At 63.7% G+C, this 57039-nt stretch carries 51 protein-coding genes (1 of these 51 only partly in view); 34 read left to right on the top strand and 17 right to left on the bottom strand.

Annotation, left to right across the window (positions count from 1 at the left end; all coding sequences use genetic code 11):
• Positions 1–197: 197 nt before the first annotated feature.
• Entirely contained in the window at positions 198–1691 is a 1494-nt protein-coding gene (locus ASF66_RS14075; RefSeq protein ID WP_056844305.1) for a CoA-acylating methylmalonate-semialdehyde dehydrogenase, read from the bottom strand.
• A gap of 24 nt (positions 1692–1715) precedes the next feature.
• Complete coding sequence (locus tag ASF66_RS14080; RefSeq protein WP_056844306.1) at positions 1716–3062, bottom strand: aspartate aminotransferase family protein; 1347 nt, start codon at positions 3060–3062, stop codon at positions 1716–1718.
• Positions 3063–3183: 121 nt separating this feature from the next.
• On the opposite strand from ASF66_RS14080, the gene ASF66_RS14085 reads away from it, so the two are divergent.
• The 5 genes from ASF66_RS14085 (at position 3184) to ASF66_RS14105 (ending at position 7735) form a co-directional block, all read left to right on the top strand.
• Positions 3184–4101 carry a LysR family transcriptional regulator gene (locus ASF66_RS14085; protein ID WP_056844307.1) on the top strand — a complete coding sequence of 306 codons (918 nt, stop codon included), beginning with the start codon at positions 3184–3186 and terminating at the stop codon, positions 4099–4101.
• Positions 4102–4239: 138 nt separating this feature from the next.
• Positions 4240–5625 carry a uracil-xanthine permease family protein gene (locus ASF66_RS14090; RefSeq protein ID WP_056844308.1) on the top strand — a complete coding sequence of 462 codons (1386 nt, stop codon included), beginning with the start codon at positions 4240–4242 and terminating at the stop codon, positions 5623–5625.
• 91 nt (positions 5626–5716) lie between these two features.
• Entirely contained in the window at positions 5717–6379 is a 663-nt protein-coding gene (locus ASF66_RS14095; protein ID WP_056844309.1) for a TetR/AcrR family transcriptional regulator, read from the top strand.
• Positions 6380–6404: 25 nt separating this feature from the next.
• The gene (locus ASF66_RS14100; protein WP_056844310.1) at positions 6405–6995 is read left to right on the top strand and encodes an IMPACT family protein; all 591 of its coding nucleotides are present in this window, start codon (positions 6405–6407) and stop codon (positions 6993–6995) included.
• A 56-nt stretch (positions 6996–7051) separates the two neighbouring features.
• The gene (locus ASF66_RS14105) at positions 7052–7735 is read left to right on the top strand and encodes an SDR family oxidoreductase (RefSeq protein ID WP_056844311.1); all 684 of its coding nucleotides are present in this window, start codon (positions 7052–7054) and stop codon (positions 7733–7735) included.
• A 93-nt stretch (positions 7736–7828) separates the two neighbouring features.
• On the opposite strand, the gene ASF66_RS14110 is transcribed toward ASF66_RS14105, so the two are convergent.
• The gene (locus ASF66_RS14110) at positions 7829–8920 is read right to left on the bottom strand and encodes a calcium:proton antiporter (protein ID WP_049861939.1); all 1092 of its coding nucleotides are present in this window, start codon (positions 8918–8920) and stop codon (positions 7829–7831) included.
• A gap of 94 nt (positions 8921–9014) precedes the next feature.
• Positions 9015–9932, bottom strand: a complete 918-nt coding sequence (locus ASF66_RS14115; protein WP_056844312.1) for a LysR substrate-binding domain-containing protein — start codon at positions 9930–9932, stop codon at positions 9015–9017.
• 102 nt (positions 9933–10034) lie between these two features.
• On the opposite strand from ASF66_RS14115, the gene ASF66_RS14120 reads away from it, so the two are divergent.
• The 6 genes from ASF66_RS14120 (at position 10035) to ASF66_RS14145 (ending at position 16270) form a co-directional block, all read left to right on the top strand.
• Positions 10035–11408, top strand: coding sequence for an L-serine ammonia-lyase (locus ASF66_RS14120; protein WP_056844313.1), 1374 nt, complete (start codon positions 10035–10037; stop codon positions 11406–11408).
• A 116-nt stretch (positions 11409–11524) separates the two neighbouring features.
• On the top strand, positions 11525–12445 hold the full coding sequence (locus ASF66_RS14125) for a Fe(3+) dicitrate ABC transporter substrate-binding protein (protein WP_056844314.1): 921 nt from the start codon (positions 11525–11527) through the stop codon (positions 12443–12445).
• On the top strand, positions 12446–13435 hold the full coding sequence (gene fecC, locus ASF66_RS14130) for an iron-dicitrate ABC transporter permease FecC (RefSeq protein ID WP_056844315.1): 990 nt from the start codon (positions 12446–12448) through the stop codon (positions 13433–13435).
• A complete protein-coding gene (locus tag ASF66_RS14135; RefSeq protein WP_056844316.1) occupies positions 13432–14400 on the top strand; it encodes an iron chelate uptake ABC transporter family permease subunit in 969 nt (322 codons plus the stop codon). Before fecC ends, ASF66_RS14135 begins: the two co-directional genes overlap by 4 nt.
• 4 nt (positions 14401–14404) lie before the next feature.
• The gene (gene fecE / locus ASF66_RS14140; RefSeq protein ID WP_056844317.1) at positions 14405–15196 is read left to right on the top strand and encodes a Fe(3+) dicitrate ABC transporter ATP-binding protein FecE; all 792 of its coding nucleotides are present in this window, start codon (positions 14405–14407) and stop codon (positions 15194–15196) included.
• 120 nt (positions 15197–15316) lie between these two features.
• Positions 15317–16270: an adenosine deaminase gene (locus tag ASF66_RS14145; protein WP_049861945.1), complete on the top strand. Its 954-nt coding sequence runs from the start codon at positions 15317–15319 to the stop codon at positions 16268–16270.
• A gap of 48 nt (positions 16271–16318) precedes the next feature.
• Here the strand turns inward: ASF66_RS14145 and ASF66_RS14150 are convergent, their stop codons facing one another.
• Positions 16319–17014 carry an ArsR/SmtB family transcription factor gene (locus ASF66_RS14150; RefSeq protein ID WP_049861946.1) on the bottom strand — a complete coding sequence of 232 codons (696 nt, stop codon included), beginning with the start codon at positions 17012–17014 and terminating at the stop codon, positions 16319–16321.
• Between the two features lie 415 nt (positions 17015–17429).
• On the opposite strand from ASF66_RS14150, the gene ASF66_RS14155 reads away from it, so the two are divergent.
• On the top strand, positions 17430–17609 hold the full coding sequence (locus ASF66_RS14155; RefSeq protein WP_049861947.1) for a hypothetical protein: 180 nt from the start codon (positions 17430–17432) through the stop codon (positions 17607–17609).
• Here the strand turns inward: ASF66_RS14155 and ASF66_RS14160 are convergent.
• Both ASF66_RS14160 and ASF66_RS14165 read right to left on the bottom strand, forming a co-directional pair.
• Positions 17606–18799, bottom strand: a complete 1194-nt coding sequence (locus tag ASF66_RS14160; RefSeq protein ID WP_056844318.1) for a multidrug effflux MFS transporter — start codon at positions 18797–18799, stop codon at positions 17606–17608. The genes ASF66_RS14155 and ASF66_RS14160 overlap by 4 nt on opposite strands.
• A 203-nt stretch (positions 18800–19002) precedes the next feature.
• Positions 19003–19200, bottom strand: a complete 198-nt coding sequence (locus ASF66_RS14165; RefSeq protein ID WP_056844593.1) for a heavy-metal-associated domain-containing protein — start codon at positions 19198–19200, stop codon at positions 19003–19005.
• A gap of 144 nt (positions 19201–19344) precedes the next feature.
• Between ASF66_RS14165 and ASF66_RS14170 the strand changes: the two genes are divergently transcribed.
• Together ASF66_RS14170 and cueR are read left to right on the top strand one after the other, a co-directional pair.
• Positions 19345–19731, top strand: coding sequence for a hypothetical protein (locus ASF66_RS14170; protein WP_056844319.1), 387 nt, complete (start codon positions 19345–19347; stop codon positions 19729–19731).
• 57 nt (positions 19732–19788) lie between these two features.
• A complete protein-coding gene (cueR, locus tag ASF66_RS14175) occupies positions 19789–20190 on the top strand; it encodes a Cu(I)-responsive transcriptional regulator (RefSeq protein ID WP_056844320.1) in 402 nt (133 codons plus the stop codon).
• Positions 20191–20226: 36 nt separating this feature from the next.
• Here the strand turns inward: cueR and ASF66_RS14180 are convergent, their stop codons facing one another.
• Positions 20227–21120 carry a PA4780 family RIO1-like protein kinase gene (locus ASF66_RS14180; protein ID WP_056844321.1) on the bottom strand — a complete coding sequence of 298 codons (894 nt, stop codon included), beginning with the start codon at positions 21118–21120 and terminating at the stop codon, positions 20227–20229.
• A 165-nt stretch (positions 21121–21285) separates the two neighbouring features.
• Complete coding sequence (locus ASF66_RS14185; RefSeq protein WP_056844322.1) at positions 21286–22068, bottom strand: AraC family transcriptional regulator; 783 nt, start codon at positions 22066–22068, stop codon at positions 21286–21288.
• Between the two features lie 87 nt (positions 22069–22155).
• On the opposite strand from ASF66_RS14185, the gene ASF66_RS14190 reads away from it, so the two are divergent.
• The gene (locus ASF66_RS14190) at positions 22156–23187 is read left to right on the top strand and encodes a bile acid:sodium symporter family protein (RefSeq protein ID WP_056844323.1); all 1032 of its coding nucleotides are present in this window, start codon (positions 22156–22158) and stop codon (positions 23185–23187) included.
• Here the strand turns inward: ASF66_RS14190 and ASF66_RS14195 are convergent.
• Positions 23174–24463, bottom strand: coding sequence for an acetyl-CoA C-acetyltransferase (locus ASF66_RS14195; protein ID WP_056844324.1), 1290 nt, complete (start codon positions 24461–24463; stop codon positions 23174–23176). The genes ASF66_RS14190 and ASF66_RS14195 overlap by 14 nt on opposite strands.
• 105 nt (positions 24464–24568) lie before the next feature.
• On the opposite strand from ASF66_RS14195, the gene ASF66_RS14200 reads away from it, so the two are divergent.
• The 7 genes from ASF66_RS14200 to ASF66_RS14230 all read left to right on the top strand — a co-directional run bounded on the left by ASF66_RS14200 (position 24569) and on the right by ASF66_RS14230 (position 29699).
• A complete protein-coding gene (locus tag ASF66_RS14200) occupies positions 24569–25909 on the top strand; it encodes a 3-oxoacyl-ACP reductase (protein WP_056844325.1) in 1341 nt (446 codons plus the stop codon).
• Position 25910: 1 nt separating this feature from the next.
• Positions 25911–26777: a MaoC family dehydratase gene (locus ASF66_RS14205; protein WP_056844326.1), complete on the top strand. Its 867-nt coding sequence runs from the start codon at positions 25911–25913 to the stop codon at positions 26775–26777.
• 54 nt (positions 26778–26831) lie between these two features.
• Positions 26832–27137, top strand: coding sequence for a MazG-like family protein (locus tag ASF66_RS14210; RefSeq protein WP_049861957.1), 306 nt, complete (start codon positions 26832–26834; stop codon positions 27135–27137).
• Positions 27134–27883, top strand: coding sequence for a methyltransferase domain-containing protein (locus tag ASF66_RS14215; RefSeq protein WP_056844327.1), 750 nt, complete (start codon positions 27134–27136; stop codon positions 27881–27883). The genes ASF66_RS14210 and ASF66_RS14215 overlap by 4 nt, the downstream gene beginning before the upstream one ends.
• Positions 27884–27903: 20 nt before the next feature.
• Positions 27904–28521, top strand: a complete 618-nt coding sequence (locus ASF66_RS14220) for a DUF4136 domain-containing protein (RefSeq protein ID WP_056844594.1) — start codon at positions 27904–27906, stop codon at positions 28519–28521.
• A gap of 18 nt (positions 28522–28539) precedes the next feature.
• On the top strand, positions 28540–29103 hold the full coding sequence (locus ASF66_RS14225; RefSeq protein WP_056844328.1) for a DUF4136 domain-containing protein: 564 nt from the start codon (positions 28540–28542) through the stop codon (positions 29101–29103).
• A gap of 125 nt (positions 29104–29228) precedes the next feature.
• A complete protein-coding gene (locus ASF66_RS14230) occupies positions 29229–29699 on the top strand; it encodes a prepilin peptidase (RefSeq protein WP_056844329.1) in 471 nt (156 codons plus the stop codon).
• Between the two features lie 31 nt (positions 29700–29730).
• Here ASF66_RS14230 and pbpC read toward each other — a convergent pair whose 3' ends face one another.
• The gene (pbpC, locus tag ASF66_RS14235; protein ID WP_056844595.1) at positions 29731–32043 is read right to left on the bottom strand and encodes a peptidoglycan glycosyltransferase PbpC; all 2313 of its coding nucleotides are present in this window, start codon (positions 32041–32043) and stop codon (positions 29731–29733) included.
• 149 nt (positions 32044–32192) lie between these two features.
• On the opposite strand from pbpC, the gene ASF66_RS14240 reads away from it, so the two are divergent.
• Entirely contained in the window at positions 32193–32486 is a 294-nt protein-coding gene (locus tag ASF66_RS14240) for a hypothetical protein (RefSeq protein ID WP_043190966.1), read from the top strand.
• 48 nt (positions 32487–32534) lie between these two features.
• On the opposite strand, the gene ASF66_RS14245 is transcribed toward ASF66_RS14240, so the two are convergent.
• Positions 32535–37436: an alpha-2-macroglobulin family protein gene (locus tag ASF66_RS14245; RefSeq protein ID WP_056844330.1), complete on the bottom strand. Its 4902-nt coding sequence runs from the start codon at positions 37434–37436 to the stop codon at positions 32535–32537.
• 144 nt (positions 37437–37580) lie between these two features.
• Here ASF66_RS14245 and ASF66_RS14250 point away from each other — a divergent pair, with 144 nt between their 5' ends.
• A complete protein-coding gene (locus ASF66_RS14250; protein WP_056844331.1) occupies positions 37581–38918 on the top strand; it encodes an MATE family efflux transporter in 1338 nt (445 codons plus the stop codon).
• Positions 38919–39015: 97 nt separating this feature from the next.
• Here the strand turns inward: ASF66_RS14250 and ASF66_RS14255 are convergent, their stop codons facing one another.
• The 5 genes from ASF66_RS14255 to ASF66_RS14275 form a co-directional block, all read right to left on the bottom strand.
• On the bottom strand, positions 39016–39873 hold the full coding sequence (locus ASF66_RS14255; protein WP_056844332.1) for an alpha/beta hydrolase: 858 nt from the start codon (positions 39871–39873) through the stop codon (positions 39016–39018).
• A 3-nt stretch (positions 39874–39876) separates the two neighbouring features.
• A complete protein-coding gene (gene speA, locus ASF66_RS14260; protein ID WP_056844333.1) occupies positions 39877–41790 on the bottom strand; it encodes an arginine decarboxylase in 1914 nt (637 codons plus the stop codon).
• Between the two features lie 132 nt (positions 41791–41922).
• Positions 41923–42294, bottom strand: coding sequence for a translation initiation factor Sui1 (locus ASF66_RS14265; RefSeq protein ID WP_049862097.1), 372 nt, complete (start codon positions 42292–42294; stop codon positions 41923–41925).
• 208 nt (positions 42295–42502) lie between these two features.
• Positions 42503–43045, bottom strand: a complete 543-nt coding sequence (locus tag ASF66_RS14270) for an NUDIX hydrolase (RefSeq protein ID WP_056844334.1) — start codon at positions 43043–43045, stop codon at positions 42503–42505.
• 4 nt (positions 43046–43049) lie between these two features.
• Positions 43050–44120, bottom strand: a complete 1071-nt coding sequence (locus ASF66_RS14275) for a DUF2333 family protein (RefSeq protein WP_056844335.1) — start codon at positions 44118–44120, stop codon at positions 43050–43052.
• 1185 nt (positions 44121–45305) lie between these two features.
• On the opposite strand from ASF66_RS14275, the gene ASF66_RS23275 reads away from it, so the two are divergent.
• The 10 genes from ASF66_RS23275 to purD form a co-directional block, all read left to right on the top strand.
• Positions 45306–46349 (top strand): methyl-accepting chemotaxis protein, encoded by a 1044-nt coding sequence (locus tag ASF66_RS23275; RefSeq protein WP_442962781.1) that lies wholly within the window; start codon positions 45306–45308, stop codon positions 46347–46349.
• Between the two features lie 143 nt (positions 46350–46492).
• Positions 46493–48274 carry a protein-disulfide reductase DsbD gene (locus ASF66_RS14285; RefSeq protein WP_056844337.1) on the top strand — a complete coding sequence of 594 codons (1782 nt, stop codon included), beginning with the start codon at positions 46493–46495 and terminating at the stop codon, positions 48272–48274.
• Between the two features lie 387 nt (positions 48275–48661).
• Positions 48662–49117: an acetyl-CoA carboxylase biotin carboxyl carrier protein gene (gene accB, locus ASF66_RS14290; RefSeq protein ID WP_049861972.1), complete on the top strand. Its 456-nt coding sequence runs from the start codon at positions 48662–48664 to the stop codon at positions 49115–49117.
• Positions 49118–49134: 17 nt separating this feature from the next.
• Entirely contained in the window at positions 49135–50481 is a 1347-nt protein-coding gene (accC, locus tag ASF66_RS14295) for an acetyl-CoA carboxylase biotin carboxylase subunit (RefSeq protein ID WP_049861973.1), read from the top strand.
• A gap of 146 nt (positions 50482–50627) precedes the next feature.
• Positions 50628–51506, top strand: a complete 879-nt coding sequence (prmA, locus tag ASF66_RS14300; protein WP_056844338.1) for a 50S ribosomal protein L11 methyltransferase — start codon at positions 50628–50630, stop codon at positions 51504–51506.
• A 41-nt stretch (positions 51507–51547) separates the two neighbouring features.
• Positions 51548–52648 (top strand): DUF3426 domain-containing protein, encoded by a 1101-nt coding sequence (locus tag ASF66_RS14305; protein WP_056844339.1) that lies wholly within the window; start codon positions 51548–51550, stop codon positions 52646–52648.
• A 167-nt stretch (positions 52649–52815) separates the two neighbouring features.
• Complete coding sequence (gene dusB / locus ASF66_RS14310) at positions 52816–53829, top strand: tRNA dihydrouridine synthase DusB (RefSeq protein ID WP_056844340.1); 1014 nt, start codon at positions 52816–52818, stop codon at positions 53827–53829.
• Positions 53826–54146 (top strand): DNA-binding transcriptional regulator Fis, encoded by a 321-nt coding sequence (gene fis / locus ASF66_RS14315; RefSeq protein ID WP_049861977.1) that lies wholly within the window; start codon positions 53826–53828, stop codon positions 54144–54146. Before dusB ends, fis begins: the two co-directional genes overlap by 4 nt.
• An 80-nt stretch (positions 54147–54226) precedes the next feature.
• Entirely contained in the window at positions 54227–55834 is a 1608-nt protein-coding gene (gene purH, locus ASF66_RS14320) for a bifunctional phosphoribosylaminoimidazolecarboxamide formyltransferase/IMP cyclohydrolase (RefSeq protein WP_049861978.1), read from the top strand.
• Positions 55835–55993: 159 nt separating this feature from the next.
• A protein-coding gene (gene purD, locus ASF66_RS14325; RefSeq protein ID WP_056844341.1) for a phosphoribosylamine--glycine ligase crosses the window boundary here: on the top strand, positions 55994–57039 show its 5' portion. 241 nt of this gene lie beyond the right edge of the window; the window shows 1046 of its 1287 coding nt (coding positions 1–1046); it begins with the start codon at positions 55994–55996; its stop codon lies off the right edge, out of view.

A 57039-nucleotide genomic window follows, 5' to 3' on the forward strand; every position in this document is an offset into this window, starting at 1 on the left:
CGAAGCACTTCCTCACTGCCTGAACGACTAACTCATTGATTAACAAGGCGTTTATCGTTTCGGCTGCGCCGGAAGTGGGGCGAATTATAGACAGATCTGGAGGTGCGTCAACCGCTAATTTCAAAAATCTGTCATATAAGGTCAAAAGCAAAGGGCGGGCCTGTCGGCCCGCCCTTTGTTACTGCAAGAATCGCAACTCAAAGACTCGGGAAAGCAAACTGCGAGGCTTCGTGGCTGGCGCGTTGCGGCCAGCGTTGTGTGATGGCTTTGCGGCGTGTGTAGAAACGCACGCCGTCTGGCCCATAGGCGTGCAGGTCGCCGAAGAGTGAGCGCTTCCAGCCGCCGAAGCTGTGATAGGCAACCGGTACGGGCAAGGGTACGTTGACGCCGACCATGCCGACTTCGATCTCGTCGCAGAACAGGCGCGCCGCTTCACCGTCGCGGGTGAAGATGCAGGTGCCGTTGCCGTATTCGTGGTCGTTGATCAGTTGCATGGCCTGTTCGAGGCTGTCGACACGGACGATGCACAGTACTGGCCCGAAGATTTCCTCTTTATAGATGCGCATCTGCGGGGTGACGTGGTCGAACAGGCAGCCGCCGAGGAAGAAACCTTCTTCGTTGCCTGCCACACTCAGACCGCGGCCATCCACGACGAGTTTGGCACCGGCCCGCTCGCCGTCGTCGACGTAGCCCGACACCTTGTCACGTGCCTGGGCAGTCACGAGGGGGCCCATGTCCAGGCCGCAGGAGGTACCGGCGCCGATCTTCAGGGCCTTGATCTGCGGAGTCAGTTTGGCCACAAGAGCGTCGGCAACCTGGTCACCGACACAGACGGCGACCGAGATGGCCATGCAGCGCTCACCGCAGGAACCGTAGGCCGCACCCATCAGGGCGCTGACCGCGTTGTCCAGATCGGCGTCGGGCATCAGTACCGCATGGTTCTTCGCGCCACCCAGGGCCTGGACGCGCTTGCCCCGGCGAGTGCCCTCGCTATAGATGTACTCGGCGATGGGTGTGGAGCCGACGAAGCTCAACGCCTTGACCTCGGGTGCTTCGATCAGGGCATCCACTGCGACCTTATCGCCGTGTACGACGTTGAGCACGCCGGCTGGCAGGCCTGCTTCCAGCAACAGTTGGGCTATATAGAGTGTGGAGCTGGGGTCGCGCTCGGACGGCTTGAGGATGAAGCAGTTGCCGCAGACGATGGCCAGCGGGTACATCCACAAGGGAACCATGGCCGGGAAGTTGAACGGCGTGATACCGGCGACGATACCCAAGGGCTGGAAGTCGGACCAGGCATCGATGTTCGGGCCGACGTTGCGGCTGTACTCGCCCTTGAGCACTTCGGGGGCTGCGCAGGCGAATTCGACGTTTTCGATGCCGCGCTTGAGTTCGCCTGCGGCGTCCTCCAGGGTCTTGCCATGCTCTTCACTGATCATCTGGGCAATCTTGGCTTCGTTCTGCTCGAGCAGTTGCTTGAAGCGGAACATCACCTGGGCGCGCTTGGCCGCCGGGGTCTTGCGCCAGGCCGGGAAGGCGGCCTTGGCGGAGTCGATGGCCTGTTGCACGGTTTCGCGGCTGGCCAATTGGAGGGTGCGGATAGGTTGGCCGGTCGATGGGTTGAAGACGTCGGCCGTGCGGTCGCCACTGGAGACCAGATCGCCATTGATCAAGTGTTGGATAGTGCTCATGCAAAGGGCTCCTGATAAAAGGGGTCAGTCGATCTGGTTGAGGGCTTCGCCCACGGCGTCGAACAGGCGATCGAGGTCTTGTGGCTGGGCATTGAAGGTAGGGCCGAACTGCAGGGTGTCACCGCCGAAGCGGACGTAGAAGCCGGCTTTCCACAACTTCATGGACGCTTCGTAGGGGCGCACAATGGCGTCGCCATCCCGGGGCGCCAGCTGGATCGCACCGGCGAGGCCGTAGTTGCGGATGTCGACGATGTTCTTCGCCCCCTTGACGCCGTGCAGCACGCCTTCGAAATGCGGTGCCAGTTCAGCGGCGCTCTGCACCAGGTTTTCGCGCTGCAGCAGGTCGAGTGCGGCAAGGCCGGCGGCGCAGGCTACAGGGTGGGCCGAGTAGGTATAGCCGTGGGGGAATTCCACGGCGTACTCGGGCGTCGCCTGGTTCATGAAGGTCTGGTAGATCTCGGTGCTGGCGATGACGGCGCCCATCGGGATGGCGCCGTTGGTGATCTGCTTGGCGATGCACATCAGATCCGGCGTCACGCCGAAGGTGTCGGCGCCGAACATGGCGCCGGTGCGACCGAAACCGGTGATGACTTCGTCGAAGATCAGCAGGATGTTGTGCTGGTCGCAGATCTCGCGCAGGCGCTTGAGGTAGCTCTTGGGCGGCGGTATGACGCCTGCGGAACCTGCCATGGGCTCGACGATCAGGGCGGCGATGTTGGAGGCGTCGTGCAGCTCGATGACCTTGAGCATTTCGTCGGCCAGGGCGATGCCGCCCTCCTCCGGTGATCCCTTGGAGAAGGTATTGCCCGGCAGCAGGGTATGGGGGATGTGGTCCACATCCATCAATTGACCGAACATCTTGCGGTTGCCGTTGACTCCACCCAGGCTGGTGCCGGCCACGTTGACGCCGTGGTAGCCGCGGGCGCGGCCGATCATCTTGGTCTTGGTGGCCTGGCCTTTCAGGCGCCAGTAGGCGCGAACCATTTTCACGGCCGTGTCGCAGCACTCGGAGCCGGAGTTGGTATAGAAGACGTGGTTGAGGGTGCCGGGGGTCAGGTCGGTGATCTTTTCCGCCAGCTGGAACGACAACGGATGGCCGTACTGAAACGCGGGCGAGTAGTCGAGCACGCCGAGTTGGCGCGACACCGCTTCCTGGATTTCCTTGCGCGTATGGCCTGCACCGCAGGTCCACAGACCGGAAAGGCTGTCGTAGATCTGGCGGCCCTTGTCATCGGTCAACCAACTGCCCTGGGCCGTGACGATGATCCGAGGATCACGTTGGAAGCTGCGGTTGGCGGTGTACGGCATCCAGTGAGCGTCCAGCTTGAGCTGGCTGGTCACGCCGACGGGGGCGTTCTCGGGCATGTTCATGGGCACAAACCTCTTTGAGCGATTGAAGACGCGATGACAAGCGTGTTGCCCCTAAGGTGTCACGGCGATAAAGTCTGGAAAATTCAACTTTTGCGATCTTCAGTCAGGCAATCACTAAACTATGAGCCGCCGTCCCGATCCCCTCTCGCAGGTCAGTGATTTCGATATTCGCCTGCTGCGCATCTTCCGCAGCGTAGTGGAGTGCGGCGGTTTCTCTGCGGCGGAGAACGTGCTCGGCATCGGTCGCTCAGCGATCAGTCAGCAGATGAGCGATCTGGAGCAGCGCCTGGGTCTGCGCCTGTGCCAGCGGGGGCGGGCCGGTTTTTCGCTGACCGAGGAAGGCCGTGAAGTCTATCAATCGGCCTTGCAGATGCTGGGTGCGGTGGAGAGTTTTCGCACCGAGGTCAATGGCCTGCATCGTCATTTGCGTGGTGAACTCAACATTGGCCTGACCGACAACCTGGTGACGCTGCCGCACATGCGCATCACCCATGCGTTGGCGCAGTTGAAGGATCGAGGACCGGACGTGCGCATTCAGATCCGCATGATTGCCCCGAGCCAGGTCGAACAAGGGGTGCTGGACGGCAGCTTGCACGTGGGTGTGGTGCCGCAGGCCAGTCCGCTGTCCGGGCTTGAATACCAGCCGTTGTACAGCGAGCGCTCGCTGCTGTACTGCGCGGTGGGCCATCCGCTGTTCTACGCCGACGATGCGCAACTGGACGATGCACGGCTCGATGCCCAGGAGGCGATCGCGCCGACCTTCCGCTTGCCGGCCGAGATTCAGGCGCGTTACCAGGCACTGAACTGCACGGCCAGCGCGTCGGATCGCGAGGGCATGGCGTTCCTGATTCTGACCGGGCGCTACATTGGCTATCTGCCCGACCACTACGCAACGTTCTGGGTGCAACAGGGACGACTGCGCGCGCTCAAGGCGGCCGAACGGTTCTACGATCTGAGCCTATCCTGGGTCACTCGCAAGGGGCGACGCCCGCATTTAGTGCTCGAAAGCTTTCTGGAAAGTTTGTACGAGACACGATGATTTCCCTATCTCGTTGATCTCTTTGGCGTTGTGAACCTGACACGATCAAAACCTGAGCAGTTGGACAGCTTTTTGCACGGCTGCTTTGCAAAGCGAGGGCTGAATCCAGTCCACCCACCGTGCCAAGAGTTCGACGCCATGCCCACCGATACTGCACTGCCCAGCGAATTGATCTACGGTCTGCACGACCGTCCGGCCCCCATGACTTCGATGCTGGCGGCGCTTCAGCACGTACTCGCTGCGTTCGTCGGGATCATCACGCCGCCACTGATCATTGGCTCGGCGCTGGGCCTGGGCACTCATTTGCCGTACTTGATTAGCATGGCGCTGTTGGTGTCCGGCATCGGCACGTTCATCCAGGCTCGCCGTCCGTTCGGCATCGGCGCAGGCATGATCTGTTTGCAAGGCACCAGTTTCGCCTTTCTGGGGGCGGTGCTGTCGGCCGGCTTCATCGTCAAGCAACGCGGGGGCAGCCCGGAAGACATTCTGGCGATGATTTTTGGGGTGTGCTTTTTCGGCGCGTTGGTGCAGATCGTGCTGAGTCGCTTCATCGGTCAATTGCAACGGGTCATTACCCCGCTGGTGACAGGCATCGTCATTACGCTGATTGGCGTGAGCTTGATCAAGGTCGGTATCACCGACCTGGGCGGAGGCTTCAACGCACCGGACTTCGGTGCGCCGGGTAACCTCGCCCTGGGCGCGTTCGTGTTGGTGGTGATCATTCTGCTCAACCGCAGCGCCGCAACCTGGTTGCGGCTGTCGGCGATCATCATCGGCCTTGCGGTGGGCAGCCTGGCCGCCTGGTTCAGTGGCAAGCTAGTGATCCAACCGCTACCCGAACTGCCGCTGATCAGTGTGCCGGTGCCTTTCAAGTTCGGTTTCGCTTTCGATTGGACGGCGTTTCTACCCGTGGCGCTGATCTATCTGATCAGTACACTGGAGACGGTGGGCGACTTGACGGCCAATTGCATGTTGTCGCGACAACCCATCAGTGGGCCGAGCTATATCGAACGGCTCAAAGGTGGCGTGCTGGGCGACGGCGTGAGCTGCATGCTGGCCGCTACATTCAGCGCCTTTCCCAACACGACGTTCGCGCAAAACAACGGGGTGATCCAACTCACGGGCGTGGCCAGCCGCTACGTGGGGCTGTACATCGGCGTCGTGCTGATGCTGCTCGGGCTGTTGCCGATGATCGGTGCTGTGCTGCAGCAGATTCCCAAGCCGGTGCTGGGGGGTGCCACCCTGGTGATGTTCGGCAGCGTGGCGGCCGCCGGGGTACGGATTCTGGCGCAGTCGCCGCTGGATCGGCGCAACATGCTGATCATCGCCACCTCGTTCGGCGTGGGCCTGGGTGTGGCCGCGCAGCCCCAGCTGCTGCACCGCATGCCGCAATTGGTGCAGAACCTGTTCGACTCGGCGATCACCAGTGGCGGCGTCACCGCGCTGATCATGTGCCTGCTGCTGCCGGAGCCCAAACGCAGCGGTGAAGAGCCAACGCAGCGCCTGGAAAACGAGCCGGTTTGAGGCGACATTTTCGCAACGACGCTTGTCGGATCCAGGCAGGTGCGTTATCAACGCATCTGCCCTACCCACACGATTTGCTCGGAACCGCCCCATGATGCTTGAAGTCCCCGCGCACAGCGCCTCGGCCAATGGCAAGCCTGCCAGCCGCATCCGCCAGAAAAATGAGGAAGCGATTCTCAAGGCAGCCGAAGACGAGTTCGCCCGGCACGGTTTCAAGGGCACGAGCATGAATACCATCGCGCTCAACGTCGGGCTGCCCAAAGCCAATCTGCATTATTACTTCACCAACAAACTGGGGCTGTACATCGCGGTGCTGAGCAACATCATCGAGCTGTGGGACAGCACCTTCAATACCTTGAGTGCCGAGGACGATCCGGCGCAGGCCTTGACCCGTTACATTCGCGCCAAGATGGAGTTTTCCCGACGTCAGCCACTGGCGTCGCGGATCTTCGCCATGGAGATCATCAGCGGTGGCGAGTGCTTGACCGAATACTTCAACCAGGACTATCGCAGCTGGTTCACGGGGCGCGCCGCCGTGTTCCAGGCGTGGATCGATGCCGGTAAAATGGACCCGGTCGACCCTGTGCACCTGATCTTCCTGCTGTGGAGCAGTACTCAGCATTACGCCGACTTTGCCACGCAGATCTGCCGGGTGACCGGACAGGCGCGGCTGACGCGAGAGGATTTCGAGCAAGCCGGTGACAACCTGATCCGCATCATCCTCAAGGGATGCGGACTGACCCCTGCAGTCTGATCACTGCAACAGCCAAGAGATAGCGATGCCTTCCACCCTGCTGGGCCCTTGCGAGTTCCGCGAGGAGATTCGCAAGAGTCGATTCATCACCCTCGCCGCACCCATTGCCAGCGTGCAGGACGCCCAGGCGTTCATCGAACGGAACAGCGATCTGGCGGCCACTCACAATTGCTGGGCGTGGAAACTGGGCGACCAGTACCGCAGCAACGATGACGGCGAGCCGGGCGGTACGGCGGGCCGACCCATTCTGGCGGCCATCGAGGCGCAGGATTGCGACCAGGTGGTGGTGCTGGTGATTCGCTGGTACGGCGGTATTCAGCTGGGCACCGGAGGATTGGCCCGCGCCTATGGCGGGGGGGCGAACAAATGTCTGCAACAGGCCCCCAAGCGCCTGCTGATCGCGCGGGTGGCGGTGTCGTGTTCCTGCACGTTCAGCGAGCTGACCCTGGTCAAGCTTCGCGTGGCCGAGGCTGAAGGGCTGGTGACTGCGGAAGATTTCACCAGCAATGGTGTCGATCTGCAGTTGGCAGTGGCCAGTGAAGTCATCCCGACCCTGGCGCAGCAGTTGGCCGACCTTTCGCGGGGGCGGATAGTGCTGCAAGACGCTGCTTCATGAACCTGCGGCCTGTCCACGGTGAGTGCTAGTCTGTTTCCTTTTTCAGGAGCGTCGCGATGACAACTGCAAAGAAAGCGCTGGTGATCGGTGCCTCCCGTGGCCTGGGCCTGGGGCTGGTGGAACGCTTGAGCGAGGATGGCTGGGAAGTGACGGCCACGGTTCGTGATCTGGGCAATGTCCCGGCAGGGCTGACGGCCACCGGGGCCAAGGTGGAAGCGCTGGAGATGACTCGGCTGGAATCGATGGATGCATTGGCCCAGCGTCTGCAGCAGCAGCGCTTCGATCTGCTGTTCATCAATGCCGGGGTGTCCGGGCCGGCGGGCTACAACACCGATCAGGCCAGCGATGCGGAAATCGGCGAGCTGTTCGTCATCAATGCCGTGGCGCCGATCCGCTTGGCCCAGCGATTGGCAGGCAATGTCGCCGACGGCGGTGCGATTGCGTTCATGAGTTCGGTGCTCGGTAGCGTGGCGATGCCCGAAGGGTCGCCCATGGCGTTGTACAAGGCGAGCAAGGCGGCCTTGAATTCGATGACTAATACGTTCGTGACCGAGCTGGCGCGGCCTGCGCTGACGGTACTGGCGATGCACCCGGGATGGGTGAAGACCGACATGGGCGGTGAAGGTGCCAGTCTGGACGTTGCCACCAGTACCCGGGGATTGGTGGATGTGATCACCGGGCAGTTGGGCAAGGGTGGGTTGCAGTTTCTGGATTACCGGGGGCAGAAGATTGAGTGGTGAGGGGCTTGCAGGGGTACAGGGGTATCAGAGGAGGCCTCTTCGCGGGCAGAGGGCTCGCCGCCCGCCCCGCTCCCACAAGGTGTTAGGTGTTGATTAGAGGCCCAGGATCGATAGCATGATGAAGGTGGCGAACAGGACGAAGTGAGTCATGCCTTCGATGGCGTTGGTTTCGCCGTCGTTGAGGTTGATGGCGCAGATCAGCAGGGTGATAAAGATCATCACGGTCTGGACCGGGGTCATGGCCATCTGGAAGGGCTGGCCGCTGTACAAGGCCAGGCCTTCCATAACCGGTACGGTGAGGATCACCGTCGACAGCGAGGCGCCCAGTGCGATGTTGACCACCGACTGCATGCGGTTGGCCAAGGCTGCGCGCAAGGCGGTAAGAATTTCCGGTGCGGCGGAAATGGCGGCTACCAGAATGGCCGTTACCACGGGTGGCGCGCCGGTGCCTTCCAGACCCAGGTCGATGGTCTTGGACATGACTTCGGCCAGCGCACCGATGATGACGATACCGAACACCAGCGTCCCCACCGACCAGCCCAGGTGAACCGGCTTTTCGGGTTCCGTGGTCACGCCCTTGCGCTTCTTCTTTTCCGGGTAGTTGTAGCTGAAGAAGTAGCTGTGCGGGCCGACCTGCATGCGCAGGAACAGCGCGTAGAGCACCAGCATGGCACCGATGGTGAAGCCCGAATAGACCTTCCAGTTGCCCTCGGGGATGAACTCGGGGACCACCATGGACACGCCCATGGCGGTGAGGATCATGACGCTGTAGCTGCGCGCGGAATCGTCGTTGTAGGACTGCTCGCCGTGCTTGAGACCACCCATCAGTGCGGCGAGGCCGAGGATGCCGTTGATGTCGAGCATCACCGCCGAATAGATGGTGTCACGCACCAGGGTCGGGGACGGCTCATTGCTCATCATGATGCCCAGTACCACCACTTCGACCAGTACCGCCGAGAGGGTGAGGATCATGGTGCCGTAGGGGTCGCCAAATTTTTCGGCAAGCAATTCGGCATGTCCCGCCACGCGCACCGAGGCGAAGATGATCGCCACGACCAGAGCGATGCCTGCGCCCAGTGCCACGCCTTGGCCGTGGCTGAGCAGGTAGTGCTCGGCCGGAAAGGCGACGCATGCGGCGATCACCGCCAGAAGTAGAAATTTTTCCTGCTTGAGTAACGCGATCATGGCCTGCCTTCGCTGATTGCTGCGACCTGTGCCGCGGTAAGTAACTGGATGTAACAAGAATCAGCGGATGAGAGTATGCAACAACGGCAAAGGTTCAGGGCCGGGCCTGTGCCTGGGCCACCAGCCAGTCATGGATGGCGCGTCGGGTGGGGGTATTGAGGGCGCCTTCGCGGTACGCCAGCACGTATTTCTTGCGCGCCTGGATGGGCCACCCGAACGGCACGATCAGCGAGCCTTGTTCCAGTTCGTCGGTGATCAGTGCCCGGCGCGCGATGGCCACGCCCATGCCCATGCGCGCGGCGTCGATGGTCAGGTGGTTGCGATTGAAGGTGTGCCCACGGCGCACGTCGATGCCTTCGGCGCCGATGGCCGAGAGGTAGAACTCCCACTCCGCGTATTCGTAGCTGCCACGCCAGGCGGTGATGTCGTGGAGCAATGGGAAGTGAACAAGTTGGCCTGGGCTGTCCAAAGGCGGCCGACCTTCGAGCAGCAGTGGCGAGCAAACCGGGAACAACTCCTCCTCCAGCAAAGGCGTGGTGACCAGGCCGGGGTAGCTGCCATCGTTGAGGTCGATGGCCAGATCGAAGTCATCGTCGCGCAGGGAGCCGCTGCTGTCTTCGGCGATCACGCGCAATTGCAGCTCCGGAAACGCCCGCTCCAGGCTGGGCAGCCGTGGCATCAGCCACTTACTCAAAAAGGAGGGAATGCTGCGCAGCTTGAACACCCCGCCGATCGCGCCGGAATGCAACAGCCGCAATTCTTCGTCGATGCGGCTGTGCACTTCGTTGGCAACCACGGCAAGCCGCTGCCCCTGTGCAGTCAGTTGCAGACCGCGACCCACGCGGTGAAACAGCGGAAAGCCGAGCCGATCTTCCAATTGCTTCATCTGCTGGCTGATGGCACCGGGAGTGACATGCAGTTCATCGGCGCAGCGAGTGAAGGACAAATGCCGCGCGGCGCAGGCGAACACCTGCAGCCAGGCGTGCATTTGGGCATTGAGGATTTTGCTCATCGGTGAGCCCCGCTAAACAATGACTTAGTAAGTATCGTTTGTCTGAAATGTCTCTCAGCCCAAAGATAAGGCACGAGTGTATAGAGAGAGAATGGGGCAGACATGGCTATCAGCGTATTCGACATGTTCAAGATCGGCATCGGGCCCTCCAGTTCCCATACGGTGGGTCCGATGCGCGCCGCTGCCCTGTTTGCCAAACACCTGAACGAACACGGCATGGCGCCTTTGGTGGAGCGTATCGAAGTCCGTCTGTATGGCTCGCTGTCGGCGACCGGCGTGGGCCATGGCAGCGACCGCGCCACCCTGATGGGTTTGATGGGTGAATGGCCGGACCGCGTGGACCCGCAAACCGTAGGGCCACGGGTGGACGAGGTGATCCAGCGGCAATGCCTGCAGCTGGGCGAGCACGCGATCCATTTCGACTGGCAACGCGACATGCTGCTGCTCGATGAGAGCCTGCCCTACCACCCCAATGGCATGACCTTGCTGGCGCACCTGCAGAACGGCGAGGTGCACGAGCAGACCTACTACTCGGTCGGCGGCGGTTTCGTGATCGATGCCGAGCAGGCTGCCAGCGGTGTGCTGGATAACGACACCACGGCCCTGCCCTACGATTTTTCTTCGGCGGCGCAGTTGTTGAGCTTGTGCAAACGCACCGGCCTGAGCATCTCGGCGCTGATGATGGAGAACGAAAAGGCCTGGCGCTCCGAAGAGCAGATCCGCGAACAGCTGGCTGTGATCTGGCAGGCGATGCAGGCCTGCGTGGACAAGGGGCTGACCGGGCAAGGCATTCTGCCCGGTGGGCTGAACGTACGGCGCCGCGCCTATCGGTTGCACCAGAACCTGCAGGAGATCGGCAAGCCCAACGTCATCGGATCGACCTTGAGTGCCATGGAGTGGGTGAACGTCTTCGCCCTGGCGGTGAACGAGGAGAATGCCGCCGGCGGGCGCATGGTGACCGCGCCCACCAACGGCGCGGCTGGCATCATTCCGGCGGTGCTGCACTACTACATGAAGTTCTGCCCCGAAGCCTCGGCCGACGACGTGGTGCGTTTCTTCCTGGCTGCGGCTGCGGTGGGCATTCTGTGCAAGAAGAACGCTTCGATTTCCGGTGCCGAGGTCGGCTGCCAGGGCGAGGTTGGTTCGGCCTGTGCCATGGCCGCCGCAGGCCTGGCCGAAGTGCTGGGAGCCACGCCCGAGCAGGTCGAGAACGCGGCGGAAATCGGCCTTGAGCACAACCTTGGGCTGACTTGCGATCCGGTCGGCGGCCTGGTTCAGGTGCCGTGTATCGAGCGCAATGCGATTGCTGCGGTCAAGGCGATCAACGCCGCGCAGATGGCGCTGCGCGGTGATGGCGAGCACTTCATCTCCCTGGATCACGCCATCCGCACCATGCGTGACACCGGCGCCGACATGCACGACAAGTACAAGGAAACCTCGCGCGGGGGTTTGGCGGTCAATCTGGTGGAATGTTGAGCTGCCTGTTGTGTAAAAGAGAATGTTTTTTGATCGCAACAGCCTGATATGGAATAGTACCCGCCGTTTTTGCGCGCCTGCCCAGCGCGCAGGTTTCACAGCGAAGGTATTTGTCCATGCGCAGTTCCCGCCTCATCTCCATGATCGCCGTCGGTGCCCTGGCCCTGTGCGCCAGGCTGGCCGTCGCCGCACCCATCGATATCGATGACGGTCAGCACACCGTCCATCTGCCCCAGGCGCCACAACGTGTGGTGGTGCTGGAGTTTTCCTTTCTCGACAGCCTTGCGGCGGTGGGTGTCACGCCAGTGGGGGCTGCCGACGATGGCGATGCCAACCGCGTATTGCCACGGGTACGCCAGGCCATCGGCCAATGGACGTCGGTGGGCTTGCGCGCGCAGCCCAGCATCGAGCAGATCGCACGGCTCAAGCCCGACCTGATCATCGCCGACCTCAACCGCCACCAGGCGCTGTACAACGACCTGGCGAGCCTGGCACCGACCCTGCTGCTGCCATCGCGTGGGGAAGACTACGAAGGCAGCCTGAAGTCTGCCGAACTGATCGGCCAGGCGCTGGGCAAGCGCGAGGCGATGCAGGCGCGGATCGCGCAGAACCGTCGCAGCCTCGCCGACATCGCCGGGCAGGTGCCAGCCGGCACCAAAGTGCTGTTCGGTGTGGCTCGGGAAGACAGCTTTTCCGTACACGGCCCCCACTCCTATGCGGGCAGCGTGCTGGCGGCTATCGGTTTGCAGGTTCCGCCGGTGCGCAGTCATGCGGCACCGACCGAGTTCGTCAGCCTGGAACAATTGCTGGCGCTGGACCCTGCCTGGCTGCTGGTTGGCCACTACCGGCATCCGAGCCTGGTCGACACCTGGAGCCAGCAGCCACTGTGGCAAGTGTTGGGCGCGGTGCGCAATCACAAGGTCGCGGAAGTCGACGGAGACACCTGGGCACGCAACCGTGGGGTAATGGCGTCCGAGCAGATTGCCGAGGATGCATTGGCCATTCTCAAGGGCGGCAAAGCCGCCATGACGCCCTGAATGAGGCGTGGGTTGGCGATGGCGCTGGGCGCGGTGACCGTCGCCGGGCTGTTCTGGATCTCTCTTTATGCCTGGTCGCCGTTCACGATCAGTCAGGCTGATGCGTTCAACGGTTTGTTCAGTCAAGGCCGCGAGGGCGGCAACATGGCCTATATCGTTGCCCAACTGCGGGTGCCGCGAGCACTGTGTGCGGCTTTGGTCGGTGCCTGCCTGGGACTGGCGGGCGCATTGATGCAGGGCATTACCCGCAATCGCCTGGCGTCGCCGTCACTGTTCGGCGTCACGGCCGGTGCTGCGCTGGGGCTGGCGTTGTTCTCCACGGGGCTGGTGGCCCTGCCGTTTGCCGGCGGTGCGCTGCTGATGACGTGTCTGGGGGGCGCCTTGGCCTGGGTAATCGTTTTCAGCCTGGGCGGCGCCTGGTCGCCGACGGCGGCGCAAGGCCGACTGGTGCTGGCCGGCGTCACGGTGGCGGCACTGTGCGCGGCGCTGACGCGGTTGACCGTGATACTGGTCGAGACCCAGGCGCAGAGCGTGCTCAACTGGCTGGCCGGGTCACTGGCCAACGTGGGTGCCGCGCAACTGCAATTGCTATGGCCGTGCACCTTGGTGGGCGCCGTGTGGGCCATGTTCTGTGCGCCGCGTCTGAACCTGGTGAACCTGGGCGAGGATGCGGCGCGCTCGCTGGGGGTCGGCATCGCCAGCCTGCGCCTGCAGGTGTTCTTCGTCAGCCTGCTGCTGGTGGGTGCAAGCGTCTGTGCGGTTGGCCCGATCGGTTTCGTGGGGCTGATCGCGCCGAACATCGCTCGACAATACCTGGGCAACGACTATCGCTGGCTGATGCCGGCCAGCGCCCTGCTGGGTGCGGCGATCGTGCTGGCGGCCGACCTTGTCAGCCGCGCCGTGGCCTTCCCGGCGGAAACGCCGGCCGGGGTGGTGACCGCCCTGATCGGCGCACCGTTCTTCCTGTACCTTGCCAGGCGCACGCAATGACTCGGCCTTACCCTCGTCTGCTGATCCTGCTTGCGCTGGTGCTGGCGGCCCTGTGGCTGAGCCTGAGCGCCGGCACGTCCTGGCTGGCGCCGGGCACGGTATTCGATCGTCTGATGGCCCACGATGCGCTGGACTTCGAGGTATGGAACCACCGCCTTCCACGCGCACTGATCGCCATCCTCACCGGCAGCGCCCTGGGCCTGGCCGGTGCCCTGGTGCAGGGGGTGATCCGCAACCCGCTGGCCTCGCCGGAGATTCTGGGGGTGACCCAGGGTGCCGGGCTGGCCCTGACCATCGCCATCATCGCTTTTCCGCAGTTGCCCTTCACCTGGCTGCCTCTGGTTGCAGGGGTGGGCGGCGCTGGCGGCGCGCTGCTGCTGGCGCTGTACAACAGCGGCGTGAGCTTTTCCGGCGTGCGCTTTGCGTTGTCCGGGGTGGCGATCGCCGTCACTTTGTCCAGCGTCACCGAGTTTCTGATCCTGTCCCATCCGCTGGACATCAACACCGCCTTGCTCGCCCTGACCGGCAGCCTGTGGAGTCGCAATTGGCATCACGTCGAGCTGGCGCTGCCGTTTCTGCTGCTGATGCCGTTGGCACTGGGCCTGGCAAAACCGCTGAACCTGATCGGCCTGGGCGACGAAGCGGCGCACAGCCTGGGCACGGCGCTTGCGCGCACGCGCTGGCTGGCGATGGGCATGGCGGTGCTGTTGAGCAGCCTGGGCGTGGGTATCATCGGGCCGGTGGGTTTTCTAGGGTTGGTGGCTCCGCACATGGCACGGCGACTGGTGAGTGGGCATCATCAGCACCTGCTGCCGGCTGCCATGCTGATCGGCGCACTGCTGCTGGTGCTGGCCGACACTTTGGGACGCACGCTGATCGCGCCCAGCGAGATCCCGGCGGGCATCTTGACCGCGGTGATCGGCGCTCCCTACTTTCTCTGGCTGCTGGCACGTTTCAAGGGCTGACATCATGAGCATCATCAAGGCCGACGGCGTCGACATCGGCTACGGGGCCAAGCCTATCGTTCGCAACCTCTGGTTCACCCCGCCCGCCGGGCAGGTCACTGCGCTGATCGGCCCCAACGGCTGCGGCAAATCGACCTTGCTCAAGGCGCTGGCACGCATCATCACGCCGCAGTCGGGCACCGTGAGCCTGGACGGCCAGGCGTACGCGCAACTTTCGTCGCGGACGCTGGCGCGACAGGTCGCGTTTCTGCCGCAGGTGCTGCCCATCCCCGAAGGGGTCAGCGTGGCCCAATTGGTGGCTTATGGACGCAGCCCGCACAACAGCTTCTGGGGACGCCTGAGCGGCGCGGACCGTGGCGCCGTGGATCAGGCCCTGCAGCGCATGGGCCTGGAAGCGCTCGCCGATACTGCCCTGGCGGACCTCTCCGGTGGCCAGCGGCAACGGGCCTGGCTGGCCATGGTGCTGGCGCAGAATACCCCGGTGGTGCTGCTCGACGAGCCCACGACCTATCTGGACATAAGCCATCAGGTGGAGCTGCTCGATCTGATGCGCGAGCTGGCGACCGAAGGCAAGACGGTGGTCACCGTGCTGCACGACATCAACCAGGCGTGCCGCTACGCCGATCATCTGGCGGTGATGCATCAAGGTCGCCTGGTGGCTGATGGCACGCCTGCGCAGGTCGTCGATGCCGAGTTGATGCAGCGGGTGTTCGAGGTGCGGGTGCAGGTCATCCGCGAACCGGTGGCGGGCACGCCGATGTGTGTGGTGGAAAAGAGCACCCGCGCGCCAACCTGAACCGACCCTGCCTGGCCGAGCGTCGGCGCGAAGGTGTCGTCCGGCCCTGCGCGGCTGCGGGTGAGGGGCAATATCTGTAGAATCGGCCAGGATTGCACCTGATGAGAGAATGAAGACACCATGTACGACTGGCTCAATGCCTTGCCCAAGGCCGAACTGCACATGCACCTGGAAGGCTCGCTGGAACCCGAGCTGCTGTTCGCCCTGGCCGAGCGCAACAAGATCGCATTGCCCTGGAATGATGTAGAGGCGCTGCGCGGAGCCTATGCGTTCAACAACCTGCAGGAGTTTCTCGACCTGTATTACCGCGGTGCCGATGTGCTGCGCACCGAGCAGGATTTCTACGACCTGACCTGGGCCTACCTGCTGCGTTGCCAGGCCCAGAACGTCGTGCACACCGAACCGTTCTTCGACCCGCAGACCCATACCGACCGTGGCATTGCCTTCGAGACCGTGCTGGGCGGCATCACCGCTGCACTCAATGATGGCCGTACCCGGCTGGGTGTCGACAGCGGTCTGATCCTGAGCTTCCTGCGCCACCTGAGCGAAGACGAAGCACAGAAGACCCTGGACCAGGCACTGCCCTTCCGAGATGCCTTCGTGGCCGTGGGGCTGGACAGTTCCGAGATGGGCCATCCGCCGAGCAAGTTCCAGCGTGTGTTCGACCGTGCCCGCGACGAGGGCTTCCTGACCGTGGCCCATGCGGGCGAGGAAGGTCCACCGGAGTACATCTGGGAAGCCCTGGACCTGCTCAAGATCCAGCGCATCGACCACGGCGTGCGGGCCATCGAGGATGAGCGGCTGATGCAGCGCATCATCGACGAGCAGATCCCGCTGACCGTGTGCCCGCTTTCCAACACCAAACTGTGCGTGTTCGATCACATGGGCCAGCACAACATTCTCGACATGCTCGAGCGTGGCGTGAAGGTCACGGTCAATTCCGATGATCCGGCCTATTTCGGTGGCTACGTCACCGAGAACTATCACGCGCTGCACACCCATCTGGGCATGACCGAGGACCAGGCCCGACGCCTGGCGCAGAACAGCCTGGATGCACGCCTGATCAAGCAATGAGGCTGGCGGCGTCGAAACGCCGCCCGTTGTCATCGGTCAAATGCCCTGTCAGGTGCCCAGGCGGCCGATCTCGATCATGCCCAGCCGGGTCACCTGCAACGAACGGCTGTCTTCATTGAGCTTGAGCCAGCCCGACTGCAGAAACAGGGTCAGCAGTCCTGCACCCAGTGCGCCACCCAGGTGCGGGCGCTGGGTGCTCCAGTCGCAGCAGCTGTTCAGTGGTTGGCGCTCGCGATTGACCAGCGCCTGGGTGTAGATGCCTCGGCTGGCCAAACGGCTGCTGCCGAGCGCGGTGACTTCCAGGCGTTGCTCATAGTGCTCGAGCCAGCCGTTTTCGACCATGCGCTGGAACAGGTCGGCCGCCAGCACGCCCCCCAGATGATCGCCACACAGACGTACTTGATGCAGCGCCCTGGGCGAGCATGGCTTAGGTACGCTGATCGGCGCAGCCGTTCCTGTCTTGGCCTGCACCAGCGATACGCTGGCCAGCGCTTCCACGGCGGCCCCCACTTCTGGCTTGGCCAGGCGGAAGAAGCGCTTGCGCCCGCGGGCTTCGAACGTCAGCAGACCGCCGGCCGACAGCCGCGCCAGATGCGCGCCGGCCGAAGAGGCCGACACACCTGCCAGCGATGCCAGCTCATCGGCACCCCGCGTGGTACCGTCGATGAGGGCCCAGAGCATCGCGCTACGTTTGGGGTCGGCCAGCAATGTAGCGATCCTGCTGATGCAAGGTGTTGGTGGCATGTATTCACTCCCTGTGGAAACGTTCGTCAATCTGGCAATGGTTGCCGGGGTGATTATATGCACCCTTCCGTTGTACGGAATTGGGTGAAATCGTCGAGGCTGACCCTCGAATGCGAGGGATATGCAATACCCCGTACTTGTATTTACCGTGGTTACCGGCGGCAATTTCCAAGACATTTGCTCAAGTGCCCGCAACGTATCGCTCGTTTGCCGAAACGGCGATTGAAGACAGGGCTCAGGGCAGGCAAGACCCCACACCCCACACGGACTTTTCCCGCAATGTCCGTCCTTGCAGACCTACATGATTGTCTTGAGTGGAGTGCCCCACCGTCAGTCCGACGGGCAGCCGGGCCACGCTCGCATGCCCCGAATGAGGATTACACTGGGCCCTCATCTCGAACCCGAGGACATCACAATGAACGTTCTTCTTTCTGAGTTGAAGCAGCCACGTGGCACCCGCTGGCAAGTGAGCATGGACCAGCACGTGGTGTCTTTTCGCAGCGAAGCCGAGGCACGGGCGTTCATCGCCACGCTCGAAGCTCGCCTGCAGGCGCCCCACGGCCTGCCGCAGGTGCGGCAGGCCAGTACCGGCTAGGCGGCTGTCTGCTGGTCGCGGCGCTGCTGGCATCGGCGTGTCAGTAGCGCCGCGCAGACGGCAAGCAGGCCGCAGCCGGCGATCACCCAGGCCATTGGCATGGCGGTGCCGTCGTGCAGTACGCCCACCAAAGAAGCAGTGGCGGCAGCAAGGCTGAACTGCAGGCAGCCCAACAGGGCCGATGCACTGCCGGCGCGTGAACCCTGGCCGCTCATGGCGCAGGCGGAGGCATTGGGGATGATCCCGCCCAGGCTCGCCAGACAGACGAACAGCGGAATCAACAGCGGCCATAGTGCCGCTGGCTTCAGCGCGCTGAGGGCGAGGAGCACGGCGCCTGCCGCCATGTAGATCCACACGGTGCGTGACAGCAGCCACGCCGGGCCGCGACGAGAGAGCAGACGGGCGTTGACCTGCGCCATCAGGATGAAGCCGGCTGCGTTGCTGCCAAACAGCCAGCCGTAGTGTTCGGCCGGTACGCCGTAGAGCTTGATGAACACGAAGGGTGACCCGGCAATGTAGGCGAACATGCCGGCCATGGCGATCCCGCCGGTCAGCGCATGGCCCATGAACACCGGGTCCAGCAGCAATCCACCGTACAGCTTCGGCGCGCCGCTGAGCGGGCGTCTCGGCCTGTCCGCCGGCATGCTTTCGGGCAGGCCGAGGGCGACGGACAGGGTGCAGGCGGCGCTGAACAGCGTGAGCACGATGAAGATCCACTGCCAGCCCCAACCGTTCACCAGGACACCCCCGAGCAGGGGTGCCAGGATGGGCGCCAAACCCATGACCAGCATCAGTTGCGAGAAGACCTTGGCCGATCCGACCGCATCGCATTTGTCGCTGACGATGGCACGGGCCAGCACCATGCCTGCGCAACCACCCAGAGCCTGGACGAATCGGGCGGCGATCAGCCACTCCAGAGTGGGTGCGAAAGCGCATGCCAGCGAGGCCAGGGTGAACAGCGAGACGCCCACGAGCAACGGGACCCGGCGACCGAAGCGGTCGGCCACTGGGCCGTAGATCAGTTGGCCGATCGACAGCCCCAGGAAGTAGGCCGCCAGGGTGGTCTGGATGTGTTTTTCGTCGGTGGCGAAGGCCAGCGCCATGGCAGGGAAGCCAGGCAGGTAGAAGTCGATCGCCAGGGGCCCGAACGCGCTGAGCGCCCCCAGGATCAGGATAGTTTTGAAATTCATCGGGGTATTCTTTATGTCCAGGCAGTACAAGCGACCTAGTCTAACCGGGTTGCGCGGGGATCGGGGTGAAGGTTCCGTCTGGGGATTTACCCATGGGCGACAGCGGTTGCGGTGGGTCAGGGGGGGCCGCGTTGCGGCCGGACGCGGCTTGCACCGCTGCTACAGGGGACGGTTTCACCCGTAGTTGCGGTGCATGCGGTGGGTTATGCGGAGGTTGCGCTGTAGCCTTCTTCGGCGATCAGTTGGATGATTCGCTCGGGCGGCAGCTGGGTGTTGGTTTCGACCTTGCCCGCTACCAGGTCTATCTGAACCTCGGCAGCCGGGTCTTGGGCGGTAATCGCTTGGGTTACGGCGCGTACGCAATGGCCGCAGGTCATGCCTTGCACGTTGAACTGTTGCATGGGTGGTACCTCGCTGAACGGGATTGCAGTCATTCTCAACCTTGCCATCGGGGCAAGGTCAAGTTTCGGCCGGTCCGGCCGGGCTGGAATTCCTCAGATCACTCGTCCAAGCTGGACGCTGACCCTACTGGCAGGAGAGATTCGATGCGCCCGATGATTCCATGGCTGTTCGGGATGTGTGCCCTGGCGGCACAAAGCTGTTGGGCCGGTGCGGGTACCGGGCAGCCGTACGGCATTCTGATCGTTTCCCGGGAGCGACTGGAAGTCGCCACGTCCTGCGAGATCGGGGTCTACCTGCAGGATCAACTGGTCGGCCGACTGTTTCAAGAACAGGCCACCTCCTTCAACCTGCCGCCCGGCCCCGTGTCGGTGGGGCTGCGTCAGTTGCCTGGACAGATGCCCGGGTGCGCGCCGGGCATGACCGAATACAAACCGGTGATCGTGACCCTGCAGGCCGGACAGATCCAGAAATTCCGCATTGCAGCAGGCAGTGCCGGCCTGTACCTCAAGCCCGAGCCGCTGGAGTATTGACCTTGTCCAGGGGGCAAGGTTGATACTGGCGCAAACGCTACCGAGGGCATTCCAATCATGAACATCGGCCAGGCCGCCCGTGAAAGCGGCCTCAGCGCAAAAATGATCCGCTATTACGAGTCTATCGGGCTGCTCGCGCCGGCACTGCGCAGCGACAGCGGATACCGCCTGTATCAGGCCGCAGACCTGCACACGCTCGGCTTCATCAAGCGCTCGCGCGACCTTGGATTTTCACTGGAAGAAGTCGCCCGGCTGCTGACGCTGTGGCAGGACCGAGAGCGCGCCAGCGCCGATGTGAAGCAATTGGCACGCAAGCACATCGACGAGCTGGACCGTCGCATCGGTGAGCTGAGCCAGCTGCGCGATACGCTTGTCCATCTGGTAGACAATTGCCACGGCGACGACCGCCCGGACTGCCCGATCCTTCAGGAGCTGGCATCCGGGGCCTGTTGCAACTGACACGGGAGAAGGCGCCCGCAGCCTATGGCTGTGTACCTACTGCAACCAGGGCGGTGGCGGCTCTTCCGTGGTCTTGGCTGGCTGCTCGTCGGCTTCGCGTGCGGCACGTCGACGAATGTCGTCCAGGCGCGCGGCCTCGATTTCCCGCATCACGCCGCCGACATCGGCTTCCACTTCCTCTTCGACGAACTCGCCCGTCAGCACGCTGGCCGGGTGCAGTTTGCCTTCCTCGTACAACGCCCACATTTCCTTGGCGTAGCGGGTCTGGCGCAGCTCGGGAGCGAACCGGCCGAAATAGCTGGCCATGTTTCCGACATCACGTTCCAACATGCTGAAGGCGTGGTTGTTGCCGGCGGCGTCCACGGCCTGAGGCAGATCGATGATCACCGGGCCGTCGGGCGTGAGCAGCACGTTGAACTCGGAAAGGTCACCGTGCACCAGACCCGTGCAGAGCATCAGTACGATCTGATGGATGAGGAACGCGTGGTATTCGCGCGCCTGATCAGGCTCAAGCTCGACGTCATTGAGACGCGGCGCCGCATCGCCGTACTCGTCGCAGATCATCTCCATGAGCAGCACGCCCTCGAGAAAATCGTACGGCTTGGGCACACGTACACCGGCGCTGGCCAACTTGAACAGCGCCGCAACTTCGGCGTTCTGCCAGGCGTCCTCGGTTTCCTTGCGGCCGAACTTGGAGCCCTTGGCCATCGCCCGAGCCTGTCGGCTGTTGCGCACCTTGCGGCCTTCCTGGTATTCGGCCGCCTGGCGGAAGCTTCGTTTGTTCGCCTCCTTGTAGACCTTGGCGCAGCGCAATTCCTTGCCGCAGCGCACCACATAGACAGCTGCTTCTTTACCGCTCATCAGCGGTCGCAGCACCTCGTCCACCAGACCGTCCTCGATCAGCGGTTCAATGCGTTTTGGAGTCTTCATCAGCTTTTATTCTGGGTCCTTCGTAGCCAAACACGCGAATTCTGACGGCATCCTCTCACAGCGAGCGCGGCTTGCCGACCCGAGCCTGTAAAAGGATGCAAACTACTCGCCAAGCGGTGGCCGATCATAGCGCTTTCCCGGCGCAGCGACAGCGGCGCCTGGGCATCAAAGCTCGCCCGGGGTGAAACCGAACAACCCCTTGAAAGCGGCGATGAAGGCAGACGTGGATTCATAACCGTGGTTCAACGCCGCCGTGGTCACGCTGTCACCCTGCTCCAGGGCCTGCAGCGACGACAGCAGCCGCATGCGCTGGCGCCAGGCGCGAAAGCTCAGGCCGGTTTCGCGCTGGAACAGGCGCATCAGGGTTTTTTCCGAGGTGCCGAGGCGGCTTGCCCACTGGCTCAGCGTGGTGGCCTGATCGGGCGTCGCGATCAGCTGATTGCACAAGGCCAACAGCCGATGCTCCCTGGGCAGGGGCAATGAGAACGCCACTTCAGGCAACACTGCAAGCTGGTCCAGCAACACCTGCACCAGACGCGCCTGCGCGGTGTCCCCTGCCGGGTACTCATGGGGCAACTCGCAGAAGCCCTTGATCAGCTCACGTGCCAGCGGCGTGACTTCGAGCACCTTGCAGTGCTCGGTGAGCCAGGGCGACTCGTCGCGGCGCACGTACAGACTGCGCATCTCGGCGCGCATCGAGGTGACGACCTTGTGCTCGACACCGGCTGGAATCCAGATACCCCACTGCGGCGGCGCGAAGAAATTGCCTTCGTCGGTATGAACCCCGAGCACGCCGCTGATGGCGTAAGAAAACTGCGCCCAGTCGTGCCGATGGGCTGGAGTCCACGAACCTGCGCCCAGACTTTCGGCACGGGCGTACAAGGGTCGTGGCAGGCTGGCCAGGTCGGGAATGGAGCGTGGCGGCGGAGCATGTCCGTTTGTCGGCATTGATTGGCTCTCTATCGCGAGACGGTAACAGAGTGCCTGAGTTAGCCTGTTCATCTCAATGTCCATCGACGCACAGGCGATTCTTTCATGCACATTTTCAAACACCTCAAGCGCGTGGTAACCGACTGGTTCCTCTGCGGCATGGTGCTGGCCGTTCTGCTGGCTTGGCTGTTTCCCCGCTTCGGCGCCACCGGCGGCGCGATGCATGCCGGCCTGGTCACCAATATCGGCGTGTTCGTGGTGTTCTTCCTGCATGGCATGAACCTGTCCAGCGAGCAGATCCGCCACGGCTTGAAGAACTGGCGCCTGCATGTGATGGTGCAGGCTTTCACCTTCGTGGTGTTCCCATTGCTGTGGCTGGCCTGCGACAAGACCCTGGGTGCGTTCATTCCCGGCACTTTGATGGTGGGTTTCCTGTACCTGGCCGCTTTGCCGTCGACCATTTCTTCGTCGGTGGCCTTGACCGGCAGTGCGGGCGGCAACGTGCCGGCGGCAATTCTCAACGCCAGCCTGTCGAGTGTGCTGGGTATTTTCATCACGCCGTTCCTCTGCGCGCTGGTGGTCGGCGGTGGTTCGGGCGGCATCGACTTGGGGGAAACTCTGCTGGACCTGTGCGCCATGCTGCTGTTGCCGCTGGTGCTGGGCCAATTGTTGCGCCCCCTGTTCGGCAAGTTTTTCGGGAAGCACAAGCGCTACACCAACCTGATCGACAAGGCAGTGATCCTGCTGCTGGTGTATGCCGCCTTCTGCAACTCGATGATGTCGGGGCTGTGGGAGCAGCAAGGCGCCTCGGTCCTGGCCATCGCGGTGGGCGGCAGCGCGCTGTTGCTGGCGCTGATCCTGCTGCTGACCACGCGCACGGCCAAGTGGCTGGGCTTCAGCCACGCCGACAAGGTCGCTGCAGTTTTCTGCGCCAGCAAGAAATCGCTGGCGGCCGGTGCGCCGATGGCCGCATTGATCTTCGGCAGCAACCCGGGCCTGGGCCTGATCCTGCTGCCGATCATGATCTACCACCCGCTGCAGTTGATCGTTTGTTCGATCATGGCGGAAAACTACGCCAATCAGCTGCGTCTGAAAGCGGCCGTCGCACCCGTGGGAGACCCTGTCATCGCTCGATGATTGCGGTGACGCCCTGCCCGCCGGCGGCGCAGATGGAAATCAGGCCGCGGCCGCCGCCGGCCCTGTCCAGCAGCTTGCTCAGGTTGCCGAGGATGCGGCCACCGGTGGCGGCAAACGGATGTCCTGCCGCCAGGGAGCTGCCCTTGACGTTGAGGCGAGATCGATCGATCGGACCCAACGGCGCCTCCAGGCCCAGGCGTGTGCGGCAGTAGTCCGCGTCCTCCCAGGCCTTGAGCGTGCAGAGCACCTGCGCGGCAAAGGCTTCATGGATTTCGTAGTAGTCGAAATCCTGCAGGCTCAGGCCGTTGCGGGCGAGCAAGCGCGGCACGGCGTAGACCGGCGCCATCAACAGACCTTCCTGGCCGCCGACGAAGTCGACCGCTGCCGCCTCGCCGTCGCGCCAATACGCCAGCACCGGCAGTCCGCGTTCCCGTGCCCAGGCTTCACTGGCCAGCAGCACCACCGACGCGCCGTCTGTCAACGGCGTGGAGTTGCCTGCCGTCAGCGTGCCCTGAGGGCTCTTCTCGAACACCGGCTTGAGCGCTGCCAGTTTTTCCAGGGTCAACTCGGGACGCAGATTATGGTCGCGAACCAGGCCACCGAATGGCGTGCTGAGATCGTCCTGCCATCCCTCGGCATAGGCCGCCGCGAGGCTGTGATGGCTGCGCAGGGCCAGTTCATCCTGCGCCTGGCGGGGAATGTTCCAATGTTGCGCCATCAGCTCGCAGTGCTGCCCCATCGACAGCCCGGTTCTCGGCTCGCCGTTGCGCGGCAGTTCGGGTTTCAAATGCCGAGGTCGCAGTTGCAGCAACGCCTTGGCGCGCTCGCCGAAGGATTTGGCGCGGTGGCTCTGCAAGAGAATCTGACGCAGCCCTTCATCGACAGCGATCGGGGCGTCGGAAGCACTGTCGACGCCACCGGCGATGCCGCATTCGATCTGGCCAAGGGCGATCTTGTTGGCCACCAGCAGCGCAGCCTCAAGGCCTGTGCCACAGGCCTGCTGTACATCGTAGGCCGGAGTCTGCGCAGACAGCCGCGAGCCCAGCACGCATTCACGGGTCAGATTGAAATCCCGGGAGTGCTTGAGCACCGCGCCTGCCGCCACTTCGCCCAGGCGCAGGCCATGCAGTGCATAGCGCTCGATCAGGCCTTCGAGCGCAGCCGTGAGCATCGCCTGATTGCCGATCCGCGCGTAGGGCCCGTTGGCTCGCGCGAAAGGAATGCGGTTGCTGCCGATGATGGCAACCCGGCGCACCGGATTCGTGTCAAGGTTCATGGCGGACATCCTGGGTTGGAAGAAACGTGCTGCAAAGGGCCCAGGCGAACGACGCGGGCCTTGCCGTGGTCCACACTTTGAACCCTTTGACCCGGAGCCTGTTCCATGTCCGATCGATATATCGACTTCGTCAACTCCGACCTTGGTCGCCGCCTGGTAAGTGCCGTCGGCCTGCCAGCGCCGGCACGCCTGGAGCGCTGGCAAGGTGGACGCATGCGACCGGTGGAAGGCGCCCTGCTGCTGGGCGGCGGCGCGCTGGCCGACAAGGTTGCCGGCTTCGCCCAGCGCCTCACCGATACGGCCTTCGGTGCCGCCGGCCTGCCGGACTGGACTGCAGGGTTGGGTCCTCGCATCAAGGCGGTGGTGTTCGATGCCAGTGGAATCGTCGACAGCACTCAGCTGGCGCGCTTGCGCGAGTTCTTCCAGCCGCTGATCAAGAGCCTGGATCACAACGCGCATATCGTCATCCTGGGGCGCGAGCCTCGCGATCTGGATGACCCCGAAGCGCACATTGCCCAGCGCGCCGTGGAAGGTTTCAGCCGATCGCTGGCCAAGGAACTGCGCAACGGCGGCACCTTGCAGTTGCTCTACGTGGCTCCCGAAGCGGACGAACAACTGGAAGGCGCCCTGCGCTTCTTTCTCTCGCCAAAAAGTGCGTTCGTGTCGGGCCAGGTGCTGTCGTTGCGGGCCAGCACGCGTCAGGTCAGCGACTGGACGCGGCCACTGGCAGGCCGCAGGGCCTTGGTCACAGGCGCTGCGCGCGGCATAGGTGCTTCGATCGCCGAAACCCTGGCCCGCGACGGCGCCGACGTGGTCCTGCTTGACGTGCCCCAGGCGCGTGCCGATCTGGAAGCGCTGGCGGCGCGACTGGGAGGCCGTACGATCGATCTGGACATCTGCGCCAGCGACGCGGCCGAGCGGCTGATCGAGGCGCTGCCGGAAGGGATCGATATCGTCGTGCATAACGCGGGCATCACGCGCGACAAGACCTTGGTCAACATGACGCCCGAGTACTGGGACTCGGTGCTCGCCGTCAATCTGCTTGCGCCGCAACGCCTGACCCAGGCGCTGTTCGATCGCGGCACGTTGCGTGACGACGGTCGAGTGATACTGCTCTCTTCGACTTCGGGCATTGCCGGCAACCGCGGGCAAAGCAACTACGCGGCAAGCAAGGCCGGGCTGATCGGCCTGGCCGAGGCATTCGCGCCCAAGCTGGCCACCCGAGGTGCGACCATCAATGCCGTGGCGCCCGGCTTCATCGAAACCGGCATGACCGCACAGATGCCCTTCGCCCTGCGCGAGGCGGGTCGACGCATGAGCTCGCTGGGCCAGGGCGGACAGCCGCAGGACGTCGCCGAAGCCGTCGCCTGGCTGGCGCAGCCAGGCAGTGGTGCCGTGAATGGGCAAGTGCTGCGCGTATGCGGCCAAAGCATCCTGGGGGCCTGACATGGCGATCCATTGGCAGACCTTGCCACGCAACGCTGACCTGCCCCGCGCCTATCTGAAAGCTGCGCTCAATCGCAAGATCACCGGCGAGCGCCTGCCCGATCTGGGCCTGCGCTGCAATCTATCGGCCGACCCAAGGCATCTGGCGGCCTATCGCGAGCTGTGCGGGTTCGGCGAAGGCGGCATGCTCCCCGCCACTTACCCGCATGTCCTGGCGTTCGCCCTGCAGATGCGCCTGCTGACCGACAAGCGTTTTCCGTTTCCAGTGCTGGGTCTGGTGCATCTGCGCAATCGCATCCAGGTGTTGCGCCCACTGGGCGGCGTCGCCGGCGTGCGGGTCAGCGTACACGCGCAGAATCTGCAGGCCCACGAGAAAGGCGTGACATTCGATCTGGTGACCCAGGTCGATGACCCCCTGGGCCCGCTCTGGCAGGAACACAGCACGATGCTGTGTCGCCAGGCAAAGATCGACGGTTTGCCAAACCCTGTGCAGACGGATGCCCAGGAGCCCCAATCCGCATTGGTCGCGGTGCATCGCTGGTACGCCGCCGCCGACACCGGGCGGCGCTATGCGCGGGTCTCGGGGGATTACAACCCGATTCACCTCAGTGCGCTGAGCGCACGCCTGTTCGGCTTTCCCACCGCCATCGCCCACGGCATGTGGAGCCTGGCGCAGAGCGTGGCCGCGCTGCGTGAGCGCTTGCCGCAGAGCAACCACCAACTGGAGGTGGCGTTTCACAAGCCGGTACGCCTGCCCAGCGAGCTTATTCTCAGTGCCAGCGCGGCGGGCCCGAGTGGAGAGCTGGCGTTGCACGGTCGCGACGATCTGTTGCACATGAGCGGAACGTGGGGCCCGGCGACCCTGTAGCTATTGCGTTCGGCAAAGTTCGGCTTGAAGCTATGCGCCTTCAGGAGCTTTGCAATGAACCTAGACGCACTTACCCAACGCCTGCACCAGATTCGCGAAAACAACGATTGGCGGCGCTTTCACAGCCCGAAAAACCTGGCCATGGCGGCCAGCGTCGAGATGTCCGAACTGCTGGAGATCTTCCAGTGGCTGACCGAAGACCAGTCGCGACACCTGTCGGCCGAGCAACTCGAACACGCAGGCCAGGAAGTCGGCGATGTGGTGCTGTACCTGTTGCTGTTGTGCAGCGAACTGGGTCTGGACATGGATCAGGTAGTGCGCGCCAAGCTGGCCGACAGCGAGCGGCGGTTCGCGCGATGAACGATCGCCATTTCGATCAACTGGCGACCCGTTTCGCCGAAAAGATCTATGGCGGTGCCAAGGGTGCGATCCGACTCGCCGTACTTCAGGCCGACCTGCGCGAGGCCTTGCCGCAGCGTCCTCTGCGGGTGCTGGATGTCGGCGGTGGCCTGGGACACATGGCGTTGTGGCTGGCCGAGCAAGGTCACCAGGTCACCCTAAGCGAACCGGCCGAACCGATGCTCGATGGCGCCCGCGAGCGTTTCGCCGCCGCAGGCCAGGACGCAACCTTCATCCAGGCGTCCTGGCAGCAGTTGCCCGAACTGGGGCTGCCTGCCTTCGACCTGGTGATCTGTCATGCGGTGCTGGAGTGGCTGGCCGAACCGCACGCCATTCTGCCGGTGCTGCATTCGCTGACCGCCGCCCATGGCTGGCTGTCGCTGGCGTTCTACAATCGCGACGCGCTGGTCTACCGCAACCTGCTCAAAGGCCACTTCCGCAAGCTGCACAGCAACGAGCTGGCCGGCGAGAAGCAGAGCCTGACGCCGCAGCAGCCGCTGGACCCGCGCGAACTGGCTGCGCAACTTGGAGGCGCGTGGCATGTCGAATCCATGAGTGGCGTGCGCGTGTTTCACGACTACATGCCCATCGACTTCCAGAAGCGCGCCGACCTGGAACAACTGGTGGAAATGGAGCTTGCCCATCGGCGGCATCCGGCGTTTGCTGGCCTGGGCCGTTACCTGCACTGGATCTGCCGCCCCGCTTGATCGGTATTTCGGAGACTGCCATGCGTCGCCTGTCACTTTGCGCTGTTTGCCTGGCCCTGGCGGCCTGCCAGAGCCCCAATCCCTATGTGGCCAGTTCCAGACCGTTGCCGCCGGCACCGGCGCAGGCCGCGCAGACCTTCGACGCCAGCGCCTATCCCGCGCCTGCGCGCGACTATGCCCAGTACCGCAACTGGGCCTGGGTCAATGGGCAGTTGCCGGCCGGGACCAGCTGGGCGGATTCGGCGCAGATCGCCGAGGCTGTGAGCAATGCCCTCGACCAGCGTGGCCTGCGTCCGCAACGCAGTGGCGGCACTGCCGATCTGCGGGTCGGTACCAGCCTGCGCATGGAGACGCGCCTGCAACAGACCCGTGACGACGTTGGCTACGGCGCCGGGTATGGGCGTGGTTACGGGCCGTACGATCGCTATGATCGCTTCGGCGGTTACGGCAGTTATCCGGTGATACGCACCTACCAGATCCAGGTCATGGTGGTGCGCATCGACCTGTTCGACGGCAAGAGCGGCCAGCCTGTCTGGAGCGCGAGTGCTGAAACCAGCAGCCAGGGTAGCCTGAGCGATCGTAACGAGGCGTTACGCAACGCGGTAGAAAAGGCGCTCACGGCTTATCCTCCTTCCTGATCCACAGGAGATTTCATCATGTTGCGTCGTCTTGCCGTTCTACCCCTGGCCTTGTTGCTGGCCGCATGCCAAACCCCTCGGGTCAATCACGATTTCGATGCCAGCCGCGACTTTGCGGCCTACCGCAGCTGGGCCTGGAAGGAACCGGCCGTGCAATACCGGCCGGACGATCCGCGGGTGCGCAGCGACCTGACCGAGCAGCGCATTCGCCAAGCCGTCAGCACTCAGCTCGACAAGCGAGGTCTGCGGCCGGCCGCCGCCGGTGGCCGTGCCGACGTGACCGTGCAGGCGTACCTGATTGTCGATAACCGTCAGCAGCAGGTCACCACCAACTATGGAGGTGGCTGGGGCGGTGGCTACTGGGGGCCGTACTGGGCCACGCCAGCGATGAATGAAACCCGCAGCATCGATTACAAGGTCGCGACCTTGCAGTTGGACATGCTCGATGGACGCGACGGCAAGCTGGTCTGGCGCGGCAGCACCGAGCAACTGGTCAACGACAGTGCCGTGTCGCCGAGTGAACGCAACAGTGTCATTCAGAAAGCGGTGAGCGACATCCTCTCCACCTACCCGCCCCGCTGAGCGGCTCAGCCTGCCAGAGAAAAAAAGTCCTGCAGTCACCCCTTCGTCGTGCGCGAGGCGTCTAATCTGAAAGCAGAAGGCCTGTTTCAGAAGTGATCCACTGTCGTACTCAAGCGGGTGCTGCCATGCCAAGTCTCGTTCTTCTCCTCTGGTTTACCCTGTGCGCCGAGCAGGATATTCGGCACAGGCGCATCGCCGATACGTTGACCGTCGGCGCGGGGGTGCTGGCGCTGGCGTGCCTGTTTTCCACCGGGCACACCTGGATCGGATCGAGCATGGTGGAAGCGGCAGCGGCGCTGGTGCTGAGCATGGCGTTGACGTTGCCCGGCTACCTCAACGGTCGGCTGAGCTGTGGTGAGGTCAAGCTGCTCTGGGCCCTGGCTCTGGCTTCGGACAGCAGCCATCTGGTCGGAACCCTCATCGGCGGCATCGTGGCCCTGGTGCTGTGGGTGTTCGTCACGCCGCTGATCTGGCAGCGGCTGAGCATTCGCTACCGGCGCAAGGCGGTCTATCTGGACCCCAATGCAGCGACCGTGCTGCCCCTTACGCCCTTCTTGCTCGCCGGTTTCGTGATGACGCTGTTCTGGCTGAGCTGATTGCTTTTTCAAAGGCCCTGATCCGATATGGTTAGTTCGACACGGTCAGTTCGACCTTGGCCGTTTGCCCTGCTTCATCCAGCACACTGACCTGATAACTGCCCGGCCGCTCGAACACGGCGCTCAAGCTACCGTCTCCGGCGATATTTCCTTGAGGCTTGCCATTGATGAACCACCAATACGGCCCCTGCCCGCCGAGCGTGGAGAGCTGCAGCCGCAGGGGACCGCCGTTGGGCGTCGGCTGGCGCAGGCGGTCGCCGTTGCGGGCACCGACGATGGACAGCGCTGCCATGGACGGCAATGGAGGTGCCGGGCATTGCGGGTCTTCCTGGGGCAAACGCATTTCCCGGCGCTCGGCTTTGGGTAACCAGGGTTCGAGAGCGGCAGGCCACAATGCGATGGACCGCCCTTGGGCATCCGGGCAAGAGGCGCTGGTTCGCAGTCCCTGCGGCGAAAGCCAGACCTGTTGCAGCAGACCGGTCCCAAGGGGCTGATCCAATGCCTGCAGGGTAGGCGGGACGGTGTTGTCCAGGGTCCAGGCAAAGCGTTGGCGGCGGCAGTTGGGGTCGCCTCGATCCAGGGGTTGCCCCTGAGGCCAGCAGATCGCGGCGACGCCGACGCTGGCGGGCATGGGCTGGACCGGCGCGGCAATGGCCCGCTGTGCATCGCGATTGCTCAGCACATCGTGGACCTGCAGCATCAATGGCGCGGCCGAGGCCAGACCGAACTGACCGGGTACCGGGGTGCCATCGGGCCGACCGATCCACACGCCGATCAGATAGCGCGGCCCGACGCCGATCGACCAGGCATCGCGGAAGCCGTAGCTGGTGCCGGTCTTCCAGGCCAGCGCGGGACGCTGGACCAGGTCGGCGTGTCGGTCCTGATCCGGTCGGGCCTGACCGCTGAGGATACGCCGCACGATCCAGGCGGCACCTGCCGACATCATGGGCCGCTCGCGCAATGTATCCTGTGGCTGCCAGCGCAGGACGGCACTGTTGCCGCTACGCGCGAAGGCACTGTAGGCGGCGACCAGATCGTCGAGCCGACTGCCCACGCCGCCCAGGACCATGGCCAGATTGGGCTCGGCGGCCAGCGGCCAGCTCAGGTTCAGGCCACCGTTGCGCAACTGCGCGGCAAAGCGTTTGGGGCCCAACGCTTCGAGCAACTGCACGGCGGGCAGGTTGAGCGAGAGGGACAACGCCGAGCTGGCCGCGACCGGACCGCTGAACCCCGCAGAGAAGTTGCCGGGGCGGTAGTCCCCGTACCGTCGCGGAACATCCTGCAACAGCGATTCGGAGTGAATCAGTCCGGCATCCAGGGCCATGCCATAGAGAAACGGCTTGAGCGTGGAGCCCGGCGAGCGGATGGCGCTGACCATGTCGACATGGCCAAAGCGCCGGGTATCGGCGAGGTCCACTGAGCCCAGGTAGGCACGCACGGCCATGGCCTGGGCATCCACTACCAGAATCGCCGCCGACGTACGCTCCGGCAGGCGCGCACGCCAGCCCAGCAGCAGGTCTTCGAGACGCCGCTGCAGGCTGGCGTCGATCAGGGTGTGGATGAGCGGCGGGCTGTCGCTGCGGTTCAGGCGCCGGGCCAGCAACGGCGCCAATGCCGGCTCCTGCCGCGGGGCCAGCAACAAGGGCTCCTGTTGTGCTTCGCGCACTTGAGCGACGGGCCACACGCCTTGGTCGGCCATGCGTTGCAGCACTTTATCGCGAGCGGTCTGCGCCAGCTGCGGATGCCGGTCAGGACGCAGGCGGCTCGGCGCCTGGGGCAGCACCGCCAGCAAGGCGGCTTCGCTGCGGGTGAGCTGCGCGGGCGGCTTGCCCAGATACGCCCAACTGGCTGCCGCCACGCCTTGCAGGGTGCCACCGAACGGTGCGCGATCCAGGTACAGCGTCAGGATCTGCCTCTTGCTCAGGTGCCACTCCAATTGTGCGGTTCGCCATAATTGGTGCAGCTTGCCGGAGAAGGTCCGCGAATGCGGATCGAGCAGCCGCGCCACCTGCATCGATAACGTACTGCCGCCCGAAAGCACTCGCCCACCGCTGAGGTTGAGCCAGGCCGCGCGGACCAGCGCCAGCGGATTGATACCTGGATGTTCGTAGAACCAGCGGTCTTCGTAGGTCAGCAAGGCTTCCAGATAATAGGGCGACACCTGCTCCACGCTGGTCGGATAGCGCCACACGCCCTCGGCATCGGCGAAGCGCCACAGCGGTGTACCGTCCTCGGCCAGCACCACGCGGGCCAGGTCATCCTGTGGCAACGGCAGCGGCCAGAGCCGATCGGCCAGCCACAGGAGCACCACCGGCACACCAAGCGCCAACAGCGCACGGCGAATGAATCTACGTCGAGGCCACTCTGGAAAAACGAGAATGCTGCGGATCAAGTGCGCCAACCTTGCTGGCGCTGTCGGGAACTTGGTTCGCTGGCGCATGGCCAAAGGGGGCACAATGGCGTGAATGCCACTAACCGAATCAGGACGCAGCTATGCATGTAGAAGGCTTTTTCGAGTGGTTGGGACAGGCCCTGGGCGCCATCATCCGTTGGGTGGTCGACAGCCTGAGCTGGCTGTTCAGCCTGCTCGGCAACGCAGGGGGCAACTTCGTCGACGGCCTGTCGCGGACCCTGGGCATGGACACCAACATCGTCACCATCGCGGCCTTGATCGTGGGGCTGCTGTTTCTGTATTCCGCTGTCCGAGCGTTCATGCGTGCGTCGATCATCATGGGTGTCATCTGGGCCGTGCTGGGCCTTTGGTTGCTGAGCTGGATCATTCAGTAAACCCTCTGGCGAATGGCAAAGGCAGCCAGCGGCTGCCCTTGCACACGGTCACCTGGGCCGAACCGCAAGATCCGCTGGCGTAGCGCCGACCGCATGCCAGCCTGGCCGGTACATCGACTCCACCTGCGGCGGCGGGACCTTGTAGGTACCGGGCGTCACTGCACGAGCCAGGTACAACAGGTGCGTGCTGCCATAACCATCGAGTTTGAGTGCCGCCACGTAGCGGTCATCGCGAAACTCCTGATGCTGCAGGCTGGCGTTCTGCATCGATTCGCGCCACTGCCTGACGTTGCTGCTGGCGTCGTCCAGGCTGGCGGCACTTTGCGCCAGATTCTGATTCTCGATTTCCAGGCCGGCAGGCAGCAGATCCACCACCAATGCATCCGCTACACGCTGCTTGGCGCCCACGACCAGATGCACCAGCACCAGATCGCCGCTCTTGAGGGCGTCGAGCTTGAGCGGCTCGCCGTCCAGGCTCAGGTATTGGCGACGGATCGACAGGTTGTCTGCGGACGGCGCTGGTGGCTGTGCCGGATAGCCCGACAAGGTCAACTGCTGGTACAGCGGCTGTTGCGTCTGGCTGGTGACGGTGAGCGGCTCGGACAGCGCGCCGTCGGCCAGCTTCAGCGCAGGCTGGGCGTCAGTCAGCGCGTGGCGGGTGCCAGCACTTTGCAGTTGGGCGGCCCAGGGTTGCTGAGGCGAAGCCAGTGCCGTGCGACCGGCCAGATACAGGGCGTTGCGCTCCTGGGTGGAGAGCCAGCTGCTGCTGGCGAGCAGGTCTGAGAGAGTGAACAGACGCTTTTCGAGCGTCGCTTTGCTCAGGTCATTCTCCTGCAGCAAGGCGAGTACCAGGGCCTGGTCGCGCAGCGGGCTGCCATAGTCGCCGAGCCAGTCAGCATCGCTGCGACTGGCCGCCAGACCGGCTTGCAGCGCCTGGTCGGCACGAGGCTGGTCGCCCATCTTCTGCAGGGCGATCGCCAACTGCACCAGCGGCAAACCCGAGCGTGCATCGCTGCGCCGGTCGAACAGGCTGCGCAGCGCGCCCAACGGCGCCTGTTGGCTGCGCGCGAGCACCAGACCGGCATACGCCTGAACCGCGAAGCGGGTGTGTTCCAGGTTGTCGCTGTAGTCGGCCTCGATCAGGTCGCGCTCCTGCAGGTAGCGCAGCAGCCGCTCATTGGCCTTCTTCAACGGCTCCGGGGGTACGGCATAGCCTTGATCGCGGGCGCGCAGCAGGAAGTCGGTCACATAGGCCGTCAGCCAGTACTCCTCCTCGCCATCCGCGCCCCACAGCCCGAAGCTGCCGTTGTAGCGCTGCATGCCCAGCAGCCGTTCGATGCCGATGTCCATCTTGCGTTTGCGCTCGGCATCCGTATCACTCTCCACTCCCAGCTTCTTCAGGCTGGCGGCATCGGAATACAGCGACGGGTACAGGCCACTGACGGTCTGCTCCAGGCAGCCGTAGGGATATGCCCTGAGCGCCTTGATCTGCTCGCCGATGTTCAGCGGCGGCCGACTCGACAGAGTCAGCAGCGCCTCTCGTCCTGCGGGTTCGAAGGGTGACAGGGCACCGGTCGGCAGCGTCCAGGGTTGATCCTTGAGCACGCTGCGCAGATGCCTGACCAGGGCGGGATAGGCAGGACGCACGCCCAGGGTCCAGTCCCGAGTGATGGGCGGCAAGGTTTCACCAGGCAGGTCGAGGCCCTCGATCAGCACTTTGATGTGCCCCTGGCCCAACCCGCCCGAGGCTTGCACCGGCACGTACAGCGTCCGACGCTCGCCCTTGGCCAACTGCAACTGCTTGCGGGGGGCGTCCAGCAGGATCAACGGGCCTTCGGTGTTCAACTGCACGGTCAGGGTCTGTGATCGTTCGGTCAGGTTGGTGATGTCGAGTGCAACGCGCGCCTGGTCGCCGCCGGCAAGGAAGCGTGGTGCAGACAGTTCTGCGACCAGGGGCGCGGCGACAACGGTCTTGGCTTCGGCCATGCCGAAGCGATCTTCGGTCCAGGCTTGCGCCATCACCCGCAGCTCGCCGTTGAAGTCGGGGATATCGAGGGTCAGTTGCCCTTCGCCCTGCTCGTTCAGCGTCACCGGTGCACTTTGCAGGGCCACGATGTTGACGCTGCTCTGTGGGCGCTTGCCGCCCTTGGCCAGGTTGGCGGCATCGCCACCGAAGGCCAGACTGGCGAGCCGTCCCTGCCCTGCCTCGATCAACTGGCCGTAGACGTCCAACTGGTCGGCACCGTAGCCTTTGCGGCCGAACAAGGCGGCAAAAGGATCCGGCGTGGCGTACTGGGTGATATTGAGGATACCCACGTCCACCGCGGCCAGCAGCACGTGAGCCTGACGCGGGATACTGCCGTCGCTGTTGCGGGCCTGCACCTTGACCGTGAGGGGCTGCTGGGGACGCATGGTCGAGGGCGCGTCGAGGCTCAGCGCCAACTTGCGCGCAGCGCGATCAAGCGGCAGGTGCAGCAGGCCGACCGCACGCTTGGGGGTGACGTTGGCCTTGCGTTCGCCGGGGCGAATCACCAGCGCGCTGATGTAGAGATCATGCCGGGCCCATTTCGGATCGACCTTGATGTCGAAGGTCTTGCCCTCGGCGGGCACGTCGATTTCCTGCCAGAACAAGGGGCCCTCTGCAGATTCCACCAACAGATAGCCATTGCCGGCGGCCGGTGGTGTCACCGTCACCCTGGCGGTGTCGCCATCGCCGTAGTGAGGCTTGTCCAGCGCCAGCTTGACCTGATCCGGGCGTACCGCGCCGCCCTCGGTATTGTCCTGCCAGCTGTAGCCAGCCCAGAAACGCAGGCTGCTGACCAGGCCGGTTTGTGGGTCTTCGACCTCGACGCGATAGGGCCCCCATTCCACGGGGAAACTGACCTTGGTCGTACCGCTTTCGGCGACCGAGACCGTTTCCTCGCTGAGGTTCAGGTATTTCTCGTTGTAGTTGTAGCTCCAGCCGTCGCTCTCGGAGTAATTCCAGTAATAGTCGCGGCGCTCGCGCACCAGCCGTACCTTGAGCCCATCGGCCGCGAGCTTGTGGCCTTGGGCGTCGGCGACCAGCAACTCGAACTCGGCCGGCCCGTCGCCGTCGACGTTCTCGCCGTCGAACATGCCGCGCACGCCGGGCAGCCGTTCAGCGGGCCAGACCGGCTGCACCAGCCGGCGCGTGATGGGACGACCACCGGACTCCTGCAGGCTGGCTTGCAGCACCAGTTGCAGGGGCGACTTGGCGTCACTCCAGCGGCTGTCGATGGCGAGGTTGGCCTTGCCCTGCGCATCGAGGGGGGTTTCATCAAGCTCCAGATCCTGACTGAGTTCGCCTTCGGTCAAAGAGCCGAACTGGAAACCCGGCAGTGCAGGCACCGCTTCGCGCAGCGGACGCACGTACAACTGGCCGCTCAGCCGATTGCCCGAGGCCGGAGCGCCGTACAGATAGCGGCCGGTTACGTCGACATCCAGCGTATCGGCAGGTGCGATAGGCGTGTCCTGGCCCTTGAGGTCCAGGGCCAGGCGCTCGGGGAGGAAGTCTTCCACCTGGAACTCATAGACCTGAGGCTTGCCGTCGCCCAGGTCGAACAGCAGTTGCCAGCGCCCGGTTGGGGCTTCGCCCGCCAGTGGTAGCTGATAGCGATAGAAGCCCGCATCGTCCGGTTGCCAGACGAATTTGCGGCTGAGCTGGTCGTCCGGGCGGCGGACCTCGACGCTCACCGGTTGCGGCTTGACCGGATGGCCGTCGTTGTCGCGCAGCAAGGCGTTGAGCAATACGGTTTCGCCAGGGCGGTACAGGTCGCGCGGACCGAAAACGAAAAACTGCAACGGATGTGCCTTGGGCCCGGCGATGTCGAACTCGGCCAGATCCAGGGCAGCAGTATTCAGCCGCAGCAGGCTGGTCTGCTCGCCGCGATGGGCCAGCAGCACCTCGGCTTTGACCGGAGAAGCCATTTCGGTATGGCCTGCAGCGTCGGTCTTGCTCTCGCCGATGACACGGCCCTGAGCGTCCAGCAACTGCAGGCTGACGTCGGCCAGCGCCTGACCGCTTTCCAGGGCTTGGGTGAACACGTCCAGGCGGTCGGCGTAGCGATGCACGGAGAGACCGATGTCGCTGAGCGTGAACAGCGTCGCCGGTTGGGCATAATCGTAGGTGCCCGAGGCACGCATCACCGCCAGATAGACGCCCGGCTGCTGCAACGGCTTGATACCGCCGATGGGCAGCAGCAGGGTCTCGCGGGTATTGGCCGCCGGATCGAGATTGAAGCGACCGCCGTAGACCAGCTCGGCCATGGGCAACAGCTCGCGGGATTCATAGCTTTGCAGGCTGCTGTTGCGGCCCCAGCGACTGAGAAAGGCCGGCAGTTGCTCGGGCCGTATGCGGAAGAATTCGACATCGACCTTGTCGACGTTCAGCGCAATCACCGGCAAGCCTTCGGCCAGTCGGGTAGGCAACAGCGAGCCGCGGCTGGCAAAGCCAACGGTGGGCTGCAAGTCCCGGGTTTCCAGGCGACTGCTGTACGCACTGGCCAAGGTGCCCTGGTTCACCGAGAGCAGGCCGGCATCGACCGTCAGCACCAGTTTGCGCTTGGGCTCCAGATGGCGGAAGCGCAGCTCCATCAGGTTGTCGGACAGTTCCCAGGCGCCGTCCAGTGTGCCTCGGGTGCTGTCGACCAGGTGAACCTTGTCGGCGAAGTTCTGCTTGGGATCCAGCGGTGCGGTGAAGGTCACCGAGAGGGTGCTGGCGCCATCAAGCTGAATTTCCGAGGCATCGGCGACGGTCAGCTCACGGCCTTGGTAGCGCTTCGCCAGGGCAGGCAGATCGACGCTGGCCGCAGGTTTGGGCGCAGCCGTTGCTGCGACAGGTGGCGCGGGTTCGACGGGTTTTTCCGAGGTCGATGAGTCGCACCCGCCGAGCAGGGCCAGTGCGCAGGCCAGAAACAGTCCTTTGTTCAATGTGAGGTACCTGGGGCAGTGAAAAGCAAGGCTGAGAATATATATCAATATTGACGTTTTCGTAGGCAGGGTTACCGGTTGAGACAACTGTGCCGTGGTGTTGCGAGTGTGGGCTACAATCCCCGCCCCGAATGCGGAGCTTGCATGTCTACCCTACTGACCGACTGGCGCCATCGCCTCACCCACAAGAACGTCTGGGCCCTGGCTGCACCGATGATTCTGTCCAACCTGTCGGTCCCGCTGGTGACGCTGGTAGACAGCGCCGTGATCGGCCATCTGCCCCACGCTCACCAGTTGGGCGCAGTGGCCGTGGGCGGCAGCCTGTTTACGTTCATGGTGTCGCTGATGAGCTTCCTGCGCATGGGCACCACCGGTTTCGCCGCACAGGCGGCCGGGCGCCGCGACGGTAACGCGCTGCGCCAGATCCTCGTGCAGGGCCTGAGCCTGGGGCTGCTGTTTTCCCTGCTGCTGTCGATGCTGGCCCTGCCCTTCAGCCACCTCGCCCTGAGCTTCATGTCGCCGTCCGCGGCACTGGAGCAAGCCACCCATGACTTTTTCCAGACGCGTCTGTTGGGGCTGCCCGCGGCCCTGGCCAGCTACGCCCTGATCGGCTGGTTCCTTGGTACCCAGAACGCCCGCGCGCCGTTGCAACTGCTGCTGACCACCAACGTGGTCAACATCGTCCTGAACCTGTGGTTCGTGCTCGGCCTGGACTGGGGCGTCCTGGGCTCGGCGCGCGCGTCAGTGATTGCCGAATGGGCTGGCGCCCTGCTCGGTCTGGCCCTCACCCGTCCCTCCCTGCGCGCCTATCCGGGGCATATGGTGTGGACAGCACTGCAGTCGTGGCGCAACTGGCAGCAGCTGTTGGGCGTCAACCGCGATATCTTTCTGCGCAGCCTGGCGCTGTCCGGGGTCTTTCTGCTGATCACCATTCAGGGCGCACGCTTGGGCGACGCCACCGTGGCCGCCAATGCGCTGCTGCTCAACGGTCTGCTCATCACTGCCTATGCGCTGGACGGCCTGGCCCATGCGGTCGAAGCGTTGTGCGGGCACGCCATCGGTGCGCGCGATCGGCAAACGCTGCGCCGTTCGCTGGTGGTGTCCTTTGGTTGGTCGCTGATCGCCAGTAGTGGGTTTGCCGTGCTGTTTCTGCTCGGTGGGCATGTGTTCGTCAATCTGCAGACCGATATTCCCGGTGTCCGCGAGGCGGCCTATCCGTTCCTGCCATACCTGGCCGTGCTGCCGCTGATTGCGGTGGGGAGCTATCTGTTGGACGGCCTGTTCATTGGTGCAACGCGGGCGCGGGAGATGCGCAATGCGATGCTGGTCAGTGTGGCGGTGATGTTGCCGATCGGCTGGTGGAGCACCGGGTTTGGGAATCATGGTCTGTGGATCAGTTTCCTGCTGTTCATGATGCTGCGGGCGGTGACGCTGGGGTGGATTGCGTGGCGGTTGCAGCGCAGGGATGAGTGGGTGTCTTAGTTTTGTATCGCTTGTCTGGGCCCTTTCGCGGGTAGAACCCGCTCCCACAGAGAACCCGCTTCCACAGAGAGCCTGCGCCCATAGAGAAGCGGCTCCCTCAATGGTGGGTTGTGACGAAGCGGGCCACTTCGTCCACCACCGGTGCCAGCCAGCGCAGGGGCCAGGCGAATGAGGCGACCAGGGTGCGATGGTTCGGTCGGCGGTAATAGCGTTCCTGCACCAGGACGCCAGCGGCGCGCAGTCGGTGCGCCAGGCCTTCGCTGTTGCGTACCGGGTCCACGGTCGAGTCATGGGTCGCGGCGATGAGCAACGCTGGAGGCGAGCCTGCCAGAGGCTGGTTGATGGGTTGCGATTGGGGCGGTGAATCGGGGAAGAAGAATACCGGCCTGGCTTCGGGATTCTCGATCGGCAGGAAATCATAGGGGCCGGCCAGGCCAATCCAGCCGCGCAGTGCATTGGCGGGGACCCCGGCTTTACGCAGCCACTGCGGATCGAGGGCAAGCATGGCCGCGTTATAGCCGCCGGAGCTGTGACCCATCACGAACAGACGGCGAACGTCGCCACCGTACCGATCGATGTTTCGATAGGTCCAGGCAACGGCATCGGCGCCGTCCTCGATAAAGCTGGGATAGCGCACCTGCGGGTAGAGACGGTAGTCGGCGACCACCACCAGAATGCCGCGAGCAGCCAGCGCCTGGGCGAGGAAACGATAGTCGCCTCGCTCGCCGCTGCTCCAGGTGCCCCCATAGAAAAAAACCACCACCGGCGTGGCCGGCAGTGGTCGGTTGGGACGATAGACGTCCAGCTTCTGACGCGGATCGAGGCCGTAGGCTACCCCTTGGGTCAGCTGGTAGCCACTGGACGGCGTCACGACATCCAGGGTGCGCAACCCGGAGCAACCGCCCAGCAGCCCCAGCAGGACTGCGAAGGCGAGCAACCGGGCAGCCAGGCCCATGCGTTACGAGGACAGGTACGAAGAGCGGGTCAGGCCCAGGCGCAGGGCGTCCAGGTACTGAGTGCGTTCGCGCGCAGTGATCTTGGCACTGGCGACCTTGTCGCGGTAATGGGTCATCAGCTCTTCGGGGGACAGGTGCACATAGCGCAGCATGTCTTCGATGGTGTCATGGGTCTCGATACCGGCGCTGTACACGCTGCCATCCTGACGCTGATAGATGTTCACCGAATCGGTGTCACCGAACAGGTTGTGCATGTCGCCGAGGATTTCCTGGTACGCGCCGACCAAGAAGATGCCCAGCAGGTAATCCTCCCCCTGGTTGACGGCGTGTACCGGCAGGCTGGTCTCGATGCTTTGCTCATCCACGTACTGCTTGATCTTGCCGTCGGAGTCGCAGGTCAGGTCCTGCAGCACGGCGCGACGCAGCGGTTCTTCGTCGAGACGATGCAGCGGCAGGATCGGCAGCACTTGGCCGATGGCCCAGGTATCGGGCAGGCTCTGGAACACCGAGAAGTTGCAGATGTACTTGTCGGCGAGCTTGTCGTTGAGCTCGTCCAGTACCTGGCGATGGGAACGCTGGCGGGCCTTGAGCGAGTTGTGCAGGCGACGGCACACGGCGAAGTAGCACTGTTCGGCCAGCGCCTTCTGGGCCAGGGTCACCTTGCCGTCGGCGTACTGCGCAGCGATGTCGCTGATGTAGTGCGTGGCGCGCCAGTAGTTCTCGGTGACCATCTCGATATCGGTCGGGCCGAGCAGGTCGACCAGCCACTGCAGGGTTTCGGGCAGGCTCTGCTTGTCGACGATCTCGGGGACTTCGTCGTTGTGACGTTCGACGTCGGTGACCTGCACCACCAGCATGGCATGGTGCGCGGTCAGTGAGCGGCCGCTTTCCGAGAAGATGTGCGGATGCGGCATGCCTTGGGCATCGCAGAACTCCTTGAGCATGCCCACCACGACACCGGCGTAGTCGTCCATGTCGTAGTTGATCGAGCTGGCGTTGCGCGAATGGGTACCGTCGTAGTCGACTCCCAGACCGCCGCCCACGTCGATGTGATCGACCGGCAGGCCGAGCGCGCGCAGCTCGCCGTAGTAGCGGATCGCTTCCTTGAAGCCATGCTGGTAGTCCGCCAGGTTGGCGATCTGCGAACCCATGTGGAAATGCAGCAGGCGAATGCCTTGATCGACCCCGGCTTCGCGGAAGCGCTCGACCACCGACAGCAGTTGCGCAGCGGACAGGCCGAACTTGGATTTTTCTCCGCCGGTATCGGCCCACTTACTCGAAGCCAGGGACGATAGACGCACGCGCAGGCCGATCTGTGGCTTGACCTTGAGGTCGGCCGCTTCCTCGATGACCAGCGCCACTTCGGACTCTTTTTCGATGACGATGAAGACGTTGTGGCCCAGCTTCTGGCCGATCAGGGCCAGACGAATGAACTCGCGGTCCTTGTAGCCGTTGCAGACGATGGTTCCGCCTTTCGGCGCCAGAGCCAGCACGGCCAGCAGCTCGGGCTTGGAACCGGCTTCCAGGCCGATCGAGACGCCCTGGGTGGCGATGATGTTTTCCACCACCGCTTCCTGCTGGTTGACCTTGATCGGATACAGCGCGGTGTAGCGATTCTGGTATTCCAGGCGGGCGATGTTGGCATCGAAGGCCCCGGTCAGCTGGCGCACGCGATCTTGCAGGATGTCGGGGAAGCGCACAAGCAGCGGCAGCGACAGGCCGCTCTTGCGCAGGTGGTCGACCTGTTCGTAAAGATCGATCGGCGAGCTGTCCGGGCCGTTGGGACGAACCTCGACACGGCCGGCCTCGTTGATGGCGAAATAGCCCGCGCCCCAGTGGCGGATGCCATAAACGCTGCGGCTGTCGGCCACGGTCCATTGGCTGCCATCGTCTTTGCGTGTGCGTCGTACGGACATCGAGGTCCCCTATGAAAAAAGTCGGTTGTCACGGGCCATCAGGCCCTGCGCAGTGTAGAGGGTAAAGATGACGGTTGCTGCGCCTGCAGGGGTAGACCCCGGCGAGTACCTCAAGTTTACAAGGCGTGTGGCTCAGCCACCGGATTTGCGGGCCTTGAAGCCCTGCTTGACCAGCTCGGCAAGCAGCAGCTCGACGTGATCGCCCTGGATCTCGATGACACCCTCTTTGAGCGCGCCACCCGTGCCGCAGCGGCGCTTGAGGGTGGTCGCCAATTCCTTGAGGGCATCGGCTGGCAGCGGCACGCCGGTGATGGTGGTCACGGTCTTGCCGCCACGCCCTTTGCTTTCCCGCCGCACGCGAGCGATGCCGTCGCCTTCGGGCACGGCCGCTTGCTTGCAGGTACAGGCGTCGATGGGCTGACGGCAGTCGGGACAATGCCGACCGCTGTCGGTAGAGAACACCAGGCCGCCCAGGGCGGCGAAGGATGCGGCTTTCTTGGCCACCGGCATGCCTCATGTGAAGTGGATCAGGCCGCGCAGTTTAGCGGGAAACGGGGTGTGTGCTAAGGGCCTGAAGGAAGCAATTGCCGAGGTTGTGCGGATTTCATGGAAGAGTGCGGGGTGTCAGGGGCTGCGCGGTGTTTTCTTTGCGGCCGGTGACCGCTCCCACGTGGAACAGGCGCGCTCGGGGCTCGGTGCGGTACGGCTGCTGTCAGGCGTTGTCGCGGCAAGCCAGGTAACGCAGCAACGCCGCCACCGAGTCGGGGCAATACGGTTCCGTGGCGCTCTCGTCGAGGGCCTGCTGTACAGGCATGAAGCGCGCCTCGAGGACCTCTTCGGGTTGCAGCTCCAGCGGTCCATCCCAGACGGCCGAGAACACCGCGCACCACACGCGGTTGCCCGGCTGGTCGAAGAAAAACTGCTCGTGGGCGGTCAACTCGACACCGCTCACGCCCAGTTCCTCTTCAAGCTCGCGTGCGGCCGATTCGGCATAGGTTTCGTCGCCCTGCACCATGCCACCGGCAGCCACGTCCCAGTAACCTGGATAGATCGCCTTGCTCAACGTGCGGCGATGAACGCACAGCTCGCCCTCGCTGTTGAACAGAAGGATATAGGTCCCGCGACCGATCAGCCCACGTTCACGGAGCTCGGCCCTGGGCAGGGTTCCCAGCAGGCGGTCGGACTCATCGACCCAGGCGATCGACTCGGCATCGGACGCTGCGCGATGTTCGACCTCCTGGGTCGAGATCGGCATGTTCTCAGCCCTGCGACAGCAGCTGGCGCAGGTCGATCACTGCAGCGTTGGCCCGCGAGATGTAGTTGGCCATGACCAGCGAGTGGTTGGCCCACATGCCGAAACCGCTGCCGTTGAGAATCATCGGGCTCCAGACCGGTGCCTGGGAAGCTTCCAGCTCGCGGATGATCTGGCGTACGCTCACGGTTGCGTTCTTCTTGGCCAGCACGTCGGCGAAATCGACTTCGATGGCGCGCAGCAGGTGCGACAGCGCCCAGGCCTGACCGCGGGCTTCATAGAAGACGTTATCGATCTGCATCCACGGGGTTTCGACGATTTCCTCGTCCACCTGCGGTGCCTGACCAGCGATCACGCTTTCGGTCTTGAGGGTCGTGTTCAGTTTGACGCGACCAACGCTGGCCGACAGCCGTTGCGACAGCGAACCCAGACGGGTACCGACATCGCCCAGCCAGTTGTTCAGGTTGTCGGCGCGGGTGTAGAACAGCGCGTTGGTCTGGCTCGGATCAGACAGACGATTCTGGTAGCGCGTCAGCAGGTTGATGCCTTCCTGAAACTCCGATTCGCTGGAGGGCAGCACCCAGCTCTTGTTGTCGAAGTTGAAACGCGGCTCGGCACGCGCCAGATCGCCGTCTTCGGCCGACTGCGACTGCGAACGGGCGAAGTCCTTGCGCAGCGCGCGGCTCAGGTCACGCACCTGTACCAGCACGCCGTATTCCCAGCTGGGCATGTTGTCCATCCACAGGCCGGGTGGAAAACGGTCGTTGGAAATGTAGCCACCGGGCTTGTTCAGCAACGTCGATGCCACAGTCTTGAGGGTTTCCACCGTGGTATAGCCCACTACCATCTGACGTCCGTCACGCTGGGCGGCGGCTTGGGCATTCTGCTGCACCGGGAACAGTTCGGGCTCTTCACTCCAGTACCAACCCAGCAACAGGGTCACGACCAGATAGACAGCCAGTGCGCCCAGTAGCGCCTTGCTCAGCAACAGGCTTTTCACAGAGCTGCGCGTTCTGCCACTGGTGTCGGCACGCTCGCGCGCATCGCCTGTGCCCGCACGATTCTTCCAGTCCAGCATGGCTTATGTCCTTTCTATCGCGGAATTCATGGGTTCTGACCTCGCCACCCGCCTAACGTGCCTCGCTCGGGGAAAGTTTTCCGGGTGAGATAGCGCAACGGCACTATAAAGGATGCGCAACCCGGCTGCAGCCGCGGCAAAGGCATCCGGATGTGTCAGGCCAGGTCCAAGTGCCGATCGACAATGAAAGCCATGTGCCATCTTTTTAACGCCTACGTCACGAGCCTGTAACAGATCGGCCATACCTTCACGCACTGACCATTTCGCTGTTGGTAGTGCCCTATGCGCCTGAAACTGCTCACCAATCTGAACACATTGTTGCTGGTCGCCGTGTGCACTGCACTGGCGGCGACCCTGTGGTGGTCGCAAAGGGCGCTGGAACAGCCTTACCTGCTGATGGAGCGCTACCTGCAACTGTCTCGGCAGTTTCAGGATGAGGTCGTGCGCAATGTCCAGGATTACCTGAACAGCGGCGATGCGTTGCGCCATGCCGAAGCCACCCAAGCCTTGACCCGCCTGCGCGAGGGCATCACCGGGCTGCCGGCAGAGCTCACCGGCCCCCTGCTGCAGGAAGTGGATGCGCTGATGACGTTCACTGCCGAGCAACTGCTGGCGGCCGGCAAGCTGGCGGGCGACCCTCAGGCCCTGCTGGTGCAGGCCGAACGCGAACTGGGCGGCACGCTGGAACAGCTGGCCCGGTATGCACAGGGTGACAGCGCTTATCAGGCAGCGCTGCTGAGCGCCAGCCAGCAATTGGCCAAGCTGACCCTGGCGCGGGAGAAGATGGTCAGCAGCGGACGCAGTGAGCTGGCCGCCGACGTGGAGCGCGAACTGGCCGGCATCAGGACCCAAGCCACCACCTTGCAAGGCTTGCCGCTGCTGGGGGTTTCCAGCACCAGCGCGTCGAGTGCCGATGATTTCGCTTCATTGATGGGTTTGCAGAATGAGAACACCACGGCCACTCAGGACGACGGCGTGGACCTCAAGCGCGAGCTGGCCAGCCTGTTGACGCGGTACCCGGCCGAATTGAGCCGCACCCGTGAACTGATCCAGCGTCGGACCGAGCTGGCCGAGGCCGCGCAGCAACGCATCGGCGCGGTCCAGCAGGGCCTGGGAGCGCTGGAACCCGGCGTACGCAGCCAGCACGCTCGAATCCAGAGCGAAGTACGGCTTCTGCAAGGTGCCATGATCGGCCTGATTCTGTTGATCGCACTGCTTATCGACGTCTTGCAGCGGCGCCTCGCCGGCGTGCTGACGCGCCTGGATCCGGCCCTGTCGACCTGGGCCGAGGGCGACTTTGCCCGGCCCATTACCCTAGGCCGGACCAACCATGAATTGCAGGCCATTGAAGCGTCCCTCAATCGCCTGCGCCTGTATCTGGTCGAGTTGGTCGGCACCATTCGCCAGAACGCCGAGCAGGTGGCCGGGAGCAGCCATCAACTGGCGCAGCTCAGTGGTGGCCTGCATCAAGGGGCGCTGCGCCAGGCTGGCGACACTGCGCAGATTCGCGATGCACTGGGCGAGCTGGAAGCGACCATCGGCCAAGTGGCCGGTGATGCCAGTCAGGCTGCGGCGGCCAGCCGCCTGGCGGGTGATGCGGTGGAGCATGGCCAGCAGGTCATCGGGCAGAGCCTGAGAGGACTGCATGCGCTGGTGGGTGAGGTGCAGGGCAACGCGCAGATGATCGAACAGCTCGCCGAGGAATCGGCCACCATCGGCGAAGTGCTGACCGTGATTCGCTCGATCGCCGACCAGACCAACCTGCTCGCCCTCAATGCCGCGATCGAAGCGGCCCGCGCCGGCGAAATGGGTCGCGGTTTCGCGGTGGTGGCCGAAGAGGTGCGTTCGCTGGCGTCGCGCACCACCGGGGCGACCCATCAGATTCAGACCTTGATTGCCGGCCTGCAGACGGTTGCGCGCGATTCCGTGCAGGGTATCCGCGCGCAGGTGGTTCATGCCCAGGCCACGGCGAGTCAGGCCGAGGCGGCGGACGGCGCGCTGGCGCAGATCGTCACGGCGATCCAGACCATCTCCGACAGCGCCGTGCGCATCGCCGACTCGACTGCACAGCAAAGTGGCGCGGTAGGCGAGATTCGCGAGCACGGCGAGCGCATTCATGGCCTGGGTGAAGACAACCTGCAACTCATTGACCAGGGACGGGCTCAAGGCGAGCACCTGTTGCAACTGGGGGGCGAGCTGCGCACGGCGGTGCAGGCGTTCAGGGTCTAGCGCGGGCGACCCTGTCCAGGCGACCCTGTCCGTGCGACCCTATCCGGGCGACCCATCCTGTTACATGAAATTGCCCCCTGCCGATTCGGCAGTACCGCACGGCTCCAGTATGATGCGCGCTCAGTTGCTGTTCGAGAAACGTCATGCGCCGCCTGCTCTGCCTCCTGTTGTTGGTTTTCGCACTGCCCGTCGCGGCTTCCGGCCTGCTCGACACACGGCCCAGCGCCACCCTGGGAGGCGCATCGCTGAACAACAGCGCCGACTTCCTTCCGGTCGGCCAGGCGTTCCAGCTCGAACAAGTGCAGTCGTCGGCGCAAGACATCACCCTGCGCTTCGTCATCGCCGAAGGCTATTACCTCTATCGCCACCGCTTCGAATTCAAGGCCGAACCCGCCGACATCGCGTTGGGAACGGCACAACTGCCGCCTGGCGAGGCGAAACATGACGAGTACTTCGGCGATGTCGAGGTGTACCACGGCATTCTCGATGTGCACATTCCTCGCCCCAGCGGTGATCTGCGGGCCTTCACCCTGGCGGTGACCTTCCAGGGCTGTGCCGACAAGGGCTTGTGCTATCCGCCGGAGACCCAGCGCCTGTCCGTGGCGGGCATCGGGCAGGCCGCTCCGGTGGCCAGCCAGACGCCTGTCGACGGTGGCTGGCAATGGCATGAACTGGCGTTGTTCTTTCTCGCCGGCATCGGCCTGACCTTCACACCCTGCGTGTTGCCCATGCTGCCGATCCTGTCCGGTGTGGTCCTGCGCGGGCAGGTCGGCGGGTGGCGCGGCCTCAGTCTGTCGCTCGCCTATGTGCTGCCCATGGCAGTCTGTTTCGCCTTGCTGGGTGCGCTGATGGGCAAGTTCGGCGCCGAACTCAATCTGCAGGCACGCTTGCAGTCGGTCTGGGTGCTGGTGCCCTTCGCCCTGTTCTTCGTGATTTTCGCCCTGGCCATGTTCGGTTTGTTCGAGCTCAAGCTGCCAGCGGCCGTGAGCCAGCGCCTCGATCGCGTGGCCGGCAATGCCAAGGGCGGCTCGCTGTGGGGCGCCGCGGTGCTGGGCGTGGTGTCGAGCCTGTTGGTGTCACCGTGCGTATCGGCGCCGCTGGCCGGGGCACTGCTCTATATCAGCGCCAGCGGCGATGCCTTGGGAGGCGGTTTGAAACTCTTCGCCCTGGGCCTGGGCATGGGCGCGCCGCTGCTGTTGGTCGCCACCGGCGGCGCGGCCTGGCTGCCCAAGAGCGGCCCGTGGCTGGTGACCGTCAAGAATGCCATCGGCGTGTTGCTGCTGGGCCTGGCGATCGCCCTGCTCGCCCGGGTATTGCCAGGCAGTGTGACCCTGCTGTTGATCGGTCTGCTGGCCGCCGGTGTCGGTGTGTTCATGGGTGCGCTGGAGTGGGTGGTGAAACCGGCGCGGCAACGCTTGCAACAGGTGCTGGGGCTGGGCTTCGTGTTCTATGCCCTGGCTTGCTGGCACGGCGCCCTGAGCGGCCAATCCGATCCTTTCCAGCCGCTGGCACGTCCTACCGTCAGCGCTTCGAATCCTGCCCTGCCGAGTACAACAGCCGATGCGTGGCAGACGGTCACCACCGGCGAAGGCTTCGAGCTGGCCCTGCAACAGGCCAAGGCCGCTGGTCAGCCGCTGGTACTGGACTGGTACGCGGACTGGTGCATCAGCTGCAAGGTCATCGAGCATGAAGTACTGACCGATCCGCAGGTCATCGCGCGGCTGGCGGGGTATCGCAAGGTGCGCCTGGACATCACCCAGAGCAATGCCGAACAGCGCGCCCTGCTCGATCGCTTCAAGCTGTTCGGGCCACCGGCCTTGCTGTTCTTCGACGCCAACGGCATCGAACAGGTCGCCTCGCGGGTGGTTGGCGAAATCGATGCGGCAGGGTTCGTCGGGAAAATACCGTCATCGGGCGATGAATGATCGTCGGCAGTGACCGAAATCGACAAGCGAGTCACAAATTTTGCGCAAACATCGGACAACGTGCGGGCTATTGCGCTTAACTGGACAGACGCCTGGGCTTTCCGGCATAGTTCGCCCGCTCCGCGTGTGAACCCGACGGTGAGAGGTCACTGAGAATGGACATGATCCGACAGCTTTTGCCGGCGGATGTCACCACCGACGTGACGCGCCGCTGTCGATGAGCATCCCACTGTTCGACGTGCGTATTTTTCACCGGCACGTTCAAGAATTTTCGCCGTCACTCGGCCCTTTTCAACGGCACATGAGTGTTCGCAGCCTTCTTTGAAAGGCGCTTGGCATAGAACACCTACTGAACGCCCCTGACCGACCCTTGGGAGTTGATGATTAATGGATATTCGTAAAGTCAAGAAACTGATCGAGCTGCTGGAAGAGTCCGGCATCGACGAGCTGGAAATCAAGGAAGGCGAAGAATCCGTACGGATCAGCCGTCACAGCAAGACCCCGGCCCAGCAGTACTATGCGCCCGCGCCGATGGCAGCCCCTGCCGCCGCGCCCGTGGCCGCCGCACCTGCTGCCGCAGCCGCCGAACCCGCTGCTGCCAAGTTGAACGGCACCGTGGCTCGCTCGCCAATGGTCGGCACCTTCTACCGCAAGGCGTCGCCAGCGTCGCCGGCATTCGTCGAAGTGGGCCAGACCGTGAAGAAGGGCGATACCCTGTGCATCGTCGAAGCAATGAAAATGATGAACCACATCGAAGCTGAAACCAGCGGTGTGATCGAATCGATCCTGGTAGAAGACGGTCAGCCGGTTGAGTACGACCAGCCGCTGTTCACCATCGTTTGACCAGCGGAGAGCCTGCGATGTTGGAAAAAGTTCTGATCGCCAACCGCGGCGAAATCGCCTTGCGGATCCTGCGTGCCTGCAAAGAGCTGGGCATCAAGACCGTTGCCGTCTACTCCAAGGCCGACAAGGAGCTGATGCACCTCGGCTTGGCTGACGAGTCGGTCTGCATCGGTCCGGCGCCTGCCAACCTGTCCTATCTGCACATCCCGGCAATCATCGCCGCTGCCGAAGTGACTGGCGCCACCGCCATTCACCCAGGCTATGGCTTTCTCGCCGAGAACGCGGACTTTGCCGAGCAGGTCGAGAAATCCGGTTTTGCCTTCATCGGCCCGACTGCCGACACCATCCGCCTGATGGGCGACAAGGTTTCGGCCAAGCACGCGATGATCGCCGCTGGCGTACCGACGGTACCCGGCTCCGATGGCCCGCTGCCGGAAGACGAGGAAGAAGCCCTGCGCATTGGCCGTGAAGTCGGCTACCCGGTGATCATCAAGGCCGCTGGCGGCGGCGGTGGTCGCGGCATGCGTGTGGTGCACAAGGAAGAAGACCTGATCGCCTCGGCCAAGCTGACCCGCACCGAAGCCGGTGCCGCGTTCGGCAACCCGATGGTGTACCTGGAAAAATTCCTGACCAATCCACGTCATGTGGAAGTTCAGGTGCTGTCCGATGGCCAGGGCCAAGCAATTCACCTGGGCGACCGCGACTGCTCGCTGCAGCGCCGTCACCAGAAGGTACTGGAAGAAGCACCGGCACCGGGCATCGACGAGGCCGCTCGCGAGGAAGTTCTGGCTCGCTGCGTCAAGGCGTGCATCGAGATCGGCTACCGCGGTGCTGGCACTTTCGAGTTCCTGTACGAGAACGGTCGTTTCTACTTCATCGAGATGAACACACGCGTTCAGGTGGAGCACCCGGTATCGGAGATGGTCACGGGTATCGACATCGTCAAGGAGATGCTCAGCATCGCCGCAGGCAACAAGTTGTCGTTCACCCAGGATGACGTGGTTATTCGCGGTCACTCCCTGGAGTGCCGGATCAACGCCGAAGACCCGAAGAACTTCATCCCCAGCCCCGGCACCGTCAAGCATTTCCACGCACCGGGTGGCAACGGCGTTCGCGTCGACTCGCACCTGTACAGTGGCTATGCGGTACCGCCGAACTACGACTCGCTGATCGGCAAGCTGATCACTTGGGGCAAGGATCGCGACGAGGCCCTGGCCCGTATGCGCAATGCGCTGGACGAGATCATCGTGGACGGCATCAAGACCAACATCCCACTGCACCGTGACCTGGTGCGCGATGAAGGTTTCTGCAAAGGCGGCATCAACATTCACTACCTGGAACACAAACTGGCCAGCCAGAAGTGATTCGGTAGTCTATGTGACGTTGTCATGTGAAAAGGACCCGGCTTTCGAGCCGGGTTTTTTTGGTCCTGACGCGCCTCCTCGCGTAAACTGGCGCGCTTGTCGCAGCGACCCTGCTGCGCCCCCCGTTTAGATCGAAGGTGCCTGCCATGCCTTGGCTGCAAGTCCGTCTGGCCATCAGCCCAGAACAAGCCGAAACCTATGAAGATGCGCTGCTGGAAGTCGGTGCCGTGTCCGTCACGTTCATGGACGCCGAAGACCAGCCGATCTTCGAACCTGAACTCAACACCACACCGCTGTGGTCGCACACCCACTTGCTGGCGCTGTTCGAAGCCGACACCGACGCCGACGCAGTATTTGCCCACTTGCAGTTGCTGACCGGCACGACGCTGCCCGAGCATCACGCCGAGGTGATCGAGGACCAGGACTGGGAACGCAGCTGGATGGACAATTTCCAGCCCATGCGCTTCGGCCGCCGCTTGTGGATCGTACCCAGCTGGCACGAAGCCCCGGAGCCTGGCGCCGTCAACTTGCTGCTGGACCCGGGCCTGGCGTTCGGCACCGGCACCCACCCCACCACGGCCCTGTGCCTGGAGTGGCTGGACGGTCAGCAATTGCAGAACACTCAGGTGCTGGACTTCGGCTGCGGCTCGGGCATCCTGGCGATCGCTGCACTGCTGCTGGGTGCGCAGCAGGCGGTCGGCACCGACATCGACGTGCAGGCCCTGGAGGCTTCGCGCGACAACGCCCAGCGCAACGGCATTGCCGACGACCGCTTCCCGGTGTATCTGCCTGCCGACTTGCCTGCGCAGCAGGCGGACGTGCTGGTGGCCAACATCCTTGCCGGGCCGCTGGTCAGCCTCGCACCCCAGCTCAGCGGGCTGGTCCGGCCTGGCGGCCTGCTGGCGTTGTCCGGCATCCTCGCCGAGCAGGGTGAGGAAGTCGCCGCCGCCTACGCCCAGGACTTCGAGCTGGACCCGATCGCCAACCGTGATGGCTGGGTACGCATCAGCGGCCGTCGCCGCTGAGCCCCGACCAGCATGTTCCCCTGCCCTCCCAGGACCTGCGCATGAGCGAAAGTTTCGTCACCCAGTGCCCGCATTGCCAGAGCAGCTTCCGCGTCAACCACAGCCAGCTGAGTGTGGCACGTGGCGTGGTTCGTTGTGGCTCCTGCCTGCAGGTCTTCAACGCCGCCCGGCAGTTGCTCGAACAGAGCGCAACCCTGACCCCGGCCAACCTCCCCAGGCCGCCTGAGCTGGCGCCGCGGCCGTGGAGCAACGGTGACATCGACCTGGACCAGCTCGAACTGGGTGACGCCCCCCGAGTGGACAGCCTGAGCGCGCGCCGGGACGATGCCGAGGTGGATTCGCCAGCCTTGCCGCCGATCATCGAGCGGCAACCTGCACTGGATGACGACGAAGCAGTAGCGCCTGCGAGCCGGACCGAACCGTCGCTTTCACGCCGCGCAGACCTCGACGACACGCACATCGACAATGAACCGTCCCTGAACGGCCACGGCCGGCTGTCGGCGCTGGACGAACACGACCGGGACGAGCCACCCGTGAGCGCCTTCAACTCGCCGCGCAAGGCGCAAGCCGACCGCAGCGAACCGGCCGTGCGTGATGACGACGACCTGGCCGACCTGCTCGACGAGCCGATGCAACTGGCCTGGGAGAAGCCTCGCCCGCACTGGGGCAAACGCTTGATGTGGTTGGGCCTGGCGATCGTAGCCGCCTTGGGCCTGGGCGTGCAATACGTGGTCTACCACTTCGCCGAGCTGGCTCGACAGGATCAGTATCGCCCCCTGTTCCAGGAACTGTGCCCCGTAATAGGCTGCAGCGTACCGGCCAAGGTCGATATTGCCCTGATAAAAAGCAGCAACCTGGTGGTGCGCAGCCACCCCGACTTCGCCGGAGCGCTGGTGGTGGATGCAATCATCTACAATCGCGCCGCGTTTGTGCAGCCCTTTCCCCTGCTTGAACTGCGCTTCGCCGACCTCAACGGCCAACTGATCGCCAGCCGTCGCTTCAAGCCCAGCGAATACCTCAACGGCGAGTTGGCCGGCAAGGCCGAGATGCCCCCGCAGACGCCTATCCACATTGCCCTGGACATCCTCGACCCAGGCCCAGCAGCGGTCAATTACAGCCTGAGTTTCCGCTCGCCCGAATAGCCGGATGCTTCGGTGGAGGGGCGCACTCCGCCCGTCCAAACCTGTCCGCGGGGGCAGATAACTGTTCAGATTTTATCCAAATCGATCTTTAACCCGTCATCGAGAGCGGGTATTATGCCAACCCTTTTTCGAACTCTCATGATCCGGCCCCACAACAGGGAAGTCCTATGTCGGCGGTACGCATCGGCCCATATACCTTGAACAATTCGCTGGTCCTGGCCCCCATGGCCGGGGTTACCGATCAGCCCTTTCGTCAGTTGTGCAAGCGCCTGGGCGCAGGCCTGGTGGTGTCGGAGATGGTCACCAGCGACATGAGCCTGTGGAACAGCCGCAAGTCGCGGCTGCGCATGATCCACGAAGGTGATCCCGAGCCGCGCTCGGTGCAGATCGCCGGCGGGGACGCGCAGATGCTGGCCGAGGCGGCACGGGCCAACGTCGAGGCCGGGGCGCAGATCATCGACATCAACATGGGCTGTCCGGCGAAAAAGGTGTGCAACAAGGCAGCGGGGTCTGCCTTGCTCAAGGATGAAGCGCTGGTGGCGCAGATTCTGGAGGCGGTGGTGGGGGCTGTGGATGTGCCGGTCACCCTGAAGATTCGTACGGGTTGGGACCGTTCCAACCGTAATGGCATCAGCGTTGCAAAGATTGCCGAGCAATCGGGCATCGCCGCGTTGGCGGTGCACGGTCGCACACGCGCCGACCTGTACACCGGCGAAGCCGAATACGACACCATCGCCGCGATCAAGCAGGCGGTGTCGATCCCGGTTTTTGCCAATGGCGACATCGATTCACCGCACAAAGCCCGGCAGGTATTGCAGGCGACCGGTGCCGACGGCCTGCTGATAGGGCGCGCGGCGCAGGGTCGACCGTGGATCTTCCGGGAAATCGAGCATTACCTGCGCACCGGTGAACTGCTGCCGGCACCGCAGTTGAGTGAAGTGGAAAGCATTCTGCTGGAACATTTGCAGGCCCTGCACGCCTTCTATGGCGAGGTGATGGGCGTGCGCATCGCCCGCAAGCATGTTGGCTGGTACCTGTGTACGCAGCCGGGCGGGCGGGAATTTCGCAGCCATTTCAATGGGCTGCAAGAGACGCAAGAGCAATGCGCCAACGTTCGCGAGTTCTTCGGCGAACGCCATAGAAGCCTTGGTGAAAGGGACGCGAAAGAGGTGGCCGCATGACGATGATGAGCGAGACTTTAGTGAGTGGAACAACGCCTGTGAGCGACAACGTAAACCTGAAGCAGCATCTGAACACGCCCAGCGAAGAGGGCCAGACCCTGCGCGGCAGTGTCGAGAAGGCGTTGCACAACTACTTTGCGCACCTCGAAGGCGCCTCCGTCACGGACGTGTACAACCTGGTGCTGTCCGAAGTCGAAGCTCCCTTGCTCGAAAGCGTCATGAACCACGTCAAGGGCAACCAGACCAAGGCCAGTGAAATGCTGGGCCTGAACCGCGGCACCCTGCGCAAGAAACTCAAGCAATACGACCTGCTGTAACCGAAGCATTCAAACCAGAAAAGGCGACCCAGCGGTTCGCCTTTTTTGTTGACTTCTACGCTTTGAAGATGGAAATCGTGATGACCGACCAGACCACCCGCCTGCCGATCCGCCGCGCCTTGATCAGCGTTTCCGACAAGACCGGGATCGTTGAATTCGCCCGCGAACTGGAAGCCCTTGGCGTCGAGATCCTGTCCACCGGCGGTACCTTCAAGCTGCTGCGCGACAACGCCGTGGCCGCTGTGGAAGTGGCCGACTACACCGGCTTTGCCGAGATGATGGACGGCCGCGTGAAAACCCTGCATCCGAAGATCCACGGCGGCATCCTCGGCCGTCGCGGTACCGACGACGCCATCATGGCCGAACACGGCATCAAGCCGATCGATCTGGTCGCGGTCAACCTCTATCCCTTCCAGGCCACGATTTCCAAGCCCGGCTGCGACCTGCCCACCGCCATCGAGAACATCGACATCGGCGGACCGACCATGGTCCGTTCGGCCGCGAAGAACCACAAGGACGTGGCCATCGTGGTCAACGCCAGTGACTACGCACAGGTGCTGGAAAGCCTGAAAGCCGGTGGCCTGACCTACGCGCAGCGCTTTGACCTGATGCTCAAGGCCTTCGAGCATACCGCCGCGTACGATGGCATGATCGCCAACTACATGGGCACCATCGACCAGGCTGGCGAGACCCTGAGCACCGAAGGCCGCGGCGAATTCCCGCGCACTTTCAACAGCCAGTTCGTCAAGGCCCAGGAAATGCGCTACGGCGAGAACCCGCACCAGAAAGCGGCGTTCTACGTCGAGGCCCAGCCGGCCGAAGTGGGCATCGCCACCGCGACCCAGCTGCAAGGCAAGGAACTGTCCTACAACAACGTGGCCGATACCGACGCCGCGCTGGAATGCGTGAAGAGCTTCGTCAAGCCGGCCTGCGTCATCGTCAAGCATGCCAACCCGTGCGGCGTGGCCGTGTGCCCGGAGGCCGAAGGCGGTATCCGCCAGGCCTATGAGCTGGCCTACGCCACCGACACCGAATCGGCCTTCGGCGGCATCATCGCCTTCAACCGTGAACTGGATGCAGCCACGGCCAAGGCCATCGTCGAGCGTCAGTTCGTCGAGGTGATCATTGCCCCGAGCGTCAGTGAAGAAGCCCGCGCCATCGTCGCGGCCAAGGCCAACGTGCGCCTGCTGGCCTGTGGACAGTGGTCGGCCGAGCGGGCCGACGCCTGGGACTACAAGCGAGTGAACGGCGGCCTGCTGGTGCAAAGCCGCGACATCGGCATGATCGGCGCCGATGATCTGAAGGTGGTGACCCGCCGAGCGCCGAGCGAGCAGGAAATCCATGACCTGATCTTTGCCTGGAAAGTGGCCAAGTACGTCAAGTCCAACGCGATCGTGTACGCCAAGAATCGCCAGACCATCGGTGTCGGTGCCGGCCAGATGAGCCGGGTGAACTCGGCGCGCATCGCGGCAATCAAGGCTGAACACGCCGGGTTGCAGGTACAGGGTTCTGTGATGGCCTCGGACGCGTTCTTCCCGTTCCGCGATGGCCTGGACAACGCGGCCAAGGTGGGAATCACCGCGGTGATCCAGCCGGGCGGTTCGATGCGTGATGCCGAGGTGATTGCGGCGGCCGATGAAGCCGGGATCGCGATGGTTTTCACCGGCATGCGCCACTTCCGCCACTAACTTGGCGACGGCCGCAGCCCCTTGTGGGAGCGGGCTCTGCCCGCGAAGAAGTCTGTGGTGACCTTTTCGAGGGCAGAGGGCTCAGCCGCCCGCCCCGCTCCCACAGGAGCTCGCACCTACGTTTCCGACAAGCATTCCGCTTTACCGAGGTTTTGAACCATGAACGTATTGATCATTGGCAGCGGCGGGCGCGAACATGCGCTGGCCTGGAAAGTCGCCCAGGACCCACGGGTCGAGAAAGTCTTCGTAGCGCCGGGCAACGCCGGTACCGCTATCGAAGCCAAGTGCGAGAACGTCGCTATCGACGTGCTGGCACTGGAGCAACTGGCCGACTTCGCCGAACAGAACGTGTCCCTGACCATCGTCGGCCCGGAAGTGCCGCTGGTGGCCGGCGTCGTCGATCTGTTCCGCTCGCGCAACCTGGATTGTTTCGGTCCGACCGCAGGCGCAGCCCAGCTCGAAGGCTCGAAGGCGTTCACCAAGGATTTCCTGGCGCGGCACAAGATTCCCACCGCCGACTACCAGAACTTCACCGAGATCGAGCCGGCCCTGGCCTATCTGCGTGAAAAAGGCGCGCCGATCGTGATCAAGGCCGATGGCCTGGCCGCTGGCAAGGGTGTGATCGTCGCCATGACCCTGCAAGAAGCCGAAGACGCCGTGCGCGACATGCTCGCCGGCAATGCCTTCGGTGATGCCGGCTCGCGCGTGGTCATCGAAGAGTTTCTCGATGGCGAGGAAGCCAGTTTCATCGTCATGGTCGACGGCAAGAACGTGCTGCCCATGGCCACCAGCCAGGACCACAAGCGGGTCGGCGACGGCGACAGCGGCCCGAACACCGGTGGCATGGGTGCCTACTCCCCTGCCCCGGTGGTGACTGCCGAGGTTCACCAGCGGGTCATGGACCAGGTGATCTGGCCCACCGTGCGTGGCATGGCCGAAGAAGGCAATGTCTACACAGGCTTCCTGTATGCCGGTCTGATGATCGACAAGGCCGGCAACCCCAAGGTCATCGAGTTCAACTGCCGCTTCGGTGACCCGGAAACCCAGCCGGTCATGCTGCGCCTGCAGTCGAGCCTTATTCTGCTGATCGAAGCGGCCTTCGCTCAGGCGCTGGACAAGATCGAAGCGCAGTGGGATCCGCGACCAAGCGTCGGCATCGTGCTGGCGGCCGGTGGCTACCCAGGCGACTACGGCAAAGGCGATGT

It is taken from the genome of Pseudomonas sp. Leaf129 (genome assembly GCF_001423465.1).
In the GTDB taxonomy this organism is placed as follows: Bacteria; Pseudomonadota; Gammaproteobacteria; order Pseudomonadales; family Pseudomonadaceae; genus Aquipseudomonas; species Aquipseudomonas coleopterorum.

Bases quoted from the DNA above. Each gene is read 5' to 3' on its own strand.
- ASF66_RS14305 (WP_056844339.1), top strand. From the start codon at position 51,548: ATGAGCGAAAGTTTCGTCACCCAGTGCCCGCATTGCCAGAGCAGCTTC.
- cueR (WP_056844320.1), top strand. From the start codon at position 19,789: ATGAACATCGGCCAGGCCGCCCGTGAAAGCGGCCTCAGCGCAAAAATG.
- fecC (WP_056844315.1), top strand. From the start codon at position 12,446: ATGAGGCGTGGGTTGGCGATGGCGCTGGGCGCGGTGACCGTCGCCGGG.
- ASF66_RS14170 (WP_056844319.1), top strand. From the start codon at position 19,345: ATGCGCCCGATGATTCCATGGCTGTTCGGGATGTGTGCCCTGGCGGCA.
- ASF66_RS14250 (WP_056844331.1), top strand. From the start codon at position 37,581: ATGTCTACCCTACTGACCGACTGGCGCCATCGCCTCACCCACAAGAAC.
- ASF66_RS14240 (WP_043190966.1), top strand. From the start codon at position 32,193: ATGCATGTAGAAGGCTTTTTCGAGTGGTTGGGACAGGCCCTGGGCGCC.
- ASF66_RS14200 (WP_056844325.1), top strand. From the start codon at position 24,569: ATGTCCGATCGATATATCGACTTCGTCAACTCCGACCTTGGTCGCCGC.
- speA (WP_056844333.1), bottom strand. From the start codon at position 41,790: ATGTCCGTACGACGCACACGCAAAGACGATGGCAGCCAATGGACCGTG.
- purH (WP_049861978.1), top strand. From the start codon at position 54,227: ATGACCGACCAGACCACCCGCCTGCCGATCCGCCGCGCCTTGATCAGC.
- dusB (WP_056844340.1), top strand. From the start codon at position 52,816: ATGTCGGCGGTACGCATCGGCCCATATACCTTGAACAATTCGCTGGTC.
- ASF66_RS14075 (WP_056844305.1), bottom strand. From the start codon at position 1,691: ATGAGCACTATCCAACACTTGATCAATGGCGATCTGGTCTCCAGTGGC.
- ASF66_RS14205 (WP_056844326.1), top strand. From the start codon at position 25,911: ATGGCGATCCATTGGCAGACCTTGCCACGCAACGCTGACCTGCCCCGC.
- ASF66_RS14095 (WP_056844309.1), top strand. From the start codon at position 5,717: ATGATGCTTGAAGTCCCCGCGCACAGCGCCTCGGCCAATGGCAAGCCT.
- ASF66_RS14225 (WP_056844328.1), top strand. From the start codon at position 28,540: ATGTTGCGTCGTCTTGCCGTTCTACCCCTGGCCTTGTTGCTGGCCGCA.
- accC (WP_049861973.1), top strand. From the start codon at position 49,135: ATGTTGGAAAAAGTTCTGATCGCCAACCGCGGCGAAATCGCCTTGCGG.
- ASF66_RS14110 (WP_049861939.1), bottom strand. From the start codon at position 8,920: ATGATCGCGTTACTCAAGCAGGAAAAATTTCTACTTCTGGCGGTGATC.
- prmA (WP_056844338.1), top strand. From the start codon at position 50,628: ATGCCTTGGCTGCAAGTCCGTCTGGCCATCAGCCCAGAACAAGCCGAA.
- ASF66_RS14275 (WP_056844335.1), bottom strand. From the start codon at position 44,120: ATGCTGGACTGGAAGAATCGTGCGGGCACAGGCGATGCGCGCGAGCGT.
- ASF66_RS14270 (WP_056844334.1), bottom strand. From the start codon at position 43,045: ATGCCGATCTCGACCCAGGAGGTCGAACATCGCGCAGCGTCCGATGCC.
- ASF66_RS14155 (WP_049861947.1), top strand. From the start codon at position 17,430: ATGAACGTTCTTCTTTCTGAGTTGAAGCAGCCACGTGGCACCCGCTGG.
- ASF66_RS14105 (WP_056844311.1), top strand. From the start codon at position 7,052: ATGACAACTGCAAAGAAAGCGCTGGTGATCGGTGCCTCCCGTGGCCTG.
- ASF66_RS14160 (WP_056844318.1), bottom strand. From the start codon at position 18,799: ATGAATTTCAAAACTATCCTGATCCTGGGGGCGCTCAGCGCGTTCGGG.
- accB (WP_049861972.1), top strand. From the start codon at position 48,662: ATGGATATTCGTAAAGTCAAGAAACTGATCGAGCTGCTGGAAGAGTCC.
- ASF66_RS14220 (WP_056844594.1), top strand. From the start codon at position 27,904: ATGCGTCGCCTGTCACTTTGCGCTGTTTGCCTGGCCCTGGCGGCCTGC.
- ASF66_RS14165 (WP_056844593.1), bottom strand. From the start codon at position 19,200: ATGCAACAGTTCAACGTGCAAGGCATGACCTGCGGCCATTGCGTACGC.
- ASF66_RS14285 (WP_056844337.1), top strand. From the start codon at position 46,493: ATGCGCCGCCTGCTCTGCCTCCTGTTGTTGGTTTTCGCACTGCCCGTC.
- ASF66_RS14115 (WP_056844312.1), bottom strand. From the start codon at position 9,932: ATGAGCAAAATCCTCAATGCCCAAATGCACGCCTGGCTGCAGGTGTTC.
- fis (WP_049861977.1), top strand. From the start codon at position 53,826: ATGACGATGATGAGCGAGACTTTAGTGAGTGGAACAACGCCTGTGAGC.
- ASF66_RS14080 (WP_056844306.1), bottom strand. From the start codon at position 3,062: ATGAACATGCCCGAGAACGCCCCCGTCGGCGTGACCAGCCAGCTCAAG.
- ASF66_RS14180 (WP_056844321.1), bottom strand. From the start codon at position 21,120: ATGAAGACTCCAAAACGCATTGAACCGCTGATCGAGGACGGTCTGGTG.
- ASF66_RS14135 (WP_056844316.1), top strand. From the start codon at position 13,432: ATGACTCGGCCTTACCCTCGTCTGCTGATCCTGCTTGCGCTGGTGCTG.
- ASF66_RS14100 (WP_056844310.1), top strand. From the start codon at position 6,405: ATGCCTTCCACCCTGCTGGGCCCTTGCGAGTTCCGCGAGGAGATTCGC.
- ASF66_RS14255 (WP_056844332.1), bottom strand. From the start codon at position 39,873: ATGGGCCTGGCTGCCCGGTTGCTCGCCTTCGCAGTCCTGCTGGGGCTG.
- fecE (WP_056844317.1), top strand. From the start codon at position 14,405: ATGAGCATCATCAAGGCCGACGGCGTCGACATCGGCTACGGGGCCAAG.
- ASF66_RS14090 (WP_056844308.1), top strand. From the start codon at position 4,240: ATGCCCACCGATACTGCACTGCCCAGCGAATTGATCTACGGTCTGCAC.
- ASF66_RS14190 (WP_056844323.1), top strand. From the start codon at position 22,156: ATGCACATTTTCAAACACCTCAAGCGCGTGGTAACCGACTGGTTCCTC.
- ASF66_RS14085 (WP_056844307.1), top strand. From the start codon at position 3,184: ATGAGCCGCCGTCCCGATCCCCTCTCGCAGGTCAGTGATTTCGATATT.
- ASF66_RS14210 (WP_049861957.1), top strand. From the start codon at position 26,832: ATGAACCTAGACGCACTTACCCAACGCCTGCACCAGATTCGCGAAAAC.
- ASF66_RS14230 (WP_056844329.1), top strand. From the start codon at position 29,229: ATGCCAAGTCTCGTTCTTCTCCTCTGGTTTACCCTGTGCGCCGAGCAG.
- ASF66_RS14185 (WP_056844322.1), bottom strand. From the start codon at position 22,068: ATGCCGACAAACGGACATGCTCCGCCGCCACGCTCCATTCCCGACCTG.
- ASF66_RS14215 (WP_056844327.1), top strand. From the start codon at position 27,134: ATGAACGATCGCCATTTCGATCAACTGGCGACCCGTTTCGCCGAAAAG.
- ASF66_RS14150 (WP_049861946.1), bottom strand. From the start codon at position 17,014: ATGCCACCAACACCTTGCATCAGCAGGATCGCTACATTGCTGGCCGAC.
- ASF66_RS14120 (WP_056844313.1), top strand. From the start codon at position 10,035: ATGGCTATCAGCGTATTCGACATGTTCAAGATCGGCATCGGGCCCTCC.
- ASF66_RS14195 (WP_056844324.1), bottom strand. From the start codon at position 24,463: ATGAACCTTGACACGAATCCGGTGCGCCGGGTTGCCATCATCGGCAGC.
- ASF66_RS14145 (WP_049861945.1), top strand. From the start codon at position 15,317: ATGTACGACTGGCTCAATGCCTTGCCCAAGGCCGAACTGCACATGCAC.
- ASF66_RS23275 (WP_442962781.1), top strand. From the start codon at position 45,306: ATGATCGGCCTGATTCTGTTGATCGCACTGCTTATCGACGTCTTGCAG.
- ASF66_RS14125 (WP_056844314.1), top strand. From the start codon at position 11,525: ATGCGCAGTTCCCGCCTCATCTCCATGATCGCCGTCGGTGCCCTGGCC.